This window comes from Porphyromonas gulae (assembly GCF_000765945.1).
Lineage (GTDB): Bacteria > Bacteroidota > Bacteroidia > Bacteroidales > Porphyromonadaceae > Porphyromonas > Porphyromonas gulae.
Genome location: NZ_JRAT01000010.1, coordinates 1 through 57671, shown reverse-complemented (window position 1 = coordinate 57671; position 57671 = coordinate 1). Strand labels below are relative to the sequence as shown.

At 48.4% G+C, this 57671-nt stretch carries 47 protein-coding genes, 4 tRNA genes, 1 pseudogene and 1 riboswitch (1 of these 53 running past the window's edge); of the genes and pseudogenes, 32 read left to right on the top strand and 20 right to left on the bottom strand.

The window, feature by feature from the left end; genetic code table 11:
* The 3 genes from galK to pckA form a co-directional block, all read right to left on the bottom strand.
* On the bottom strand, positions 1 to 397 hold the 5' end (the start) of the coding sequence (gene galK, locus HQ49_RS03400; protein ID WP_039418460.1) for a galactokinase. Its footprint begins 758 nt before the window's first position; only the first 397 of its 1155 coding nucleotides appear in the window; its start codon is at positions 395 to 397; its stop codon lies off the left edge, out of view.
* 49 nt (positions 398 to 446) lie between these two features.
* A complete protein-coding gene (locus tag HQ49_RS03395) occupies positions 447 to 1514 on the bottom strand; it encodes an aldose epimerase family protein (RefSeq protein WP_039418459.1) in 1068 nt (355 codons plus the stop codon).
* Positions 1515 to 1785: 271 nt separating this feature from the next.
* Positions 1786 to 3393: a phosphoenolpyruvate carboxykinase (ATP) gene (gene pckA, locus HQ49_RS03390; protein WP_018965703.1), complete on the bottom strand. Its 1608-nt coding sequence runs from the start codon at positions 3391 to 3393 to the stop codon at positions 1786 to 1788.
* A 296-nt stretch (positions 3394 to 3689) separates the two neighbouring features.
* Here pckA and HQ49_RS03385 point away from each other — a divergent pair, with 296 nt between their 5' ends.
* The 3 genes from HQ49_RS03385 (at position 3690) to HQ49_RS03375 (ending at position 7276) form a co-directional block, all read left to right on the top strand.
* Positions 3690 to 4946 carry a phosphoglycerate kinase gene (locus tag HQ49_RS03385; RefSeq protein ID WP_039418458.1) on the top strand — a complete coding sequence of 419 codons (1257 nt, stop codon included), beginning with the start codon at positions 3690 to 3692 and terminating at the stop codon, positions 4944 to 4946.
* Positions 4947 to 5067: 121 nt separating this feature from the next.
* The gene (locus HQ49_RS03380; protein ID WP_039418456.1) at positions 5068 to 6540 is read left to right on the top strand and encodes a DUF5687 family protein; all 1473 of its coding nucleotides are present in this window, start codon (positions 5068 to 5070) and stop codon (positions 6538 to 6540) included.
* 34 nt (positions 6541 to 6574) lie between these two features.
* Positions 6575 to 7276, top strand: a complete 702-nt coding sequence (locus HQ49_RS03375; protein WP_039418455.1) for an ABC transporter ATP-binding protein — start codon at positions 6575 to 6577, stop codon at positions 7274 to 7276.
* Here the strand turns inward: HQ49_RS03375 and HQ49_RS11190 are convergent.
* Entirely contained in the window at positions 7238 to 7468 is a 231-nt protein-coding gene (locus HQ49_RS11190; protein WP_152569136.1) for a DUF1661 domain-containing protein, read from the bottom strand. The two genes, HQ49_RS03375 and HQ49_RS11190, sit on opposite strands and share 39 nt — an antisense overlap.
* On the opposite strand from HQ49_RS11190, the gene HQ49_RS12035 reads away from it, so the two are divergent.
* The 5 genes from HQ49_RS12035 to HQ49_RS03355 all read left to right on the top strand — a co-directional run bounded on the left by HQ49_RS12035 (position 7437) and on the right by HQ49_RS03355 (position 12754).
* Positions 7437 to 7691, top strand: coding sequence for a DUF1661 domain-containing protein (locus tag HQ49_RS12035; RefSeq protein WP_235290049.1), 255 nt, complete (start codon positions 7437 to 7439; stop codon positions 7689 to 7691). The two genes, HQ49_RS11190 and HQ49_RS12035, sit on opposite strands and share 32 nt — an antisense overlap.
* Before the next feature lie 71 nt (positions 7692 to 7762).
* Positions 7763 to 9739, top strand: coding sequence for a glycogen debranching enzyme N-terminal domain-containing protein (locus HQ49_RS03370; protein WP_018965708.1), 1977 nt, complete (start codon positions 7763 to 7765; stop codon positions 9737 to 9739).
* Positions 9736 to 10998: a glycosyltransferase gene (locus tag HQ49_RS03365; RefSeq protein ID WP_039418488.1), complete on the top strand. Its 1263-nt coding sequence runs from the start codon at positions 9736 to 9738 to the stop codon at positions 10996 to 10998. Before HQ49_RS03370 ends, HQ49_RS03365 begins: the two co-directional genes overlap by 4 nt.
* On the top strand, positions 10995 to 12281 hold the full coding sequence (locus tag HQ49_RS03360) for a glycoside hydrolase family 57 protein (protein WP_039418453.1): 1287 nt from the start codon (positions 10995 to 10997) through the stop codon (positions 12279 to 12281). The genes HQ49_RS03365 and HQ49_RS03360 overlap by 4 nt, the downstream gene beginning before the upstream one ends.
* Complete coding sequence (locus tag HQ49_RS03355; RefSeq protein WP_018965711.1) at positions 12278 to 12754, top strand: hypothetical protein; 477 nt, start codon at positions 12278 to 12280, stop codon at positions 12752 to 12754. Before HQ49_RS03360 ends, HQ49_RS03355 begins: the two co-directional genes overlap by 4 nt.
* Before the next feature lie 282 nt (positions 12755 to 13036).
* On the opposite strand, the gene HQ49_RS10330 is transcribed toward HQ49_RS03355, so the two are convergent.
* From HQ49_RS10330 to HQ49_RS03345, 3 genes are all read right to left on the bottom strand, one after another.
* On the bottom strand, positions 13037 to 13930 hold the full coding sequence (locus tag HQ49_RS10330; RefSeq protein ID WP_080745538.1) for an outer membrane beta-barrel protein: 894 nt from the start codon (positions 13928 to 13930) through the stop codon (positions 13037 to 13039).
* Entirely contained in the window at positions 13894 to 15330 is a 1437-nt protein-coding gene (locus HQ49_RS10325) for a carboxypeptidase-like regulatory domain-containing protein (RefSeq protein WP_052073429.1), read from the bottom strand. The genes HQ49_RS10330 and HQ49_RS10325 overlap by 37 nt, the downstream gene beginning before the upstream one ends.
* Positions 15331 to 15454: 124 nt before the next feature.
* Positions 15455 to 16468, bottom strand: a complete 1014-nt coding sequence (locus HQ49_RS03345) for an aspartate-semialdehyde dehydrogenase (protein WP_039418451.1) — start codon at positions 16466 to 16468, stop codon at positions 15455 to 15457.
* Between the two features lie 192 nt (positions 16469 to 16660).
* Here HQ49_RS03345 and HQ49_RS03340 point away from each other — a divergent pair, with 192 nt between their 5' ends.
* The 3 genes from HQ49_RS03340 (at position 16661) to HQ49_RS03330 (ending at position 19641) form a co-directional block, all read left to right on the top strand.
* Positions 16661 to 18220, top strand: coding sequence for a lamin tail domain-containing protein (locus tag HQ49_RS03340; protein ID WP_039418449.1), 1560 nt, complete (start codon positions 16661 to 16663; stop codon positions 18218 to 18220).
* Positions 18221 to 18350: 130 nt separating this feature from the next.
* Positions 18351 to 18917 carry an elongation factor P gene (gene efp / locus HQ49_RS03335; RefSeq protein WP_039418447.1) on the top strand — a complete coding sequence of 189 codons (567 nt, stop codon included), beginning with the start codon at positions 18351 to 18353 and terminating at the stop codon, positions 18915 to 18917.
* Between the two features lie 541 nt (positions 18918 to 19458).
* Positions 19459 to 19641, top strand: a complete 183-nt coding sequence (locus HQ49_RS03330) for a hypothetical protein (RefSeq protein WP_039418445.1) — start codon at positions 19459 to 19461, stop codon at positions 19639 to 19641.
* A gap of 119 nt (positions 19642 to 19760) precedes the next feature.
* Here the strand turns inward: HQ49_RS03330 and HQ49_RS03325 are convergent, their stop codons facing one another.
* On the bottom strand, positions 19761 to 21437 hold the full coding sequence (locus HQ49_RS03325) for a putative transporter (protein ID WP_039418444.1): 1677 nt from the start codon (positions 21435 to 21437) through the stop codon (positions 19761 to 19763).
* A 216-nt stretch (positions 21438 to 21653) separates the two neighbouring features.
* Here HQ49_RS03325 and HQ49_RS03320 point away from each other — a divergent pair, with 216 nt between their 5' ends.
* The 3 genes from HQ49_RS03320 (at position 21654) to HQ49_RS03310 (ending at position 25200) form a co-directional block, all read left to right on the top strand.
* Positions 21654 to 23009 (top strand): dipeptidase, encoded by a 1356-nt coding sequence (locus HQ49_RS03320; RefSeq protein ID WP_039418443.1) that lies wholly within the window; start codon positions 21654 to 21656, stop codon positions 23007 to 23009.
* 74 nt (positions 23010 to 23083) lie between these two features.
* Positions 23084 to 24358: an amidohydrolase gene (locus tag HQ49_RS03315; RefSeq protein WP_039418442.1), complete on the top strand. Its 1275-nt coding sequence runs from the start codon at positions 23084 to 23086 to the stop codon at positions 24356 to 24358.
* Positions 24359 to 24378: 20 nt separating this feature from the next.
* Positions 24379 to 25200, top strand: coding sequence for a purine nucleoside phosphorylase I, inosine and guanosine-specific (locus HQ49_RS03310; protein ID WP_039418440.1), 822 nt, complete (start codon positions 24379 to 24381; stop codon positions 25198 to 25200).
* A gap of 900 nt (positions 25201 to 26100) precedes the next feature.
* On the opposite strand, the gene HQ49_RS03305 is transcribed toward HQ49_RS03310, so the two are convergent.
* Together HQ49_RS03305 and HQ49_RS03300 are read right to left on the bottom strand one after the other, a co-directional pair.
* Positions 26101 to 26997, bottom strand: a complete 897-nt coding sequence (locus HQ49_RS03305; RefSeq protein ID WP_052073428.1) for a DNA adenine methylase — start codon at positions 26995 to 26997, stop codon at positions 26101 to 26103.
* Between the two features lie 3 nt (positions 26998 to 27000).
* Positions 27001 to 28254: a hypothetical protein gene (locus HQ49_RS03300; RefSeq protein WP_039418438.1), complete on the bottom strand. Its 1254-nt coding sequence runs from the start codon at positions 28252 to 28254 to the stop codon at positions 27001 to 27003.
* 844 nt (positions 28255 to 29098) lie between these two features.
* Here HQ49_RS03300 and HQ49_RS03295 point away from each other — a divergent pair.
* Positions 29099 to 29617, top strand: coding sequence for an HU family DNA-binding protein (locus HQ49_RS03295; protein WP_039418437.1), 519 nt, complete (start codon positions 29099 to 29101; stop codon positions 29615 to 29617).
* Between the two features lie 423 nt (positions 29618 to 30040).
* Here HQ49_RS03295 and HQ49_RS03285 read toward each other — a convergent pair whose 3' ends face one another.
* The 7 genes from HQ49_RS03285 to HQ49_RS10635 all read right to left on the bottom strand — a co-directional run bounded on the left by HQ49_RS03285 (position 30041) and on the right by HQ49_RS10635 (position 38022).
* Entirely contained in the window at positions 30041 to 30799 is a 759-nt protein-coding gene (locus HQ49_RS03285) for an ABC transporter ATP-binding protein (RefSeq protein ID WP_039418434.1), read from the bottom strand.
* A 43-nt stretch (positions 30800 to 30842) separates the two neighbouring features.
* Complete coding sequence (locus HQ49_RS03280; RefSeq protein ID WP_039418432.1) at positions 30843 to 31913, bottom strand: iron ABC transporter permease; 1071 nt, start codon at positions 31911 to 31913, stop codon at positions 30843 to 30845.
* Positions 31910 to 33049 carry an ABC transporter substrate-binding protein gene (locus tag HQ49_RS03275; RefSeq protein WP_039418431.1) on the bottom strand — a complete coding sequence of 380 codons (1140 nt, stop codon included), beginning with the start codon at positions 33047 to 33049 and terminating at the stop codon, positions 31910 to 31912. The genes HQ49_RS03280 and HQ49_RS03275 overlap by 4 nt, the downstream gene beginning before the upstream one ends.
* Before the next feature lie 117 nt (positions 33050 to 33166).
* On the bottom strand, positions 33167 to 34048 hold the full coding sequence (locus HQ49_RS03270) for a sirohydrochlorin cobaltochelatase (protein ID WP_039418429.1): 882 nt from the start codon (positions 34046 to 34048) through the stop codon (positions 33167 to 33169).
* Between the two features lie 27 nt (positions 34049 to 34075).
* Positions 34076 to 36349 carry a TonB-dependent receptor gene (locus HQ49_RS03265; protein ID WP_039418428.1) on the bottom strand — a complete coding sequence of 758 codons (2274 nt, stop codon included), beginning with the start codon at positions 36347 to 36349 and terminating at the stop codon, positions 34076 to 34078.
* Positions 36350 to 36544: 195 nt separating this feature from the next.
* Positions 36545 to 36785: riboswitch (cobalamin riboswitch) on the bottom strand.
* Between the two features lie 66 nt (positions 36786 to 36851).
* Positions 36852 to 37778, bottom strand: a complete 927-nt coding sequence (locus tag HQ49_RS03260; protein ID WP_039418427.1) for a PGN_0703 family putative restriction endonuclease — start codon at positions 37776 to 37778, stop codon at positions 36852 to 36854.
* Positions 37779 to 37815: 37 nt separating this feature from the next.
* A complete protein-coding gene (locus HQ49_RS10635; RefSeq protein WP_039445520.1) occupies positions 37816 to 38022 on the bottom strand; it encodes a DUF1661 domain-containing protein in 207 nt (68 codons plus the stop codon).
* Between HQ49_RS10635 and HQ49_RS12575 the strand changes: the two genes are divergently transcribed.
* From HQ49_RS12575 to HQ49_RS03225, 6 genes are all read left to right on the top strand, one after another.
* Positions 37991 to 38083, top strand: a complete 93-nt coding sequence (locus HQ49_RS12575) for a DUF1661 domain-containing protein (protein ID WP_369684671.1) — start codon at positions 37991 to 37993, stop codon at positions 38081 to 38083. The two genes, HQ49_RS10635 and HQ49_RS12575, sit on opposite strands and share 32 nt — an antisense overlap.
* A gap of 81 nt (positions 38084 to 38164) precedes the next feature.
* Positions 38165 to 38247, top strand: a tRNA-Tyr gene (locus tag HQ49_RS03250).
* A gap of 34 nt (positions 38248 to 38281) precedes the next feature.
* Positions 38282 to 38354 (top strand) — tRNA-Gly (locus HQ49_RS03245).
* A gap of 16 nt (positions 38355 to 38370) precedes the next feature.
* Positions 38371 to 38455: transfer RNA gene (locus HQ49_RS03240), tRNA-Leu, on the top strand.
* Between the two features lie 48 nt (positions 38456 to 38503).
* Positions 38504 to 38576: transfer RNA gene (locus HQ49_RS03235), tRNA-Gly, on the top strand.
* Positions 38577 to 39001: 425 nt separating this feature from the next.
* Entirely contained in the window at positions 39002 to 41485 is a 2484-nt protein-coding gene (locus HQ49_RS03225; protein ID WP_052073427.1) for a TonB-dependent receptor, read from the top strand.
* 178 nt (positions 41486 to 41663) lie between these two features.
* Here HQ49_RS03225 and HQ49_RS03220 read toward each other — a convergent pair whose 3' ends face one another.
* Complete coding sequence (locus HQ49_RS03220) at positions 41664 to 42284, bottom strand: OmpH family outer membrane protein (RefSeq protein ID WP_039418420.1); 621 nt, start codon at positions 42282 to 42284, stop codon at positions 41664 to 41666.
* A 32-nt stretch (positions 42285 to 42316) separates the two neighbouring features.
* Positions 42317 to 42532, bottom strand: coding sequence for a hypothetical protein (locus HQ49_RS03215; RefSeq protein ID WP_039418418.1), 216 nt, complete (start codon positions 42530 to 42532; stop codon positions 42317 to 42319).
* An 80-nt stretch (positions 42533 to 42612) separates the two neighbouring features.
* On the opposite strand from HQ49_RS03215, the gene HQ49_RS03210 reads away from it, so the two are divergent.
* The 5 genes from HQ49_RS03210 (at position 42613) to HQ49_RS03190 (ending at position 50362) form a co-directional block, all read left to right on the top strand.
* The gene (locus HQ49_RS03210; protein WP_039418416.1) at positions 42613 to 44073 is read left to right on the top strand and encodes an aminoacyl-histidine dipeptidase; all 1461 of its coding nucleotides are present in this window, start codon (positions 42613 to 42615) and stop codon (positions 44071 to 44073) included.
* Between the two features lie 373 nt (positions 44074 to 44446).
* On the top strand, positions 44447 to 45835 hold the full coding sequence (locus HQ49_RS03205; protein WP_033317198.1) for a TolC family protein: 1389 nt from the start codon (positions 44447 to 44449) through the stop codon (positions 45833 to 45835).
* 44 nt (positions 45836 to 45879) lie between these two features.
* A complete protein-coding gene (locus tag HQ49_RS03200; RefSeq protein WP_039418485.1) occupies positions 45880 to 46932 on the top strand; it encodes an efflux RND transporter periplasmic adaptor subunit in 1053 nt (350 codons plus the stop codon).
* Positions 46929 to 50078 (top strand): efflux RND transporter permease subunit, encoded by a 3150-nt coding sequence (locus HQ49_RS03195; RefSeq protein ID WP_039418414.1) that lies wholly within the window; start codon positions 46929 to 46931, stop codon positions 50076 to 50078. The genes HQ49_RS03200 and HQ49_RS03195 overlap by 4 nt, the downstream gene beginning before the upstream one ends.
* Entirely contained in the window at positions 50063 to 50362 is a 300-nt protein-coding gene (locus HQ49_RS03190; RefSeq protein WP_018966038.1) for a PG0541 family transporter-associated protein, read from the top strand. Before HQ49_RS03195 ends, HQ49_RS03190 begins: the two co-directional genes overlap by 16 nt.
* A 112-nt stretch (positions 50363 to 50474) precedes the next feature.
* Here the strand turns inward: HQ49_RS03190 and HQ49_RS11840 are convergent, their stop codons facing one another.
* Entirely contained in the window at positions 50475 to 50567 is a 93-nt protein-coding gene (locus HQ49_RS11840) for a DUF1661 domain-containing protein (protein ID WP_160224164.1), read from the bottom strand.
* Here HQ49_RS11840 and HQ49_RS12570 point away from each other — a divergent pair.
* From HQ49_RS12570 to HQ49_RS10625, 6 genes and pseudogenes are all read left to right on the top strand, one after another.
* Entirely contained in the window at positions 50536 to 50643 is a 108-nt protein-coding gene (locus HQ49_RS12570; protein ID WP_080637724.1) for a DUF1661 domain-containing protein, read from the top strand. The genes HQ49_RS11840 and HQ49_RS12570 overlap by 32 nt on opposite strands.
* 138 nt (positions 50644 to 50781) lie before the next feature.
* Entirely contained in the window at positions 50782 to 51543 is a 762-nt protein-coding gene (locus HQ49_RS03185; protein WP_018966036.1) for an SDR family oxidoreductase, read from the top strand.
* Positions 51544 to 51619: 76 nt separating this feature from the next.
* Positions 51620 to 53227 carry a thiamine pyrophosphate-dependent enzyme gene (locus tag HQ49_RS03180; protein ID WP_039418412.1) on the top strand — a complete coding sequence of 536 codons (1608 nt, stop codon included), beginning with the start codon at positions 51620 to 51622 and terminating at the stop codon, positions 53225 to 53227.
* A 26-nt stretch (positions 53228 to 53253) separates the two neighbouring features.
* A complete protein-coding gene (locus HQ49_RS03175) occupies positions 53254 to 53847 on the top strand; it encodes an indolepyruvate oxidoreductase subunit beta (RefSeq protein WP_004585221.1) in 594 nt (197 codons plus the stop codon).
* 532 nt (positions 53848 to 54379) lie between these two features.
* Complete coding sequence (locus tag HQ49_RS03170; RefSeq protein ID WP_039418411.1) at positions 54380 to 57202, top strand: T9SS type A sorting domain-containing protein; 2823 nt, start codon at positions 54380 to 54382, stop codon at positions 57200 to 57202.
* 269 nt (positions 57203 to 57471) lie between these two features.
* Positions 57472 to 57671: pseudogene (locus HQ49_RS10625) on the top strand (IS5/IS1182 family transposase); the annotation flags it as partial.

The following is a 57671-nucleotide window of genomic DNA, read 5'->3' as shown; positions in this document are numbered from 1 at the left end:
AGGTGCTTTCCAAGGCTGCCGAAGAGGACATGCCGGCTCCGAGCGGAATATCTCCGGAGAAGGCCGTATTGAATCCCTTTACCTCCACGCCTCGGGCTATCATCTCGCGACAGACGCCATAGATATACTTGGCCCAAGTGGCACGGGGAGCATCGTCCGGCCCGAGCCCGAACTCCACATAGTCCTTGAGGTCGATCGAATATGCCCTTACCTTGTCCGATCCATTCGGCTTTATTTCGGCCATGACGCCCTTGTCTATAGCACCGGGGAAGACGAAACCTCCGTTGTAGTCCGTGTGTTCGCCGATCAGATTGATGCGCCCCGGAGAGGTGAAGATCTGACCCGTAGATCCGTCAAAGTGCTTGATGAATCTACTCCTTACGAAGTCTAATTCCATAATTTCTGCTTGTTTATGTTTGGGTTGGTATAAAATCCTTGTGAGAAGATCATTCGACGGTACCGAATCGGAACGCCGTCCGGGACTCGAATACTTCGCCAGGGCGCAAGAGGGTCGTAGGATAATTCGGTTTGTTCGGCGAATCGGGATAGTGCTGCGTCTCGAAACAAACGGCCGAACGAGCCGGATAACGCCGGTCGGACTTCCCCTTCAGCTTTCCGCTCATCCAGTTGCCCGTGTACACCTGCATACCCGGTTCGGAGGAATAGACATCCAATACGATTCCGGTCTTGGGCGATACGCAACGGCAGCAGAAGCCATATGCCCCCAAGGGCTTGTCCACGATAAAGGTATGATCGTATCCCTTTGCCCAAATGAGCTGATCCATCGCACTGTCGATCCGATCCCCTATGCCGTGAGGCATGAGGAAATCGAACGGCGTCCCCTCTACCTCGGCCGGTTCGCCGTAGGGAATGGCCGTATCGTCTGTGGGGAGATAATGCCGGGCTTGTATCATGAGGGTATGATCATGTACGGAGGGATCGCCTGCACCCGAGAGATTGAAATAGGAGTGATTGGTCAGATTCAGAACCGTAGGAGCATCCGCCGTAGCGCGATAGTCTATGTGCAATGCGCCTTCATCCGTGACGCTGTAAATGATCCGAACGACCAGCTCGCCCGGATACCCCTCCTCTCCATCTGCCGACACGTATTCCAGCACAAGCGAAGAGGGGCCGGCGGATTTCACCTCCCACACCTTCGTATTAAATCCGCTGATGCCGCCATGCAGGGAGTTCGGCCCATTGTTGATCGGCAGGCTGTAGCTTCTGCCATCTATGGAGAAAGAACCGCGAGCAATCCGGTTGGCATACCTGCCGCAGACGGCACCGAAGTACTGCTCCTCCGAGTCGATGTATTCCTGTAGGGAGTCGTGCCCCAAGACGACGTCCACCCGATTGCCGTCTTTGTCCGGCACGATGAGAGAAACGATTCGGGCACCGTAGTTGGTAATATAAGCGTCTATTCCTTTTCGATTGGTCAAATGGTAGAGATCCACGTCCTTACCATCGAGGCAGGAGGCAAAGGCGGATCGTTGCGGAAGGCTGATCTGATTCATTTTGCAGTCTGTTTTTTAGCACCTTCCAAATATAGACAATCCACAGCTAAGTATATACAAATCATCTCACCAAGACAAGCCGACAAGACTTATTATTCAGCATGCCCAAACTAATATTAGTTTTGGCTGAAACTAATATTAGATTCGGTAAAATCTAATATTAGATTTTGAGAGAAGCTCTACAATTACAAAAAGAAGAGAATGAAAGAGGGACTGTGTCGCGAATGACACAGCCCCCCTTTCTCTTTTTTCTCTTTCTTTTTCGGAAAGCTTAGAGCTTAGGCCCTGCTGCTACGAGAGCCTTGCCGGCATCGTTGCCCGTGAACTTGACGAAGTTCTTGGTGAAACGTTCGGCCAGATCCTTTGCTTTCGTCGTCCACTCGGTGGCATCGGCATAGGTGTCGCGCGGATCGAGGATATTCGGATCCACACCGGGCAGAGCCGTCGGCACCTTGAAGTCGAAGAAAGGAATAGCCTTGGTCGGAGCCTTGTCTATGGAGCCGTCGAGGATGGCATCGATGATACCGCGCGTATCCTTGATGGAGATACGCTTGCCCGTACCGTTCCAACCCGTATTGACGAGGTAAGCCGTAGCTCCTACCATCTCCATTTTCTTCACAAGCTCCTCGGCATACTTCGTAGGATGGAGCGAGAGGAAAGCCGCTCCGAAGCAAGCGGAGAAAGTAGGCGTAGGCTCCGTGATGCCGCGCTCGGTACCGGCCAGCTTGGCGGTAAAGCCCGAGAGGAAGTAGTACTTGGTCTGCTCCGGAGTCAGGATGGAAACGGGAGGCAACACGCCGAAAGCATCGGCCGAGAGGAAGATCACCTTCTTGGCATGGCCGGCTTTGGACACGGGCTTCACGATGTTGTCGATATGGTAGATCGGATAAGAGACGCGGGTATTCTCCGTCACGGACTTGTCGTCGAAGTCGATCTTACCGGCGGCATCCACGGTCACGTTCTCCAGCAGCGCATCGCGGCGGATGGCATTGTAGATGTCCGGCTCGTTCTCGCGGCTCAGGTTGATCACCTTGGCGTAGCATCCGCCTTCGAAGTTGAAGATACCGTCCTCGTCCCAGCCGTGCTCGTCGTCGCCGATCAGCTTGCGCTTCGGGTCCGTACTGAGCGTGGTCTTGCCCGTACCGGACAGACCGAAGAAGATAGCCGTCTCCTTCTCGTCCATGCTCGTATTGGCAGAGCAGTGCATGGAGGCCATGCCGCGCAGGGGAAGGAGGTAGTTCATGTAGGAGAACATACCTTTCTTCATCTCACCGCCGTACCATGTGTTCAGGATCACCTGCACCTTCTCGGTCAGGTTGAACACGACGGCCGTCTCGGAGTTCAGTCCCAGCTCCTTGTAGTTCTCCACCTTCGCTTTGGAAGCGTTCATCACCACGAAGTCGGGTTCGCCGTAGTTGGCCAGCTCCTCTTCCGTGGGGCGGATAAACATATTCTTGACGAAGTGCGCCTGCCAGGCCACCTCCATGATAAAGCGGATTTTCAACCGTGAGCTTTCGTTGGCACCGCAGAACGTGTCCACGACGAAAAGACGTTTGCCGGAGAGCTGTTCCACGGCCAGCTTTTTGATGCTCTTCCACGCCTCCGGAGTCACGGGCTTGTTGTCGTTCTTGTATTCGTCCGACGTCCACCAGATGGTGTTTCGGGTCGTATCGTCCATGACGAAGAACTTATCCTTGGGCGAACGACCCGTATAGACACCGGTCATCACATTGACTGCTCCCAGTTCGGTAAGCTGTCCTTTCTCAAAGCCTTCGAGACCGGCTTTGGTCTCTTCTTCAAAAAGGAACTCGTAAGATGGGTTGTGGATAATCTCAGTGGCATTGAGGATGCCGTACTTTGTCAAATCTAATTTGCTCATTACCTGAATAATTAAGTTTGTTCTAAAATCTCTGTTGCAAGTCTCGTCCAATCGTCCCCGACCAACTACAAGAAGCTCGTCCCGCAAGACGGGATCGGGTGACCCTCGAGACCGAGCAAAGATATATAAATTCTTCAGGAACCAATAACGCCGTTTCCGTCCGAGATCGATACCGAAACGATGGGATTCCGAGGGCGGATTAAAGGGGCAAAGCAACCGCTCTTCTATATAAACTTCGTAAGTTTGTCCGCACAATAAACGAACCACTCCCGTCAGGGGCAAAAACATTCAATACAATGACGATAGAACAATTCAATTTCGCCGGCAAGAAAGCCTTCGTGCGCGTCGATTTCAACGTTCCCCTCGATGACAACTTTAAGATCACCGACGACACTCGCATCCGTGCTGCTCTCCCCACTCTCCGCAAGATCATAGCCGACGGCGGTATGGCCATCATCGGCTCTCATCTGGGACGCCCCAAAGGCGTGGCACCGGAGTTCTCCCTCCGGCATATCCTGCCGCACGTATCCGAACTGCTCGGCGTGGACGTCCTCTTCGCCGACGACTGCATCGGGGCCGATGCCATGGACAAAGCGGCCAAACTCAAAGCCGGCCAAGTGCTGCTGCTCGAAAATCTCCGCTTCTATGCCGAAGAGGAAGGTAAGCCGCGCGGACTCTCCGACGATGCTTCGGACGAAGAGAAAGCCGCAGCGAAGAAAGCCGTCAAGGCTGCTCAGAAAGAGTTTACCCAAAAGCTGGCTTCCATGGCCGACTGCTACGTGAACGATGCTTTCGGCACAGCCCATCGGGCGCATGCTTCTACGGCACTGATCGCTGACCACTTCGACCGAGACCACAAAATGTTCGGCTACCTGATGGAGAAAGAAGTAAAAGCCGTGGAGAGAGTGCTGCACGACATCAAGCGGCCGTTCACCGCCATCATGGGAGGCTCCAAGGTATCAACCAAGATAGAAATCATCGAAAATCTGCTCAACAAAGTGGACAATCTGATCCTGACCGGCGGAATGACCTATACCTTCACCAAAGCGGCAGGCGGTCGCATAGGCGTCTCCATCGTGGAGGACGACAAGCTGGATTTGGCTCGCGACATCGTGAAGAAAGCAGCCGAAAAGGGCGTCAATCTGATACTCTCCGTCGATACGCGAGTAGCCGACAGGTTCGACAACGATGCAGCCACCCAAGTATGCAGCAATATGGAGATACCCGATGACTGGATGGGGATGGACATAGGCCCCCGGTCGATCGAGAAATTCCGCAAAGTAATACTCGAATCCAAAACGATCCTTTGGAACGGCCCCACGGGGGTATTCGAATTTGACAACTTCTCCATAGGCTCGAAAGCCGTCGGCGAAGCCATTGTGGAAGCTACGGCCAATGGAGCCTTCTCGCTCGTGGGAGGAGGAGACAGCGTTTCCTGCGTGAACAAATTCGGCCTTGCCGATAAGGTATCCTACGTCTCCACGGGTGGAGGAGCCTTGCTCGAAGCCATCGAGGGCAAGACCCTCCCCGGCATTGCAGCCATCCAAGGATAATCCCCCCAAAAGGAAGGATATTAACAAGCAATATGTACTGAAAAAGTGGAATTAAACCCCGAAAGCCCATCGTCTGACTTTCGGGTTTTTTCCATTGAAGCGAAGATATAATACAGAACCAATGTACCAACGAGAACTATTCCGACACGAATGGCGGCGCACGATCCGCTCCACCATCTCGGCACAGAGCGTTGCCATAACGATATTTTGGGCCATTTACTTCCTGTTCGTAGGCGTGAGCCTCTTTGTTTTCGGTCTTATCTTTCCGATAGCGATCAAGGACGGCTTTCCGGCACTTACTGCCATTCAGATCATGACCGGACTCATTCCTTTCCTGATGCTTGCCGGTCTGGTGATCCGCCTTTTCCTGCAACCGCTCAATTATATAAATGAAAACTACTATCGGCAGCTACCGATACCGCGCAAAGCCATAGCACGGTATCTTATATTCCGCCCATTGGCCAATCCGATCAACTACTACGTCTTCGTCTTCCTCTTTCTGCCCTACAGCATCATGACGGGAATAGAAGGAGGGGCAACCGATTTTGCTGTAGCTCTCGTCACCCTGCTGCTGCTTACACTGACCAATATGCTCCTGGCTCCATACCTGAAGCGCATACTAGGCGATGGCATCCGATTCTATATCATCGTCATCGGTGCCATAGCTCTCATGCTCGCTGCCGAGATCACCGGATTCGTGCCTTGGTCGGACTATCTGTTCCGCTTCGTCTCATCCCTTCCGGTATATGTCGTATGGATCTGCTTGGCATTGATTTCGGTCGGAACGTATATAGCGAGCCAGCGGTATTTCAGACTGCATCGCTATGCCAAAGAGCGCACCAAGTCCGGCAACACGGAGCGGTACCACAGTCTGAACTTCGTCCGTCAGCATGGTATCATAGGCGAGGTGATAGCACTGCATATCAAGCTCATCCTACGCTCCAAACGCCTTCGCAGTACTTTCATTTTTTCCTTCCTGTTTATATTGTACGGCCTTCTCTTCTACAAGGAAAGCAATATAGACAAGATGACCGCATATGCGATGATCGCCAATATCATCGTCAGCTCCCTGATGCTGATGCAGCAGCAATTCGTGATACGGTGGGACTGTGGTTTCTTCGACGGGCTGATGGCGCAAGCCATAACCTCCCGAACCTACATCCGCAGCCACTATATCATCCTGATGATACTCAATGCTGCCAGCTTCATCCTGAGTACACCCTATTTCCTGATGGGAGAGGAGATCGCCTACCTGCACATCTCGCTCTTCCTATGGAACAGCGGCTTGGGAACGATCTTCATCCTGCTAATGGCATCCTTCAATAAAGGCTACATAGAGGTAATGTCGGGAAGCGTAATGAACCAGCAAGGCACTTCGATGGTCAATATCCTGATAGCGTTGCCGACGATGATGGTCGCCCCGTTTTTGTTGGTTGTACTGAAGTGGCTCACCGATACACGTACGGCCGAAATCGCCATCGGTCTGATCGGTCTGATCGCCCTCCTGGTGCACAAGCCTCTTCTGAGCTTCTGCACACGCGTTTTCTCTCGTCAGAAACACGCTTTGGCAGAAAGCTTCCGCGAACGCAAATAATTTTGACGACAATCTTTAGACCACTGCAATAGATATGATACAAATAACCGATCTGAGCAAAAAATACAACGGAGTTACCGTACTGGATATTCCCCGTCTCTCCATAAGCCACGGCGAAACCTTCGGTTTGGTAGGCAATAACGGTGCCGGCAAGACTACCCTCTTCCGCCTCGTCCTCGATCTGATCAAAGCCGATAGCGGAAGCATCTCCATCGACGACATCCCCGTAGCGGGCAGTGACGATTGGAAGGGCCGTGTCGGAGCCTTCCTCGACGAAAGCTTCCTCATCGGCTTCCTGCGTCCGGAGGAGTACTTCGATTTCATCGGCAAACTCCATCACCTCGACAAGGAGGAGATAGAGCGTTTTCTCGACTACATGTCGCCCCTCTTTGCCGATGAAGTTTTGGGCAAGAACAAACTCATCCGGGACTTTTCCAAAGGGAACCAAAAGAAAATAGGCATAGCCGCTGCCATGCTCTCTCGCCCCGATATATTGATCCTCGACGAACCGTTTACGGCACTCGACCCCTCGTCACAAATACGGCTGAAGAAAATGCTCAACGAACATGCAGCCCAATACGGTACCACCATGCTTATCTCCAGCCACGACCTCAACCACGTGACCGAAGTCAGCAGCCGTATCGTAGTGCTGCAAAAAGGCGAAATCATCAAAGACCTCCAAACAAACGAACAGACCCTATCCGAACTGGAGCAACACTTCGCCATCGAGGAATAAAACGACCGGAGTAAAGCCGATTCGATCCTTGGGAATTAGTCCCTTCGTCACCGCCCCTTTGGGGCAATATCCGCAATCCACCTCTTCCGAAATACGCGCCGCAAACGCTCCGATTGCGGCGCGTGTTTGCCGAACAAAGTGGCGCGAGATTTTTTTCGTTTTGGCTCGTAATTTTTTTACTCCCCGCGCCAAAACGAAAAAGTTCTCGCACCATGTTTTTTGGCGTTATAAACAGGAAAATTTTGGCGCGCAAACCAAACGAATCCGAGATGATGCCTTCCTCATTTTCATTCACGTTCGTAGGGAAAGATCATCCTGCTCGTTGGCTATCTGTCTTTCAGGTATTTATCATTTTCATTCCGTGGAAATCCGCATACGATCCTCAAGATCGGGATCGAAAAACACGTTAAAATAAGTGGCAGATATGCGAAATAATTGCTATATTAGCATAAACAACACTCCGTAGAGGAAGCCAACAAAACGACGATGAGTTACCTCAAATTCGACAAAACGCTCATGGCGAATCTGGACGAATCGCTTCAGCGCGAATACATCCGTACCAATCGAAAAGGGGCTTATTCCAGCTCTACGATAGTAGGCTGCAACACCCGTAAATATCATGGTCTGTTGGTCGTTCCCATCCCGGAGCTGGGGGATCAGAATCGCGTGCTGCTGTCGTCGCTGGATCTGACCATTATCCAGCATGGAGCGGAGTTCAACGTAGCGGTTCATCACTACAAGGGAGGAGTCATCAGCCCGAACGGTCATAAGTATATCCGCGAGTACAATGTGGATATAATACCGGCCACCATCTTTCGCGTGGGAGGAGTGGTGCTCAAGCGCGAACAGGTATTCTGCCACTACATCAATCGTACCATATTCAAGTACACCCTGATGGAAGCACATAGCGATACGCTACTGCGCTTTCGTCCCCTGCTTGCTTTCAGAAGCGTGACAGCCCTCACTCACGAAAACGGGCAGATCGAACGCGGACATATCCCGGCCCGAAACGGCATAGGGATCAGCCTCTACAAGGGTTATCCCCATCTCTTCATGCAGTTCAGCAAAGAGCCCGAATACCGCGAGGAGGGATATTGGTACAAAGACTTCGAATACCCCAAGGAAAAAGAGCGCGGATACGAGTGTACGGAGGATCTTTACATGCCCGGCACATTCGAGATTCCCATAAAAAAAGGAGAATCCATCTACTTTGCCGCCGGTCTTGAAGAGGCCAATCCGAATACCCTCCGAACGACATTTGCCAAGGAAGTACGAGAGCGCATCCCTCGCGAAGATTTTTTCAGCTGCTTGAGGAATGCAGCCCACCAGCTCTACTACCGCCCTACCCCCGACGATGGCTACCTTCTGGCCGGCTATCCGTGGTTCGACGTTCGAGCTCGCGATCTGCTCGTGGCACTGCCCGGCTGTACCCTGTGTGTAGAAGCACCGGAGCGATTCGAACGCATCGTCAATACCGTCATTCCTGCGATGGAACGCTACATGCGACTGCATCAAGATGACGACACCATACACGGACTGCACGAGCCGGACGTTGGGATTTGGGCTATTTGGGCCATCCAGCAGTATGCACGCCGCAACGGCTTGGAAGCAGCCAAGAGATTCGGCACCTTCGTCAGCGAAGTGGTATCTTATTATCTGTCCGCCGAGCACCCGACGGCACAAATTCGTGAAAACGGTCTCCTCTACGTCTTCGGCACAGGCTTCCCGTTAAGTTGGATGGATGCCAAACTGAACGGCAAAGCCGTTGTCCCCCGTGAGGGCTATCTCGTCGAATTGAATGCTCTCTGGTACAATGCCCTCTGCTTCGAGCGAGAACTCAATGGGGAAAAACCGGAGATCGGCGAAATCATCAGCCGGATCGAAAGATCCTTCCCCGATACATTTCTGAATTGCTACAACTATCTCTTCGATTACGTTCGGGATGGCAAAGCTCAGGACTGGAGCGTACGCCCGAACATGCTCTTCGCCATATCCCTCCCCTACTCCCCACTACAACGCGACCGGCAGCTACAAGTACTCGAGATCATCACAAGAGAACTGCTGACACCGAAAGGGCTTCGAAGCCTAAGCCCCAAGAGCGAAGGCTACCGGCCTTACTGCCGTGGCAAACAAGAAGAACGGGAGCTGGCCTACTACAACGGTTCGGTATGGCCTTGGCTGCTGGGACAATACACCGAAGCCTATCTGCGTTTATACGGGAATAGCGGAGTGACCTTTCTCGAAAGGATGCTTATCGGCATGGAAGAGGAACTACAGATGCACGGTATCGGCACCGTCTCGGAGTTGTTCGACGGCAATCCGCCTTTTATGGGGCGCGGAGCCATCTCTTTTGCTATGAGCGTAGGAGAGATATTGAGAGCCAAAGAACTACTGAACAGGACAGAATCCGATATGCACCTGAGTGTACGTCATATGTACAATTATACAAAATGGAAAAGATGAAAGCGTTGATGTTCGGTTGGGAGTTCCCCCCACATATCCTCGGCGGATTGGGGACAGCCAGCTATGGCCTTACCAGAGGGATGGCCATGCAGCCCGACATGGATATTACTTTCGTCATCCCCAAACCGTGGGGAGATGAGGACAAGAGTTTCCTCCGGCTCATAGGTACCAACTGCACTCCCATAGTGTACAAGAATGTCCCCACCGAAACGGTGACCCAGCTCTTGGGCAACCGAATGGATCTCCGGACATACGAGGATCTGCGCAGCAACATTTATGCCGACTTCAGCTACAAGAAGACGGATGCCCTCGGCTGTATCGAATTCTCCGGACGCTATCCGGACAATCTGCTGGAAGAGATCAATAACTACTCCATCGTAGCAGGCGTGATAGCACGTACCATCCCGTGCGATGTGATCCACTCCCACGACTGGCTCACCTATCCGGCTGGTATACATGCCAAAACGGTTACGGGGAAGCCGCTCGTAGTTCATGTGCACGCTACGGACTTCGATCGCAGCAGGGGCAATGTGAATCCCCAAGTCTTTGCCATCGAGAAGGACGGTATGAACCATGCGGATCATATCATCACGGTCAGCAATCTGACCAGACGGACCGTCATCGAAAAGTACGGACAGCATCCCGACAAGGTGACCACGGTGCACAATGCGGTGGAGCCTCTACCTGCCTCCATTCTGGCTTTGCCCGACAAACGAGGCGTACAGGACAAGGTAATTACCTTCCTCGGACGAATCACGATGCAGAAAGGCCCCGAATACTTCGTCGAAGCAGCGGCCAAAGTGCTCGAACGGACAGCTAACGTACGATTCGTAATGGCCGGAAACGGCGACATGATGGACGCCATGATCAGGCTGGCAGCCCGACACAAGATAGCCGACCGCTTCCACTTCACCGGATTTATGAAAGGCGAACAGGTGTACGAGGTATTCAAGGCAAGTGATGTCTATGTGATGCCATCCGTATCAGAGCCTTTCGGCATCTCTCCTCTCGAAGCCATGCAGTGCGGAGTACCCTCCATTATTTCCAAACAGAGCGGATGTGCCGAGATTCTGAACTACGCCATCAAAGTGGACTATTGGGACATCAATGCCATGGCGGATGCCATGCACGCACTTATAGCCTATCCGGAGCTGCACACTTTCTTGCGCGACGAGGGGCTGCGAGAGGTGAACAATATCAAGTGGGAGACTGCCGGACAAAAGGTACGCGACATATATAATAAAGTAACAGGACGATGAAACATATCTGCTTATACTTCCAAATACATCAGCCGTTTCGTCTGAAACGATACCGTTTTTTCGACATCGGGAACGACCATTACTACTACGATGACTTCCGCAATGAAGAGATCATGCGACGGATCACACAGAAGTGCTATCTGCCGGCCAATCTGCTTTTGAAGGAAATCATTGCCAAGCATCCCGAATTTCGAGTAGCATTCTCTATTTCCGGCACTGCTTTGGAACAGCTGGAATCCTATTCGCCGGAGGCTTTGGACACCTTCAGGGATTTGGCCGAAACGGGCTGTGTAGAATTTCTGGCCGAAACCTACGCTCATTCCCTTTCGTCGCTCTATGATCCCGAAGAGTTTTACAATCAGACGATGATCCACAGCCGTCGGATCGAAGAGCTGTTCGGCGTAAAACCCCGGGTGCTGCGCAATACAGAGTTGATCTTCTCCGACGACATTGCCACCCAAGTGGCGGAGATGGGCTTTCAAGGGATGCTCACGGAAGGAGCCAAGCACATACTCGGATGGAAGAGTCCGAACTATCTGTACAAGGCCGGAGCTGCTCCGGAGCTGTCTCTCTTGCTCCGCAATCCGAGGCTGAGCAATGCCATCAGTGCCATGTTCACCCGCTACGACTGGAACGAATATCCGCTGACGGCAGACAAGATGATCCGTTGGATCCAAGAGACTCCCGAAGAGGAGCAGATATTCAATCTCTTCATGAACTACGAAGTCTTGGGATCGCTCCATCCGCAGGAGTCGGGTATTTTCGATTTCTTCCGTGCACTCCCTTCATTGGCGGAGAAGAGCGAACAGGTCAAGTTCGCCACGCCATCGGAGTTGATAGAGTCCTACAGCCCCGTAGCCAAGTTCTCCTCCATCTACCCCATAAGCTGGGTGGGGGAAGAAAAAGATACCGGCACGTGGCTGGGCAATGTGCTACAACAGGGAGCACGCGACAAACTCGAACAATGGGGCGAACGTGTACGTATGATCGACGATCAGCGTATGCTACAGGACTGGCTCTATCTACAGAGTGCCGACCACTTCTACTATATGAAAACTCGTGGCGGAGACGCCGGCAACTTCAGCCCGTACGAAACGCCTTACGATGCTTTCAACAACTATCTGAATGTGCTCAGCGACTTCCTGCTTCGCGTAGAAGCCCGCTACCCTTCTACGATAGAAAACGAAGAGCTGAAAGCCTTGCTGACCACAATCAGAAATCAGGATAAACAAATCAAAAAATTAGAAGAGACAATCAAACGTCAAAAAACGAAAACAGCATGAAAAAAGTAATTTTTAGTCTGGCTATCATCTTGGCCGGCATATTCTCCATGAATGCTCAGAGTGCTATCCGCAAGGGCGACGTTTCGCTCAACGTCGGTATGGGTATCGGTTCTCATCACGGATCGGCTGCATTTATGCCCACTGTAGACCTCGAAACCGGCATCATCAGCGGTCTTGCCAGAGGCAAAGGTGCCATTACCGTAGGAGGTCGCCTTGGTTATTACGGCACGGAGCACGATTTCTCGGCCATCATTTTAGCCACTAAATTGGACTTTCATTATCAGCTGGCTTCTGCTGTCGATGGCTATTTAGGTCAGACTCTGGGAGGCTATTTCGGCAATGATACCGGCTTTGTCTACGGTATTCATCTCGGAGCACGCTTCTTTGTCCAGCGCGATTTTGCACTGTTCTCGGAAGTATCGGCCGGTTGGGCTACTCCCTATGTCATGGTAGGGGTTAGTTTCAGACTATAACAGAGAATCCTTTTGGTCTTTCCTCCACCGCTTTCGACATGTGATACGGGCAAACTTGCTGAACAACATATTTTTTCCTTTGGCGGTTTATTCGATTTGCACGACTTTTGCGGACGGAAAGCTCAAGATCTTCTGAAAAACCTGAGAACCCATTTGCTATTGAAATTGAAATGAATCCACAAGAGGCTGCCTCTCGGAACAGTTCCGAAAGAGGCAGCTTCTCTTTTTTAGATCGATTCCTATTTGCAAAGGGTTTCCTTGTCCAGTAAGAAAAAAAGAAGATTACAAACTGATCCCTTCCTCTTTACTTTTGATAACATTTTCAAGTCTGATCTTCTTGTTGCTATTCTTACGTAAAGTATATCTGATTAGTACCCAAGGGCAAAAAGAAACATCGGTCATCCTAACCTTGTGATAAGTGTTAAATGATCCGGTTTGAGTAAATGTTTCGTTGCTTAGTGTTCTGACAAAGTTCTGAAGAGCTATGGCTATATATAGGTTAGGAGTGATATTGTAATTTACCTGATATTGTGCATATATAGGAGATAAGTATTTTGTCTGAGTATATGGAGTATAGGTATAATCACTCCATGAAATATCTCCACCTAATGTCCATTTGTTCAAAAATAGCCAAAGGCCAGCATTTACAGACCAACTATGCTTAGCCTCAAAACCCGTAAAATAATCTGTATTTCGAGTTCCTCCCACATAGCAGTTTCCCTTTCTATTTTTCATGTTATAGCGGAGATTAGTGCCCCATGCAAGACGAGCGAATTTACCACTGTTTCTGAATGTATTGATTTGTATATTATCTTCCAAATATGCATATGGCTCAATGACATCGGTAAATAGGTTGTATAAAACATTCGGAGAAAAAGTAAATTGATGCACCTTCAATGTATAAGAGCCTTGTATACTGTGTTTTTGCTGTGGTGTCAAGGCTGAGTTTCCTTTGACAATAACCAGAGGATCGGTAGAAGTATTGTAAGGGTTAAGTTGTCCTTCAGTAGGTGCCTGATTCGTCAGTTTGTAGCTCAAACGAACATTATTTTTCTTATTGAATTGGTAATTCGTAGACAAGGAAAGACGTGGTCTGATATAATTGTTGGTTTCTGTAGCAGCTTGTAGATATACATATTCTAATCCGCCAGAGACCATATACATCCATGCACCCATTCTTCCACCATATCCTGCAATAGATATTCATCCCACCTACGATGTTTGAAAACTGGCAGATTTTCATTCTTCTTCTCTATGTTATCATGGATGACTCTAGTACTACTGCCTATCAGCAAACTACTACCATTATCCCATATTTTTGAATAGGTGATGTCTAAATTAGCAGAAGAACGGCTATTATCATAGATGTATTCATTCAGATAATTTCGACTTTGATACTCCTCCTGACGCTGACCATTATTGTCATTACCATTTCGGTTATATCCAAACATTACTTCCAAATTGGAGGCTTTTGAGAAATCATGTTTGTAGTATAGGCCAGCAGTAATGACATAACTATCATTTTGATTTGTAGATCTGTACAAAAAGCTCATGTCATTTGTTGTTTTCAATGAGCCACTCCCCCATGTTTCTTGTTTCTGTTTCGTAGTGATACCATAGAGCTGTGCAGCCATATAATCTTTTTCGGAAAGACTCCACTTTAAAATCAATTCTCCCAACAAACTCTGTTTATTATTCCGAGAAGTACCCGAAGCTTTTTTAAAGTAGTTAGTATTCTTTTGCCACATTTCGATTTGAGAGTCATCATTGTATGTTCCGCTCAAAGAAGCACGTCCATATAGTGAGACTTTAGAGTTACCCACTTCGAAATATCCAACACCAAATCCTTCACGTATAGGTATATCTGTACGTGCAGCCACTTGATAAAATTGATATGGATTGCGCTTTGGCTTCAGCTTTATATTAAGAAGGGTCTTAATTCCTTTCTGTAGGTATTTGGCATTTACTACATCAACTATTTCTACCGATAAAATGTCCTGCGGATCAATAGGGGTGATACCTGTATTGACTAATTTTCCATCAATCAGGACATATGGCGATGTACCATCATCCAACTTTACTGATTGCAAAGCTTGGTTTACCCTCAGTCGGGGTATCTCACTCAATGCTTTATATGGATCACCACTCTTTTTAGCATTAGAAGACAAGTAATAAATTTCTCCGGTAGCCGTTTGTTTTCTGCGTTCTGCAGTCACTACGACCTCATCCAAAGTATGATCCAAATCCTTTAGCAAAAGGAATTCTAAATTTGTAATATCCTTGTCCAAATGATAGAAGTTTTCTTGTTCAGAAAAACCCAACAAGCTGATTGATAAAAAATAATCACCCTGTGGTATCTTGCTTAAGCCAAAATTCCCTTGCTCATTTGTCAGACCCATTGCTACTATAGAGTCTTTGGAAGAAAGGAGTATTTGAACATCCTTAAGAGGCTTTTTATCCCGATCAATAACCCTCCCCGAAATCTTATATTGAGCAAAAAGTGTAGTTACACTAATTCCTGATAAAAAGAGGATCAAGCAGCTGAATCTAAGTATTATAAAGATTTTCTTTACCATTGGAGTTCGACAATATTACCAAGCCTCTTGCTTCTAAACAAGATGAAGCTCAACTAACATTTAAGTATTACATTCTGTTTCGGGGTTTATTCCTTTCGGGCTATGTCGCAAAGCGATACTGCTGTCAGCGAGCGAAATGTCCTTTGGCGATGAGATACTCGGCTATCTGAACGGCGTTGAGTGCAGCCCCTTTCCGAATCTGATCCGATACGCACCAGAAAGCCAAACCGTTGGGATTGGCCAAATCCTGCCGAATGCGCCCCACTATTACAGGATCTTGCTCCGTACCGAAGAGGGGCATGGGATACCGTCTCTCTGACGGCTCATCGCACAGCATCACTCCGGGAGCTTTGGCAAAGGCTGTGCGAGCTTCTTCGGGAGTGATAGGGCGTTCCGTTTCCACCCAAATAGCCTCGGAGTGGGCACGCATGACAGGTACACGCACACAGGTGGCACTCACCATCACATCGCTATGCATGATACGCTTGGTCTCGCGATACATCTTCATTTCCTCCTTGGTGTAGTCGTTGTCCGTAAAGACGTCGATCTGTGGAATCAAGTTATACATCAACTGGTAAGCGAATTTATCCACGGTAGGTTTCTCTCCACGAGCCAACTCTCCGGCCTGCTGTACCAACTCCGCCATACCCAGTGCACCTGCACCGCTGGCAGCCTGATACGTGGCCACGTGTACACGACGTATATGAGAAAGGTCTTCTATCGGCTTGAGTGCCACCACCATCTGAATCGTGGTACAGTTCGGATTGGAGATGATATTGCGAGGGTGTACCAAGGCATCATCTCCATTCACCTCCGGCACCACGAGAGGAACATCTTCCTGCATGCGGAAAGCACTGGAATTATCGATCATCAGAGTGCCATGGCGAGTTATCGTATCGGCAAAAGCAATGGACGTATCGCCTCCGGCCGAACAGAAAGCAACGTCTATCCCCTTGAAATCATCGTTGTCCTTCAATTCGCGAACCACGTATTCCTTGCCCTTGAAAGGATAAACGCTTCCGGCACTTCTCGAAGAGCCGAAAAGATAAAGTTCATCTATGGGAAAATCGCGCTGGGACAATACTCGCAAAAACTCCTGTCCAACAGCTCCGCTAACGCCGACAATAGCTATTTTCATTTTCTTCTACTCTGTTTTTCTATTTGATATGCTTCCCAAAAACTCGGAGAGACAGGCTCTGGTACAAAGTCTGAGCCTCTTCTTTTCTCATTACCTTTGCTGTCCTTGGTGAGAATAATACCCTAAAGTATTGTTCTAAAGGAATGCACAAAAATACGGAAAAACCACGCTTAGAAACAAACAATAAAATCCATGATACGTCGTCTTACCGTTTGGCTTTTCTTGCTGAGCGTCATGTGTCCGCCCCTTTCGGCTCAGTGGACTGAAAATTTCGACCACATAACAGCTCTGACCTCTCCACCTTGGCGAGGACATATCGCAGACTTTGCTATCATCAAAAAACAGCTCAAGCTCCATGTGGAATATCCCGAGGACGTGAACGAATCGCGCATAGCCATCACAGTCCCGTACTTCAAGACTACGACATGGAAAGGCGATGTCAAGCTGGACTTCCGCCCCACCCTCAATAACTACCTCTACTGTTATCTGTACTGCTACCGGGAGATCAGCGACTCCGAGTTCGACTACGTAGCTCTTCGCTGGGGTGGCGGCTCGAAAGGAGTGGATCTGCTCGATGTCCGACTCCGCGTTCTCCCTTCAGGCGAGAGCAGCATCGTCCGCTCCGACATTCTTATCGATGGCAGTACATATCCGCTGGGGACTAAGCCATCCACGAGCTTCACGGTCACATACGCAGTCGGTAGCGGCTGGCAACTCCGGATCAATGGAGCCAATGATACCGGCAATGAGACCGTCCTTATCGGAAGCTCTTCTTTCGATGTCGAATCCCCTTTCTCATCGGGAGGCCTCGGCATCGACTGCCTCTACACCAAAAGCCGATCCAAAGCTTTCACTTTCGACAACCTCAGTGTCACGGAAGGCACCGCATCTCCACCCGAAGAAGAGGAAGAAGAGCCAATCCCACTCGGGAAACCTACACTCAACGAACTGATGGCCAACCCACTGGAGGGAGGAAGCGAATACATCGAACTATACAACCCTACGGACAAACCTGTCGTTCCCTCTAAATTCGCCATAGGCATACTCAGCAATGGCAGCTACACCACCACAACTGTATTGCCCACTGTAGCCGATACGCTCTACCCGGGACAATACATCGTCTTCGCCAAGAAGAGTGAGGGTGTCACCGACTTCTACCCCCAAGCGCAAAATGTAGTCACGATGAGCAACCTGCCTCAGCTGGCCAATAAGGGCTTTACGATCGGTCTGTTCGAGGAAGGCCTCGATCAACCCCTCGAAGAAGTCGTCTACTCTCCTCAAATGCTCGGAGAAGGAAACGTAACGAGACGAGGGGTATCACTTGAGCGTATCTCCTTCGAGACTCCTGCATCCGATCCTGCCAACTGGGCAGGCGGACTCCAATCGGCAGGATATGCCACTCCCGGTTACCTCAACTCCCAATCCTCCAATGCAGATACCACTCAATTGGGACTGCCCGATGACGAGACAGAAGGCAACGGAAAGAGTTATCTCCCACCTGCAAGCATCGCCGAGGAAGTTCTCCACCTCCCGAAAGGCTCGCTATGTGGCAGTGCTATCTATCTGATGTCCGCAAAAACGGTCAAATACATGGATGGGACAGCCACCAAACGATGGTGTCGCAAATTCTCCGAAGGGAAGGATCTGGGTGAGTCCATAGGCTTGCCTACCGGCTATTCCTACGTGATTGTCGTATGGATTCAGCGGCCGGATAGCATGGTCTACGCTCGAAAGTGTATCGTTACGCTCTAAGCCGGCACCGACAATTTTTCTTATTTTTGCACCTGCAACAGGGGGCTTAGCCTGCATTCCGAAGGATCGGCAGCATTTCGATAACCGCCCCCTACCCCTTTCGTCATCAATAAAAAACGATTATACCCAAATGGCTACAACTGCAGACTTTCGCAACGGCATGTGTCTCGAAATAGAGGGACAGTACTACTTCATCGTCGAATTCCTACACGTCAAGCCCGGCAAAGGCCCGGCTTTCGTCCGTACCAAACTCAAGAACGTCGCTACAGGACGTATCCTCGATAAGACTTGGAACAGTGGCGTCAAGGTCGAAGAAGTCAGAATAGAACGACGCCCCTATCAGTACCTCTATCAGGATGAGATGGGATACAACTTCATGCACCCCGAAACCTTCGAGCAGATCACCATACCCGGTGCAAGCATCGACGGCGTTCAGTTCCTCAAAGACGGCGATATGGTAGAAGCCATGGTACATGCCGCCAGCGAAACGGTACTCACCTGCGAACTGCCTCCGCACGTTAAGCTGCGCGTGACCTACACCGAGCCGGGACTCAAGGGCGACACCGCCACCAACACGTTGAAGCCTGCGACCGTGGAGACGGGAGCAGAAGTACGCGTACCCCTCTTCATTCAGGAGGGAGAAATCATCGAAGTGGATACCCGCGACGGCTCCTACATCGGTAGAGTAAAAGAATAAAGCTGACAAGGGAACCTCTCCCACACGACAAAAAGCAAAGCACCCGCNCGACGGCTCCTACATCGGTAGAGTAAAAGAATAAAGCTGACAAGGGAACCTCTCCCACACGACAAAAAGCAAAGCACCCGCTCGGAGTTCGACAGGAACTTCGGCGGGTGCTTTGCTTTTTTATGCTTCCATGAAAGACGTCTTCGGCTTCTTTCCCCCATCGAATGGCTGACGATCTATATATAAAATGAAAACAATTTATATATAAATGGAAATCGATTTATATACAAATCGAAAACGCTTTATATATAAATCATTCCGAGAACTCCGAATAATCGGATTTCAGCCTTGCTTTTGCGCGAAACTAAAGTGCTACAAAGCTTTTATCGAAGAAACACAGAATCCGTTTTATATATAAATCGCAAAATGTCCTTCGTTGTTGAAAACTTTTTCCTTGACTGAATCCATCGAAATTCAACCCGTATAACTATTTTTGCGTTAAAATCATTACAAATAGAATAAAACTCCGTACTGAAATAACAGACATCGAACAATGGAAGTATATAAGAACAATGACAAAATAGAAATAATCCTTACTGAAGATGAGGCGACAACTATGTTTCATTTTGTGGACAAACAGGAAGGAAGCATATGTGATAGAATCTTTTTGGATTCGGATGAAGAACAACTCTTATCTGACCTTGGGTTGGAATTAGGACAAATTCTTTACGGGTAATACTTTTTCCAAAGGCATAGACATAAGCTGATACGACAGCAATGGGGCATAATATCTGCTCAATATAAGGAAGCAAGAAATCATACCTGCATACGCTTCGGCTTCAATCACAAGCGAGCCTACGCAAAGATGAGGATCATGATTTGTGCGAAGATGATGCGGACAAACATCGAAAGCGGATACACGGTGGCGTATGCCACAGAAGCTCCGTCACCTTTGAGCTGACTATTCACATAGTCGAGAGCCATCGGATTGGCTGTACTACCGCATATCATACCGGCTGTACCATCGTACCTGTTGCGGAGCAACTTGATAGAAGCCCAGCCAACCAATAGCGTTGGAAACATCGTGATCAAAAAGCCGACTCCGACCCAAAGCAAACCATCCCCGTGGACAATGGTATCGAAGAAATTGGCTCCACTGGCCAATCCAAGTCCTCCGAGGTAGAGGATGATACCGAATTGGCGCAGGAGGAGATTGGCGCTGTTGGTTACATATGTGGTCAGGTGGAAGCGTGGCCCGAATGCTCCCATCAGAATACCGATAATGATAGGGCCACCGGCTAATCCCAACTTGATAGGCATGCTGACACCGGGCAGATAGAAGGGAATCATGCCGAAAACACATCCGAGGACAAGGCCTCCGAACAGAGTAGTCAAATGGGGATTGTCCAACTGTTTGACTTCATCACCCAAAATCTCGGCCACGCGCTCTACCGCCTTACCTTCGCCAACGACAGTCAGGCGGTCGCCCAACTGCAGATGAAGATCTCTATCCGGCAGCAATTCGACTCCGGCTCTGTCTACACGGCTGATATTGACGCCATACAGATTACGGATTTTCAGTGTACCGAGGCGTACGCCGTTAAGCTTGGGGCGGGTTATGACCAACCGGCGCGATACAAGCTGTTTGTCTACACTGTTCCAATCGATATCGGGACGGTTCCAGTCCTTCATTTCCCTTTTGCCGAAGAGAATTTCGAGCTGCGAAGTATCCTGCTCGCCCGAAACAGCCAAGATATGATCGCCCAGATAGAGGATCATATCGGAGGTAGGGATCTCGACTTTACCGTTGTGCCAGACCCGTGTAATGACGAAAGGACGCTTGAGCAGCAAGGCTACTTCGCGAACGCTTTTGCCATCCAAAGCAGGATTGCAGATTTCATACTCGGAGAAGAAAGCTTTGGGAGCCTCCGAATCGTCTCGTTCCTCGACCTTCGGCATCATAACTTTCAGCAAAGCCAACGCAATGATCACACCCACAACGCCCAAAGGATAAGTGACGGCACAGGCCAAAGCCATCTCGGCCATTTCGGCCGTGGCATCGGGATTGATCTGATGGAGGGTCGTTTGGGCAGCACCCAAAGCAGGGGTATTGGTAGTGGCACCGGCCACGATACCCATCAGATTGGGCATGGAAATGCCAAGGATATAATAAAGAAGGATGCACAGGAGGAATGTGACCAGGACTAATCCCAAGGAGATAAGATTTTGGGCAATCCCCCCCTTCTTGAGCGAAGGGAAAAAAGACGGGCCTACCTGCAAACCCAGCGCATAGACAAAGATTACAAGGCCGAAGTTCTGCGCAAAAGTGAGCATCACGGGATCGGTAGTAACGCCGAAATGAGAAGCCAAAATCCCGACAAAAAAGACGAAAGTGATGCCAAGCGAGATAGTACCGATACGAAGCTTGCCCAACTGCAAGCCCAAAGCGCATACGAGACTGAGGATAATGATCGTCTGCGTAACCGACGGCTCGAGGAAAACTTCGCGGAGCCAAAGAACTATTGTGTCCATAATCCTACGTGAAGAGAGACTTTCTATGCTATGAGTCGGCTGTACACACTACCCTCTTCATAATTAGAAAATGACTACCGATGAGGCAAAATCCTAAAATCTTTGGCCATTAATAATCCCGAATCGGATAGGGTTATAAACCGGCTATTAATTAGTTTGTGCAAATGTATATGAAAAGTTCCTATCTTTGACGGGAACGAAAAATCAATCATAATCATGAATATCAGAGACTATATCCGCGAAAATGAGGCACGCTTTCTGGAAGATCTTTTTGCCCTGATTCGCATCCCCTCGGTGAGTGCAAAAAGCGAACATAAACCCGATATGCAGCGTTGTGCCGAACACTGGCGCGACCATCTCCTACAGGTAGGGGCACAGAAAGCAGAAGTATTCCAGACACCGGGCAATCCGGTCGTCTATGCGGAACGAATAATAGATCCGAAAGCCAAAACCATACTCGTCTATGCACATTACGATGTGATGCCTCCCGAGCCTTTGGAGCTTTGGAAGAGCGAACCGTTCGAGCCGGTAATTCGTGACGGCCATATCTGGGCGCGCGGAGCCGACGATGACAAAGGGCAGGGCATGATCCAGGTGAAAGGATTCGAGACGGCTTTGACTCTGGGTTTGGTACAGTGCAATGTGAAGTTCCTCTTCGAAGGTGAGGAGGAGATAGGCTCTACCAATCTGGAAGCATTCTGCCTCGCACACAAGGAGATGCTATCGGCGGATGTGATCATCGTATCCGATACGAGTATGGTAAGTGCCGAGACCCCATCACTGACGACCGGTCTGCGCGGACTGGCATATTGGGAAATGGAGGTGACCGGCCCCAACAGGGATTTGCACTCCGGACACTTCGGAGGTGCCGTGGCCAATCCGATAAACGAGCTATGCAAACTCATTGCAGGCATCGTGGACGAGAACGGCCGTATCACGATCCCCCATTTCTACGATGATGTAGTACCGCTATCGGATGAAGAGCGTCGAATGATCGCACAGGTACCTTTCTCCGAAGAAAAATACTGCCAGGCACTGGACATAGACGCCGTATTTGGGGAAGTCGGATACAGCACACTCGAGCGGAACAGCTGTCGCCCGTCATTCGACGTTTGCGGCATCTGGGGTGGCTATACGGGAGAAGGTGCCAAAACGGTATTGCCTTCGAAGGCTTACGCCAAAGTATCGTCACGATTGGTGGCCAATCAGGATCACGAGAAAATATCCCAAATGTTCATCGACTACATCCGGTCGGTGGCACCTAAGCATATCAAAGTGAAAGTGACTCCCCTACATGGCGGGGAAGCATACCTCTGCCCCATCGATCTGCCTGCCTATAAAGCTGCCGAGGAGGCTTGTGCCATCGCATTCGGCAAAAGACCGCTCGCCGTTCGTCGGGGTGGCAGCATTCCTATCATTGCTACATTCGAGAAAGTATTGGGACTGAAGACCGTGCTGATGGGATTCGGATTGGAAAGCAACGCCATTCACTCGCCGAACGAGAATATGCCGCTGGACATCTTCCGTAAGGGAATCGAATCGGTAGCCGAGTTTTACCGTATATACAAGTAAGAAAAAACCGTAGAGGGTGCATACAGGGCGAAAGGAAATCCTGTTGCACCCTCTTTCATTAAAAGAATACTGCATTGGGCATATTGATAAAACAGGCACTGCTGGAAGGTATCCGTCAGGATATTAGGATCGAGGGCAACCGCATTGCGGAGGTCGCTCCTACGATTGACGGCCATGCCGACGAAATTATTGATGCCTCTTCCATGGCCGTTATACCCGGGTTGCAAAACTGTCATACCCATTCGGCCATGACTATCTTCCGGGGCTACGGCGATGACCTGAGACTGATGGATTGGCTTGAGAACTGGATATGGCCGGTGGAAGCACAGATGACAGAGGAAGATGTCTACTGGGGTTCGAAATTGGCCTGTCTGGAGATGATCAAGAGCGGCACGACAGCTTTCCTCGATATGTATGCTCATACCCTTGCCACAGCACGAGCTGTGGAAGAGATGGGTTTGCGTGCCGTACTGTCGTCCACGCTCTTCGACAGAGGTGATCAGGAGCGTGCCTGTATCGACCGAGAGCGTTGCTACAGTCTGCACGAAGAATTCCGCTCCTATAGCGACAGAATCCAATTTTCCGTAGGGCCTCATGCCATTTATACCGTAAGCGGAGAGCAATTACAATTCTGCCATTGCTTTGCGAATGAGAAAAATGTGCTGATACACCTACACCTGTCCGAGACAGAAGGAGAAGTCCAAGACTGCATCGCCAAGTTCGGTACCACTCCCGTCAGGTATCTATACAAACTGGGTGTACTATCGCCCCGGTTAATCTTGGCTCATAGTATTTGGCTGGATGATGAGGAAATGGACTTGCTGGCCGCTCACGGCTGTAAGGTGGTACACAATCCTGCATCGAATATGAAATTAGCCTCCGGCTATCGCTTCCACTATGACGAGATGCGCAAGCGCGGAATAGTCATAGGACTTGGCACCGATGGATGTTCCTCCTCCAACAATTTGGATATGGTCATTGCCATGAAGCTGGCCGCCTTTCTCGGCAAAGCCTGGCGTTCGGATGCTACGGCAGTGAAAGCGACGGATATATACGAAAGTGCTACAATAGATGGAGCCAGAATCATGGGAACGGATGCCGGAGTCATAGCTCCGGGACGCTTGGCAGATCTGTGTCTGGTACGTCTGGACATTCCGGAGATGACTCCCTGTCACAACTTCATATCCAACTTGGTTTATTCTGCCAACGGCAGTGCAGTGGATACGACTATTGTAGATGGGAAGATCCTGATGCGCGGACGTAAAGTACCCGGAGAGGAAGCCATATTGGCAGGTGCTGCCGAGGCAGCATACAGACTGATGGCCAAGGCCCACAAAACACACGAATGAAAATATAAACATATCACATAATGAAACTCCAAGAACAGCATTACCACGAGGCAGCATCTTTCCTGTCCTCTCGTCTGCCGGGCGATGCCAAAACGGCTATAATACTGGGTAGCGGCTTAGGTGAACTGGCCGAGAAAATCGAAGACAAGACCGTCATCCCCTACAATGAGATACCGCATTTCGCCCAAGCTACGGCCGTAGGGCACAAGGGTAATATCATCGGAGGGATCTTAGGGGGTACTCCGGTCGTTGCCATGCAGGGTCGTTTCCATTATTACGAAGGATATTCGATGGATCAGGTGACGTTCCCCATCAGGGTTATGAAGCTATTGGGCATAGAAAATCTTTTCGTGTCGAATGCTGCCGGTGGCATCAACACCTCCTTCAAGGTGGGAGACCTGATGATCATTTGCGACCACATCAATAACCTGCCCAATCCGTTGATCGGGCCTAATATGGATATGTTCGGCGTTCGCTTCCCGGATATGACACGAGCTTATGACCGAGAGTTCATCGCTAAAGCCAAAGGCATAGCTCAAGAACTGAATATCCCGGTCAAAGAGGGTGTGTATGTAGGTCTTACAGGCCCCTCCTACGAAACGCCTGCCGAATACAAGTTCTGGGGACAAGTGGGTGGCGATGCCATCGGTATGAGTACGGTACCGGAAGTAATCGTAGCTCGCCATACGGGTATTCGCGTTTTCGGAATGTCCGTAATCACGAATGAAGGCTACCACTTTGCCGACGACTTCGTCAATGATGAGCAGGATGTGATCCGTGCAGCCAATGCCGCATCCGAAAAGATGGGAGCGATCTTTGCTCGACTGATCGCTGCTGTTTGAAAAATGATCTGAGTCTGAAAAAGACAAAGAAGAGAGCTTTATCCTTTGCACCGATAAAGCTCTAACGACAAAGGCCATTCGAAAGATAGGCTCTCCTTGCTTACAAAGGGGGGCCTATTTTATTTTCACTCCTATCACCAACGGTTCCAACCGATTAGGGAAACTCTCTTAAAGGGACAAAAAGGTGCTGTAAAAGACAAGGTTACGACCGATAAAGACCTGCATAAAAAATACGAGAGCGAAACGTCTCACGACGGCTCGCTCTCCAATTAACCTTAAAATCTAATACCATGAAAAACACACTACAAATATAATACTTTATGTTAAACAACATATTATTCGGAGCAAAAACATGCATATTTACGTTTATTTAACGTTTTGAAAAGATAATATAGAATCATAAATCTCCACTTTGGGACAAGATAAAAACTGATCTCTGCTATCGATACCGGCATGAATAGTTTCCTCTTAAACTACATCAACAGGCTGACTTCTATTCAGTTACAGTTCTTTTCACCTTATTCTTCAATATACATACTTACTGTACCATCTCAGGATTTTGAGCCTTTATGTAGCTTGGAAGGCTTTGACGGCACCTTTTTAGCTGTTTGTAGAATACACCTACGTATCATTCAAGCAAGAGGACTCGCTTGATGAGTATACAATAGGCAAGCATTTGACATTGGAGACAAGCGATATTAAAAAAACGCTTACAGAGATCCTCATTAGGCCAGTCAAATCCAAATGCGATCGCCTTCACTTACGGCATGTAACTCTATGCTCTCTAGAAAACATTAAATTAGAGCTGATTCAAGTCTGGAATTAACTCTAATTCCCCCAATGATCAACACTTCAATTGACAATATGGAGTTTACAATTGCAAGTTGCATTTAAGTATATTTAGAAAAATAATGACGAGAGATTGAAATCACCATCATCTATCAATTTCGGAGATTTTAAACATCCGATAGATTTCTCAAAATCAACTTTTTCAGAAAAAATAAATATTTCATTACCTACCCTATTGGATACACATTGAGATAAACTATACAAAACTTTTTTCATGTTAGGGTAAAGTTTAATAATAAAATCTTGATTGTCATATGAAATCATCCATCTTTTTTTTACTCTTTGTATCTGTTTTGCCAATCTTTTATGATCTTTGTCAAGATAAAAATTCATATATAAATCTGATGCTTTTTTATAATATGGAGGATCTAAATAAATAAAAAAATCTCTCTTTTTTCTATCAATTCTTCTTATAAATTCAACCCCATCAAGATTCGAGAGAATGATACGATTTTTAAACCTTGAAATCCTCTGAATTTTACTGATTAAATCTTCTTTATTAAACCTCGCATTAATTTTGTATTTTCCTTTTTGCTCAAGGCCACCAATCACTCCTCCTTTAATTACTCCAGAGACATTTGTTCTATTAAGAAAGAAGGTTGATTCTGCTAAACTTACCAAATCAAACTTATCTGATTCACGTTGAATATGCTTATAATAAACCCAATTATCAATAGAGACGTCAACACTCTCAACCCATGCACACAATCGATCTGAATCATTAAGGGCACAATACCAAAAGGCATAGATAGATCGGTCTAAATCATTTATGTAAATCTTATTAACATACTCTTCAAAAAGTAATCTGAGAGCTAATCCTGCTCCTCCTGCATAAGGTTCAGCATAATTGATTCCGAGCAAATTATTCTCATAAAAGAATCTTGAAACGAAGGGAAAGATACAATTCTTTCCTCCGGGGTACCTTAAAGGTGAATAGAAAGCATTCATCTACTATTTTTTCCCATGCGTCAGAGTAAGCATTTTACCAAGAACAAGTGAAATAGAATAAGTTTGAGATTTATTACTTGAAGCTTTATAATTGTGAGCTCCGAGATGCAACAACTGTGTTATTGATGTTTTCGTCACATTATCTGCAGAAAGAGTCGTTTTATCATTTTGCCCTAAGCTTTTTACTGCATTGTCATAATATTCTTGCAAATACTCATTTATTGTTCTCCTATCCTCTTTCGCCGCAGATTCACAGAGGAGCCGTAGAGACATCCTGATAAGGACTATGAAAGAATCTGAAAGTTCGTTTTGGTGTTTTTCATAAACCTGATGCAAAAAACAAATATCACGATACAAATTATTCACTTCACCATGTTTTAGAGAAAGCTTTTCTCCAAAGAGTTCAAATTCTTTTTTTTGTGTACGCCTTGTTTGGCGTTTTTTCTTTCCCTCTTCTCCATTTATTACACCTTTAGAAAAATCAAGGTCTACATCTTTGTAATCATTTGTTTTTGGCATTCCTTTGATCATAGATTGAATGGGATCATCCAATACCTCTACAATTTTTCCTCTATTACGTCGAGTGGTTATTTCCTTTTCTAGTATTTTGCGTGACAAATTTTCCAAAACAGAAAGGGCATCATTCTCATCATAAACACTTTCAAACTTACCATCTTTAATACGGAATCCCAATTTTTCAAGAATATCCTTTTTCAATATTTCCTCTTTTACAAACCTTTTATTCAAGTGAGGATAAGCACTAATCATTTTAGTAGTATCCTCAATTATCAAAAAATCGCTTTTTTCATATCCCATGTATTTGTGCAGAAAAATATCTCTTTCAAGAGGACCCCATGAACCGGAATCGCTATGTTTTCTATATATATTTTTTAGCGCAACTTCTTTATCACAAACATTGCATGGTATTTCTTCAGGTATAACAGCAGGTATATCCATTTTGCAGTCCGCTTTCACTGTAACTAATTTATGTTTTATCTTCCCAAGTATTACACGTCTATTCCCATCATAAACGACAGGTTTACCTTGTTGATAAACCACAGTCGGAAGTTCACTAAAATCATAAAATTCCCCCATTTCTTTTGCGAGCTTATGCAACAACCATTTTGATTTTTCATCTTCGATTGCTCTATCAACAATATCTTGATCTTTCGCATTAATATCAATAGGATCTCGAGGATTCTCAGTCCACAACACCAAATCTTTCAACTTCAGCCTTTTAATTTCTTGACTCGCCATGATTCTCCAAAATAATCTAAAAAACAAAACTACAATCAAAAAAAACAATGTCTGATAAGATATTCTACAAAAACATTCTGCATATCAATATAACGCCGAAAGGGATTAAGGCAATAATATCAACTCAATCTGCAAATATAACAATATATCCTGATTTTTGAAAAGCAACTCAACAATTTATATCCCATTAGTTCGAAAAGGGTAATTTATTAACATTAAAAACAAGCCCACATAGATACAATTTATTATGTATTCCAATTTTAAAATTGAACAATTAATAAATATAATATACGATCAACGAGACTATTATATAGAAATAAAACCTTGACTAATATTAGCTGCTTGTTACTTTCTTTTTTTTTAATTTGAAGAAACTCTATCGGGGTACCCTATTTCGACACTATATATAAGGTATGGGATGCAGGATTGGGGGTGATGTTCCGAGCGTTTCGGACAAGGGGCGGAGGCTTCTCTTGGGACTGAAAAAACCATGCTAAAACAAGACCGAAATCAAACTATATACTTTGGCAAAACTAAACTATATAGTTTGGTTAGACTAAACTATATACTTTGGTTCAACTAAACTATATACTTTGGTGAGACCAAACTATATAGTTTGATCAGACCGATTTTTTTAGCCCGATTTACGCCGATTAAAAAGAAAAGTTTTTGGAAAATTTTAGCCGAAAAGCACAAAACACAACAGACTCATTTACAGCGGATTACAAAATAAATATGGAAAACTTTTCAACAATGAAGGTCTTTGCTATTGCCCGTATAGAAAAAACGATACACTTTTGTGCGCCGCGATATTGCGGCCAAAACTTTTTAATCTATTTTAATTATGATTGGATATGTATCCAAGCAATCTAAAGTTGCCAATAAAGATGGCAAAAGAGTGTGGTATCCTCAGACTGTGGCTTCGGGCCGCGTCATCGATACCAAAAGAGTAGCACGCGAACTTGCTGCACGTTCGGGTGCATCCGAGGGGGATGTACATGGCATCCTGCATGACTTGGGACTCGTGCTGCGGGACTATCTCTCCACAGGGGCGCGCGTGGTGTTGGACGGAGTAGGTTCCTTCCGGATCACAGCCAACGCACGTGGCAAAGGTGTGGAGAAGAAAGAGGATGTATCGCCTCGTCAGTTCAACAGCATCCGTGTGGCTTTCTATCCGGAGAAGCGGGTGAATCAGTCCACTCACACGACCAATGTGACGCTGATCGACCCCAATCTGCGGTTCGTCTACGTGAAGGATCCGAAAGATGCGGCGAGCGACGCCTCTTCACAGACGAACACATCCGACAGCCCTACACCACCGAACGGTGGTGGCGAACAGGGTTCACAGGGTGGCGGATTGTAGCAGCCGGCATGTGATCGATAAGCACTTCGGGACAGAGATCTCCCGTAACGCTTGACGGTTTGTCACAGTAGCCGTCCGGTATTATCAGCAAAAGTATTCGGGGCAGGCTATATATCCGCCCACAGTCCGATCTTTCGGAAAAAGATATAATACTGATTGACTACTGTGGCAAACCTGAAAAAAGAGTGTGTCAGGACGGGATGTTCTGGCACACTCTTTTTCCATTTTACAGACATGGCTCTTGTGATATAAGTCGGCCTTGCATACACGACGGCAGGCCAAACGACATGAATTTCTATACCGAAAGGAACTATCCATCGGTGCATTATAGCCGAAAGAGGGAAGAGAAGAGGGAGGATCAGGCTGTCCGGATAGCTTTGATCAGGGGGTGGAGAGCTATCGGATTATACACCGGAGAGCATGCTATACCGGCTCGTATGTGGGGGAAGAATGGGCATAGCCGAAATAATCTTCGAGCGCAGAGGCCAAAGATGCCGGCGTACCCTCACGGAAAGGACGCTCCTTGTCCAGCAGCCAAATGCGATCGGCCATGGGCAAGATGGCATCGAGATCATGAGTGGAGAGGAAGATAGTCCTACCGGTATCATGGGCCAGGCTGCGAAGGAGACGCAGCAGTTCCATCTTGCTGGGATAGTCGAGGAAAGCCGTCGGTTCGTCGAGGAAGATGATCGGTGTCTGCTGTGCCAAGGCTTTTGCGATGACTACTTTTTGCCTCTCTCCATCGCTGAGCGTAGTCAGTTCGCGATTGATCAGCGGAGCGATTCCCACACGTTCTACGGCTTCTGCCACGAGCTTTCTGTCCCCTTTCTGCAATCTGCCCCAGAATCCGGTATAAGGGCTACGCCCCAATGCGACGAGTTCGCCTGCCGTCATCCCGGCAATCCGGCAATTATCGGTCAGCACTACGCCTATACGCTTGGCTATTTCTATCTCTTTATAGCTATCCAGTGACCGCCCCAGTAGATGTATTTGCCCCGACAGGGGCTTCATGAATCCTGCCATCGTACGCATGAGCGTACTCTTGCCGGCACCGTTCACACCGAGCAGAGCCGTTAATCGTCCGGCATGGAGATGAGCTTCCACGCCGGATGCCACGATGCGGTCTCCGGATTTGGTTCGATACCCGATAGCAAGCCGGCTCAGCTCTATTGATTTCTCCATTGATAATAACGTTTGCGGATGGGGATTGCGGAGGCCGTTGGTCTCAGTCGGTTTCTTCCTTGAAGCGTCTGCGCCGGAACAATACGGTGACGATAATAGGTGCTCCCACCAAAGCCGTTACGGAATTGACGGGCAAAGCTCCCTCAAAACCCGGCATACGGGCAATGATATTGCAGAAAAGGGCCAGAGCACTTCCGATCAGACAGGTAGCAGGCATCAGGATCCGATGATCTGATGTGTGAAAGATAACGCGTGCCAAGTGTGGCACGGCCATCCCCAAAAAGCCGATAGGACCGCAATAGGCTGTGACGGCAGCGATCAGCAGCCCGGCGGAAGAGATCACGAGCAGCCGTGCCCGACGAGTATTGAGGCCCAGATTGCGCGCGTAGCTTTCTCCCAGCAATAAGAGATTCAACTGCTTGACAAGGAGCATGCCGGCCGGAATGAAGATCAACATCAGGATGACAAAGAAACTCAGCTGCGAATCCGTGGCACGGGAAAAGCTGCCCAAACCCCAAATTACGTATGCCCGAATATCCTCTTCGATACTGAAAAACTTGAATACCCCGATGACGGCAGTGGCCACATATCCGATCATAACGCCGATAATGAGCAGCGTAACGTGGCTGCGCACCTTGGTGCTGACAAAAACGATCAGCCCCATCACGGCCAGCGAACCTACGGCAGCGGCTATGTTCATGGCCACCTCGCCCATATAGCCCAGGCTGCTCAATGCCACTCCTCCGAGCGAGCCGCTCAGCAGGACGACCAAAGCAACGCCCAAGCTGGCTCCGGAGCTGATGCCGAGAACGGACGGCCCGGCCAAAGGATTGCGAAAGACGGTCTGCATCTGCAAGCCGCTAACGGACAGGCCTGCACCGGCAAAAGCAGCCGTGAGAGCTTCGGGCAGGCGGGACTTCCACAGGATATTGTAGTGCACGAGTGCTTCTCCTCCTTCGGGACGATCCGAAAAAAGATGTCGGAAGATTTCGCTCATCGGAATAGCCACCGAGCCGAGGAAGAGATTGACCCCGAAGAGAATGACTACAGCCCCTCCCAGCGCGGCCAGAATACCTGCGACAGATATTGTACGTAAGTGGCTGACGGATGTCATCGGAGCAAATAATAGAAATGCGGTTGGTGGTCGGGAAGCAGTCCGGGGTGCAAGATAGCGATAAGATCGGCCAGCACCCAATCGGGATGCATGGGCATGAGTTCGTAGAAGGCTGTTTCTCTCAGGTTGCAGTAGATCACGCCTTTTTCCTTGAATGCCCTGAAGTCGGCATATCGGCTGTCTTCGGCTTTCAATGCCTCATAGCCGAACTTCCCGGGATAGCTGTTGAGGATTCGCCAGTAGCGAGCCGAATCGGATCGGCTGTAGACCGTCTCGAAGTCGAGAGAGACACCGCCGGATCGCTGATCGTCTTTCAGGAAATACTCGCCTCCGGCATCGCGTATCTGCTGTGCCAGATAGCTCTTGCCCCCGACGGCGTACCAGTTGCCTCCGCGCATCTCTCCGCTAAAGACGATCGGCCGATCGGTCACTTCATCGGCATATCCGGTCAAAGCATGGTAGCGCGTTTCTATCTCCGAAAAAAAACGACAAGCCTTGTCGTACTGTCCCGTAAGAAGGCCGATGAGCTTCACCCACTCTGCCTGACCGAGAGGCGTCAGCTCTTTATAGCCTAAATGGGGTATCAAGGGTACGGATACCTGCTCCAACACATCGTATCCCCCACGCTTGAAAGGGGAAATCAGGATCAAATCCGGCTGCAACGACATGACTACCTCGCGATCGAAATTTCCCTCGATACCTATTTTCTGCGTGCGACCGTCTTGGAGCTGTGCCTTCATGACAGAGTCCCTCAAATACCTGGTACTGGATATTCCTGCCACCAAGGGCTGTGCTTCCAGAGCAATAAAATTGGAAAGCTGGAGCGTAGTCATACACACCACCCTCTCTACCGGTATCGTCACGGCTGTATATCCTTCAGGAATAGCCGGATGCGTCCCTTTCGGCACCAAGGCGAAGCGATATTCCTTGTGCGACTCCTGCTGCGGATCTTCGATGGAAAGAAGATAACATCCTTCGCCGGCATCAAGGCGGAAACCCTCTGCATACCGTGGGCGCAGGCTATCGGAGGATATGGCGGAGGTTGCCTTTTGCTCTTGGGTACGGGTACGATTGCAGCCGGCCGCTATCAGAAAGAGAATAGCCGACAAAAAGAGTGTGACAGAATATCGTCTCATCGGTTTGTTTGGGTGGAAAAGAAAGAGCACTCATCGAGAAATCGGCAAGCCCTTTTTCTCGATAAGTGCTCTCGTAGACTTAATTGCTTGATCGTCTCATTGCATATCCGCCCGTCCTTAGCGAGCAGAGGCAGCTTTCATATGCTTGAGCCAGATATTACGGATCTCTTCTATATCTCCAAGAGCTGAAAAATTGCCATTGTCCAGCTTGTCTATAGAGACCGTGTAGCCGGCATTGGTCAGCAACGTCTTCCAGCTATCGTCCTCATCTCCGGCCATATCATTCGTAGCATGGTCGCCTGCCACACTCATCAGCGGCATCATTGTTACGGCCGTGGCACCGGTTTCTTTCAGTTCGGCAATAACATCTTCGATGGAAGGATCGGACTCGACGGTTCCGACGATCATAAACTTGCTATAGTTCTTCATGATCTTATTGATACGACCATATCTGTCATTGGCAGCATGCTCGGTACCGTGTCCCATGAATACGACAGCTTCCCCTTTCTCTATTGTCTGCTGAAAACGCTTGTGCAAGATCTCTGCCATCTCGCGCATATCTTCATCGGTATCGAAGAGCGGGGTCCCTATCTTCACCGTAATGTCGGTATGTGCTGCCTTGAACTTATTGACAAAGTCGAGCATCTCATCATATTCTCTACCGGGAATCACATGAAGACTCTGCACATTGATCTTCTTATAACCCAGACGGGCCAATTTCTCCAAAGCCTCATCCGGAGCATCGATATAGATACCCTGCTGAGCCAGTATCTTTCGGATAATAGAAGACGTATATGTCCAGCTTATCTTTTGATCGGGATAAGCTGCGGCAAAAGTCTTCTCGATCTTCGCATAGGTTTCGCGCGGAGCTTTATAGGAGCTACCGAACGTCACCAAAAGAGTTGCCTCTCCTTTGTTCTCCAAATCCTTGTTGTTGTTCGAACAAGAGAGCATGGCAATGGCCATAAGTCCCAAAGTCGCTAAAATCAGTCTTTTCATCACTGTTGTTAATTAATTTGTGAGACATTAGTTATTGAATCGAATCGCTATTTGAGCAAAGAAAGTACGCCCCGGCGTTACCGTAGCATAATTGACACCCATGGGGCGATCATCCACATAGTCGAAGAGATTGTCTATACCCAGCGTTCCGTCCAGTATGATGTGGCGGAAATGGGTGAAACGATGAGAGGTGGAGAGTCGCCACAAGGTATAGTCCGGAGCATTGCCGTCTTTGTAGAAACGCTCGCTCTGAATGCGGCCGAAAAGGCTCACACCGAGTCTGTACTTACCCCAGTAGTGTGCCCAATCGGCATGCACATTGGCACGATGGCGAGCAGCTCCTTCCAGCCACTCATTCGTCTCCAGATTCTTAGCTTCCACGAGGCTGTATCCGGCTCCCAGCTTGATGCCCCAGCCGATAGAGGCATCGCACAGGACATCAAGTCCTCGGCTGCGGGCTTTTCCTACGTTGGTATACTGTTTGGTTTTCTTGATTCCCTGAGCTGCGTGCTCCGGCAAGGTCGGTATATCCACATAGGCAATCAGATTGCGAAGTTCATTGTCATAAACCGTCGCACTGAGTGAGATAGGGCCTTGATTGTACTCCAAGCCCAAAGCATAATAGTCCGACATCTGAGGCTTAAGGTCGGCATTGCCGAGATAGAGATTGTGCGAACCCATGGTGCTGAGTTCGTTCCGAGCAAAAAGCTCTTTCAGCGTGGGAGTCTTATAGCCGTTGGCATACGTAGCGCGGAAGTTCAGCGGCCCATACTTGGCGAGCATGGACACCTTAGGCGTCATTCGTGTACCGAACTCCTGATGGTGTACCAGACGAAAACCAGCTGTCATATTGAACCAATCGAGCGGTTTCCATTCGTCCTGCACATAAGCAGAGAGTGTGGAAGCGTCTGCCTTGTCGGTAATCAGATTATAGGGAGAGATCAATTCCTCACGGAAATACTCCAAACCGCCGGTCAGCTTCTGTGCATAAGGCAGAGTAAAGATACCGCGAGCCTCCATCGTGTATCGGATCTGATCGTTTTTGTTGCGCAGCTGACCCGGGAAGAATGTCGGTTGCTCGGTCTGACCTTGGTTGTTGATCAGGCTCTCGCTGCTGTCCTTGTCGTGATACAAATATCCGAAACGGAAGCGATCATAGACGGCATCGAAAGAGAGTGTATGCAGTCCATTGGGGAAAAGATAGTTGGTACCGAGCGAAGCGGTCAAAGCACGATAATCCAAATCGTAGGTCTTCTTCTCGGAAAAGGTCGGAGTGAAGATCTGACGCTTGTTGTACTGTACATTTCCCGTAAAGCTCAGATTGTTCGTTGCATAATAAGAAAGCGATTGGCTTATGCCCTGATTTTCTTGTGCACGGAAAGTCTTCTTATACGTTTCCTCCAAGATCGGTTCGCCGGATCCTTTCTTCTTTTTCATTTCGAGCGGACTATTCTGCCAGCCATCCGTATGGTAGAAGAAATAGTTGGTATTGCTGCTCAGCTTACCGATGTTTATATCGAGCGAAGTATTGGTCTGACGATCGTTGTACTTCGATATACGGTGCGAGGTGTATGCACTCAGTCGGTTCGTATTCTTCTTCGTGATCACATTGATCACGCCGGCGATGGCATCGGATCCGTAGAGCGAGCTCGAAGCCCCTTTCACCAGTTCGATCCGTTCGATCTGATCAGGAGATATACGACTCAAATCGGCCTGACCGCCTACGTCGCCGTACACGCGCTTACCATCGATAAGGACGAGGATATACTTGCTGCTAAGGCCGTTCAGCTGCATGAAAGACCCCATCAGATTGGGGCCGAAGTCAAAGGAAGGACTCAGTCCCTGCAATAAGGTCTCGGAAGTGGGAGCCGAGAAAGAAGCTATTTCCTTAGCCGTCAGCACTTCCGTTGCCACAGGCGCATCGGCCAAGCGGTAGCGTGTACCGGTACCGGTAACGACGACTTCCTCCAAGTTGTTTGTGCGCAGTCGCAGCGCAAAAGAGATCGTTTTGGTCTGTCCGGCTTCGATGGCAACCACCTCTTCTTTTTGTCCATAACCGCCGAACGAACAGATAATAGTATGCTGACCCGCAGGCAGGTTCTTGATCTCGAAATGTCCGCCGGCATCGGCACCGGCTACTATATTAGTGTGTTTGACTTCGATTCGGGCACCGGCAAGGGGTTCTCCGGTTTCGGCATCCGACACATTACCGGTTAAAACGGCTTTGCTCTGAGCCAACAAAGAAGACGGCAACAGAGCAATAAGAGAAATAATCGCAAAAAGGATAGTTTTTGTCCGCATAACTGTTACTAAAAATGTCACATAAGAGCGGGACAAGGATGCTGCAAAGAAAAAGATCATCGGAACCGACAAACCCTGAAAACTACCGAACGACTCATTGCACTCAACCTACCTAAGCCATGAAATAAGCAAGGGCGAGCAATAAATCGACAGCATACTTCTTTTCTAAACGCTCCTCAATCCCTGGAGTTCTATTAGAACAAATCTACTCAAGCAGGTCTTCTGGCTCAGCTCCTTATCGGGTCTTGGTCGGCCTTCCCATAGCGGGCTACCCTTTACTACAGTGACCATCGCGATTGACCATCCACCCTATCGCTCCTCATTCGGAGAAGTGACTTCGAAGCATTACAGCTGAGGGCTCAGCTCCGGAATTGCACCGGATTCCCTTGCACCGCTTTCAAGAAGAAAAGCGGTTACTTCAGTCTTTTCAAGCGCAAAAGTATAGCTTTTATATAAACGTTAGGCATTGCACAATCTGCTTCTTGCCCAAATAAGACACATCCTACTTATATTCGTTATCGCCCCAGTATCTCTTAGATAAATATTCTTTCAGCTCCCTCTCCCCTAATTGATCGAGAACATTCTCGAAAAGTTTTTGGGGGTCAATGCGGATAAATAGTAAGGGGTCAGCAAGATATTCTTTCTCCCATCGTTCAAGGTCGTGCAATCGGTTAAGCGTTTTATCTCTCCTTTCGGGCTTATAAAGTCGTTCATTCACATCAGGAACCACTAATACATGTAGATATTTATCTGCTTTTAGTTCCTTCTCAGTACATTCATCACTCGTAAGAAGTTTTGCCCAAAGGGTTTGTCTCATCATTTGATGAAATGGGTTGATATAAAATAGAGAGTTCTTAAGATCCTCTACTTTTATTTTATCCTCCTTGAAGCAGCCTATCGTGGATATCAATCCATTATACCGATTACCCCTCTCTTCTTTGTACAAAGACTTTGGCCCATAGCTTTCAGTGTATTTCCATTCGACAGGGATAATCCAGCGTTTGCCATCCGTATCTTTTGCAAGAATGAGAGCGTCTATCTGGGTTGGATGCTGGGGATCTTCCCCCATTCTTTTGCGCGCATAGTCGCTCTCCTCTTCAAAAGAAATGTGATGTCCTTTATATTTCTCTACTTCTTCAAATTTTCCCTCGTAGCCTGGCAGAGCATTGAGAATAGCCAATACGGCATCTTTATTATCTCGAAAAGAAAAAAGGTGATTGATACAAGCCACCTGTGAGGAGCACATACTCCCTGTTGGTATTTCCCCTCGCCACCACTTTATCCTGCTTTCTACAACGCACTTTCTGATAGGCTCAAATATATTATCCCAGCCATCATCGAGGATGTGCCTATCTCCTTTCATTTTCAAATATTCTAATCGCAATTTTTTTTGACGTTCCTGTTGTTTGGCTTGGTAGTTTCTACTCATAAATCTTGATATTTAATAAGTTACTTAAAGGATTTCTCTATAAAGCTATAAATAATAGTTGATTATCAACCAAAAATTCTTTTGATGTCATTAGATAGTAGAGATACATCTTTTGCTCATTCCACGCGAAATCGGAATATTTTTTCTCGAGCCGGAAACGGCCGAATTGCGGTTCGTGTTTTGGCGAAAACTCGCGCCAAAAGTTTTTCGTTGTGGCGCGTAAATTTTTCAGTTCTCGCGCCAAAGCGAAAAAATTCTCGAGCCACGTTTTTTGGCTCGATAGACGACGTTTTTGTGGTTCGTGAAGAGGCGGCAGAAAAAAATTGCCGAGCGAACTATTGCGTAATTGGATTTTGTTTCTACCTTTGCAATCGCAAAAGAGCAATGGGCAGTTACCAGAGTGGCCAAATGGGGCTGACTGTAACTCAGCTGGCTTACGCCTTCGGTGGTTCGAATCCATCACTGCCCACTCTTCGCTTTTTGCAAAAACAAGCGTTAAGGTCGCGGAAGTAGCTCAGTCGATAGAGCATCAGCCTTCCAAGCTGAGGGTCGCGGGTTTGAGCCCCGTCTTCCGCTCTTATTGAAATCAGGGGCCCGGATGGTGGAATGGTAGACACGAAGGACTTAAAATCCTTTGGCCATTATCGGCTGTGCGGGTTCAAGTCCCGCTCCGGGTACGTGGTTTCGTTTTCTTTTTCTGCCGAAGTACTATTTCGGGATAGACTGCGGAAGTAGCTCAGTTGGTAGAGCATAACCTTGCCAAGGTTAGGGTCGCGGGTTCGAGTCCCGTCTTCCGCTCAACTTCGAAAGCGATAAGGGAGCATCTAAAACTACAGGTTTTGTAATTTCCCCCAAAGTCGATTCATCTCCTTTTCCCCTCACATTTTCTTCCCCCACCTATTTTTCTATTTGCCTTTGGGTAGATTCTTTTGCGTCTATCGTATATCGTATTCGTAGAGAGTCGGGCACCGAAAGCGTTCCTTTCCGAAATTGTCGGCAGAGACACATATCGCCCCGAGGGCTTCTCTTGGGATCAATCCAAAAACTTCTTTATCAAGCCTTTTATCCTGTGTCATTATGACATGCGGACTGAGGTTTTTCGGGGATCGTTGGTTTCGAAGCGCTTTAGGTATTACTTTTGCTCCGATGGAATTTTGATTCCATTTGGCGGCAAAGAAGAGGGAGGGACAAACGATTTTCCCCACCCGATACGTTAATAGATCATGAAGGAAGTCATTCCCCGAAAGAACAAGCATATGAAGTCCAACGGTATATACAGATTGTCATTCATCCTGCTATCCTGTCTGGTGTGCATCCAGGCAGCTATGGCGCAGAGCGTCAGAGTGTCGGGCTATGTCCTCGACCGTGGGGACAAGCCGATCCCCTTCGCCGGCGTCAAAGTACGTGGCACGGGAACTGGTGCAACGACGAATCTGAAAGGGTACTATGAGTTTCGGATGAAGGCCATGACGGACAGCGTCACCATCGAGTTCAGCTCCATGGGCTATCAGGGGGTAAGCCGCAGCCTTCCGTCCCTGACCAAGGACACTCGGCTGAACGTCCGTCTGGCAGAGGCCGAAATGGAGCTTTCGAGCGTGACGGTACAGGCCACAAAACGCAGGCTCAACACGATGGAGCGCGTCAATACCCGTGACATTCGCGTCAATGCGGGGCCTACGGGAGGTGTGGAATCGCTCATCAGCACCTATGCGGGAGTAACGCAGAACAATGAGCTAAGCTCGCAATACTCGGTTCGCGGAGGAAGCTACGATGAGAATATGGTGTACGTGAACGGAGTGGAAGTCTATCGCCCGCTGCTGGTTCGTTCGGCGCAGCAGGAAGGCTTGAGCTTCGTCAATCCGGATATGACACAGTCCGTACAGTTCTCCGCCGGTGGATTCACGGCCGACTATGGCGACAAGATGTCCTCCGTACTGGACATTCGCTACAAGCAGCCCCAGGAGAGAGAGGGGGCAGTACTCCTCGGCATGCTTCAATCGAGTGCCTACTATGGCAGCAGTGCCGGAGCTTTCAGCCAGATCACGGGCGTACGCTACAAGAGTGCCAAATCGCTCTTGGGCACTACTGACACGAAAGCCGAATACGATCCGATCTACGCGGACGGACAGACATTCATGACGTACCGCTTCAATCCCAATCTATCGGTCAGTTTCCTCGGCAACATCTCGCAAACACGCTACAAATTTATCCCCCAGACACGCGAGACGAGCTTCGGCACACTGAGCGATGCCAAAAAGCTGAAGATATTTTTCGACGGGCAGGAACAGGATCGTTTCCTCACCTACTTCGGAGCGTTCAGCATGAACCTCGTACCAAATGAGAAGCAACGACATACGATTACACTCTCTGCCTTCAACAGTAGCGAACGAGAGACCTACGATATTCTGGGAGAATACTTCCTGAACGATGTGCAGCTGGGGGCGGATGGAACTGCTTCGACAGCTTCGGACTCGGAGAGCTCTAACGGCCTGGGCATCGGGCGCAATCACGAGCATGCGCGCAACAGACTGAACTACCGCGTGCTGAACATGGGTTACAGAGGGGAGATAAAGCTGAGCGAGAAGCACCGCCTGCAAGCGGGCGTATCGGCACAGATGGAGAAAATAGCCGACCATATCAGCGAATGGGAGCGGAGGGATTCGGTAGGGTACAACCTACCCCACTCGGAGAGCGTATTGCTGATGTACAACAATCTATTTGCCGATACGGAGATGAAGGGAACGCGTCTGTCGGCATTCGTACAGGATCGGTTCAACTTCAGCATGGGAGGAGGTACATTTTCTCTCATTCCGGGTATCAGAGCTTCGTGGTGGAGCTTCAACAAGGAATTGCTCGTCAGCCCACGTATCAGCATGGGTTATTCTCCCGAAAGCAACCCGGCTTTGGTACTGCGTGCAGCTGCCGGACTTTATTATCAGGCACCGTTCTACAAAGAGCTAAGGCAGACACATAAGGATGCCGAAGGCAATAACGTGGTTGTCCTCAACGAGAAGATTCGCTCTCAGGGAGCTTTTCACATTCTCGCAGGGGCGGACTATACTTTCGAAATGGGTGGGCGTAAGTACAAGTTTACGGCAGAGGCTTACTACAAGAGTCTATTCAACATCAACCCCTATATAATAGAGAACGTGAAGATCCGCTATCTGGGCGAAAACATCGGTTCGGGTTCTGCTGCGGGTATCGATCTGAAGCTATTCGGCGAACTGGTACCCGGAGTGGACTCGTGGCTGACGGCTTCCATTATCAAAGCCCGTCAGAAACTGGATGGCTACGGTTCGCTACCTCTGATGAATGCCCCTGCTTACAACTTCTCCTTCTTCCTTCAGGAGTACGTGCCGGGCAACAAACGCATCACAGCTACCCTGCGAGCTGCACTGAGCGGAGGATTGCCACAGCTCAATCCGAGCAAAGGACTTAGCTCACCGGCCTTTACCGCACCGGCCTATAAGCGCGTCGATTTGGGGGTAATGTACAAATGGCTCGATCCGGACGACTCCTTTGCTCGCCGGAGCAAATGGCTAACAGGAGTAAAAGGGGCCTACATAGGAGCCGACCTCTTCAATCTGTTCGACATGACCAACGTCAATTCTTACTACTGGGTGTCGGATGCCTACCAACAGCAATACGCCGTACCGAACTACCTGACACGCCGCCAGTTCAATCTGCGTCTCCTCGTCGAATTCTGAAGGTTCCATACACACTGATGGATGCTCTGCCCGATAATTGGCCGATCGTATAGGGAGCTTTCTAACGAGGATTCGACAGAAATCGGAATATCTTTCTGATCAAAAACAAAAAGAGCTGCGCCGAAACTTCCATTTCGGCGCAGCTCCAATGATGGCGCAACAAGAGGATTTTCTCTCTTTATTCTGCTGTGGTTTTGCCCTTGATCTCTTTGCGATAGTGATCGTTTAGGAATTTCACCACATCGTCGGTGATGTCCAGCGTGCTGTCTGCATACAGCAAGTTTTCAAGACCTACGTTGGTAAGTATATAGCGGTATTTACCATCCTTATTCATTTCGCTCACTTGTTCGCGTACTATGCGATACATTTTATCATTGGCTTCCGCCTGTTTGTTGGCCAGAGTTTGCGTCATGCTGAGTTCTAACCTTTGGCCTTCTTCTTGCATCTTCAGAATTTTCTCCTGTTCTGCTCGGGCAGCATCTTCGCTGGTGAATGCATTTATACGCAAGCGGCGCTGAAAGTCTTCTGCAGCTTTCTGCATGGCAGTCATCTTGGTTGCCAAAATCCTTTGGTTCTGCTCTGCTTCAGCTGCAAGCTGTTTGTTGATGTCGCGATAGTATTCGTATTGCGAGGCCAAGCTGTCCATCCTTACGAAAGCAATAGGCAGAGTAGCGGCAGCTTGTTCTGCCTTAGGATTCGTTGTCTTGGCTTTTGATGCGGACGAACGCGGCATCATAATGAAGAGGATGATAATGGCAACGGCCAGTACAGCCTCGATGACATAATGGATCTGTTTCATTTGTGAATGGGATATGTTTTTTTGTTTCGTTATTATTCGAGTTCCTTGATTCGATCTTCGAGATTGCGGTGATGTTGGGCTTCGAAGTGCTGTGCCGTATGGCAGCCGATCCCTCTGTCTTGCATTGCCTTGTTGCTGCCTACATGGGTACCGGGAAACTTCCCGCCACGACGGAAAAACACACGTATGCCCAACAGGACAAAAGCCAGTCCTACCAACAAGAGAGAAGCCAAAAGAATTGTAGTCATTTATTGCTATATTTGCGGAATACAAAGGTAAGACTTTCTTACCCACAGAGAAGCACATCTAATAACTCATAGTAATAACAATGAACATTACAGATCTCAAACCCACTAAAGTGTGGAAGTTTTTCCACGAAATCACTCAAGTGCCACGTCCTTCCAAGAAAGAAGAGAAGATCCTGGCTTACCTTGTGAAATTTGCAGAAGATCGCAACCTCAAATATCGTACAGACGAGGTAGGCAATCTCGTAATTGAGAAGCCGGCAACACCCGGATACGAACACCTCGAAACGGTCATCCTTCAGAGCCATATGGATATGGTGTGCGAGAAGAATGCCGACAAGATTCATGACTTCGAGAACGACCCCATCCGCACGATTATCGATGGAGAATGGCTACGCGCTGATGGTACTACACTTGGTGCCGACAACGGTATCGGTTGTGCTGCCGAATTGGCCATTTTGGACTCCGACGATATAGAGCACGGCCCGATCGAATGCCTCTTCACGATGGACGAAGAGACGGGTATGACCGGTGCCATGAACCTAAAGCCCGGATTTTTCAATGGAAAGATCCTGCTCAACCTCGACAGCGAAGATGAGGGCGAACTCTTCATCGGATGTGCCGGAGGTATGGGAACCATGGCCGAATTTGCGTACGAAAAACGTGAAACGACTGATGACTATCTCTACTTCGAGGTAAAAGTCAGCGGCCTCAAAGGCGGTCATTCCGGCGGTGAGATTCACATCGGCCTCGGCAATGCCAACAAGATTCTGACTCGCTATCTCTATGCTCTTGAGCGCGAATTGGATTGGAAGCTGTGTTCTTTCCAAGGAGGAAACCTGCACAATGCCATTCCGCGCGAAGCTCATGCTGTTATCGGACTGAAGGCTGATCAGAAAGAGCGCGCACGAGTTATCCTGAACGAACTTGCTGCTGCAGTGGAGGACGAACTCAAGCGTGTAGATCCGGGTGTGAAGCTCGAAATGAAATCGGTAGAAAAGCCTGCATACCGTATCGATTGTGACACGAAGCGTCGTCTTGTTCGCGCTCTATATGCTTGCCCTCACGGTGTTTATGGCATGAGCCATGATATCGAAGGTTTGGTAGAAACGTCTTCAAACTTGGCTTCTGTAAAGATGAAAGAAGATGATAAGATCTATGTGGAGACCAGCCAAAGAAGCTCGACATCATCTCTTATCAGCGATATAGCCAATACAGTGGCATCCGTATTCGAACTTGCCGGTTCTAAAATCAGCTTCCGCGATCCGTACCCCGGCTGGAAACCCAATCCCGATTCGCCGATTTTGAAAGCGGCATCCGAATCATACGAGCGCGTTTTCGGCCGCAAGCCTGCTGTAAAAGCAATCCACGCAGGTTTGGAATGTGGTCTCTTCCTGGATAAGTACCCCTACCTCGATATGGTTTCATTCGGCCCTACTCTCCGAGATGTACACTCTCCCGTAGAGAAGATCGAAATCAAGACGGTTCAACTTTGGTGGGATCACTTGGTCGATATACTGAAACATATCCCCGCAGCCAAATAAAACAAGCCGGAATTTTTCCTCCGGAGAATAACCCAGAAGGGTGTGTTGAAATCGCAATCTAAAAGAGACGATTTTGGCACACCCTTTTCATATTATAGGACAACCATAAGAAAGGCATACATATTATTTTATCAGTATGTAGGTGGAACTTGTGGGACGACAATGTACTATTGACATATAAAAAAGACTGAATTGTATACTGTAGTTCGACCTTTTTATCGTTTCTTTGTATTGGTCTGTTTGCCCGTTTTCTATCTCAGAATGAAAAGGGAAACCGCATAAAGCCTATAGGGTGGGCAGCATGTAGAGCCGATTTACTTCTCTTTGCAGGCAGATGGATAGCATACCAAACGATGAATATAGACAAGCATCTATGAACAGGTTTTCAAATCATTGGCCCTACATCTTCGTAGGGTTGGTACTTTGGTTTGTATCGATGAATCGGACTGTAGCACAAAACGCCTCCGAAAAGACGGTATTGTACGATACGGATACCATTGTACTCTCCGAAGCCGATGTGCTTCGGATCGCTCTCAGTGAGAATGCCACAGTGAAAGTGGCCGATATGGATGTACGCAAACAGGAATATGCACGCAGAGCAGCACGTGCCGATCTCCTTCCGAAAGTAGACCTCAATGGCGTTTACAGCTATACGCTGAAGAAGCAGGTCTTATATATAGATATGCCCGGCTTCAGTAGTGGCGATGGTATCGAAGTGGGGCGTACACACAATACGCAAGGAAGTCTGAATGTCTCCATGCCTTTGGTATCGGCACAGCTTTGGAAAAGCATAGCCATGACGGGTGAACAACTCGATCTGGCTCTGGAGAAAGCTCGCAGCTCCCGAATCGATTTGGTAGCAGAGGTAAAGAAGGCTTATCTCGGTGTGCTGTTGGCTGAGGACTCTTATAGCGTATTCAAGCGCAGCTATGACAATGCTTTGGCCAATTATAAGAACATATCCGACAAATTCGACCGTGGACTTGTGGCCGAGTATGACAAGATTCGCGCCAATGTACAGGTACGCAACATCGAGCCTAACCTCCTGCAAGCGCAGAATTCCGTAGCCCTTGCTCTCTGGCAGCTCAAGGTACTGATGAGTATGGAAGTGGAGACTCCGATCAGACTCTCAGGCTCATTGTCCAACTATAAAGAACAGGTTTATACCGGCTATTTTGCTGCCGATACGCTTATTTCCAACAACTCCTCCCTACGTCAGCTCGACATACAGCGTCGTCTGGCTGTCAGTGCGGACAAGCTGAATAAGTACAGCTTCCTGCCTACACTCAATCTGGGAGGGCAATACACCTATTCGCTCAACAGCAACGACTTCAAATTCTGGGGCGAAGGACAACGCTGGACGCCTTTCTCCACCATATCGCTCAGCCTGAATATCCCTATTTTCAATGGAGGCAAACGTCTGTACAACGTGAAGCAGAGTGCCTTGTCGATCCGTCAGATCGATCTGCAACGACGCCACATAGAGCAATCCATCCGAATGGGAATCAAGAATCAAAATGACCGTCTGCGTACCTGTATGCAGAGATTTGTAGCCTCGGAAGAGGCTGTCCGAAGCGCAGAAAAGGGCTATCAGATAGCAGAGAAACGCTATCAGACCGGCGAAGGCACTCTCGTCGAACTCAACGATGCCGATGTGGCTCTTTTGCAGGCTCGGCTCAATTATAATCAGGCCATATTTGACTTCATGATTGCAAAGGCCGAACTGGACAAGATGAACGGAATGGGGATTCCCGAACAATGAGCATTAAAAAGTAAATAGTAACAAAATACACCTGTATGATAAATATGAAAAGATCGAAAACACTGGGCAGGGCTATCCTCCTCATAATCCTGCCATTTCTTACTCTCACGGGCTGCAATGGCAAGAAAGAGAGCCGGCCGTCTGCTGCAGATTCGGCATCTATGGCAGCCAAATTGGTGGAAACAACTATAGTGAAGACCGACACGCTGAATGAAATACTGAGCTTCACAGCCACCGTCCGGGCCGAAGTGACCAACAACATTACCCCTCAGATGGGCAATAGGATCGTACGCCTTACGGCCGAAGTAGGTGATAGAGTGGGACGCGGACAGGTGCTCGCCGAACTGGACCGGAGCCAACTGACCCAAGCCAAAGTACAGCTGGAGAATACGCGCACCAACTTCCAACGTATGGATGAGCTGTACAAAATAGGCGGCATAGCCAAACAGCAGTGGGATGCACTCAAGACGCAGCTCGACGTAGCCGAAACTACATACAACAATCTGCTGGAGAACACCGTGCTCCGAAGCCCTATATCGGGTGTGATTACCGCACGCAATTATGATAGCGGCGATATGGCTTCTCCCACAAGACCTATATATGTGGTAGAACAGATAGCCCCCGTAAAGCTCCGCATCGATGTCTCCGAACAGTATTTCTCTCGCCTGAAAAAGGGTATGCCTGCCACTATTACGGTAGATGCCCTTCAAGGACAAATCTTCGAAGGCAAGATCTCCCTGGTCTATCCCGCCGTGGATGCTTCTACGCATACGATCGGCGTGGAGATACAGATTGCCAACAGAGATCAACAGCTTCGGCCGGGTATGTATGCCCGAGTAAATCTCGATTTCGGCCAGAAGTCAGCCATTATGGTGGAGGATTTGGCCGTAGTAAAACAGGTAGGCAGTGGTGAATTCTATGTGTTTGTAGTGGAAAAAGGAAAGGCTGTCCGCCGCATGGTGAAGGTCGGAGCCAGACAAAACGATAGCTATGAGATCATCGAAGGTCTCAATGTGGGAGAGACAGTGGTTACGGCCGGTATGAACAACCTCATGGATGGTCAGTCCGTCAGAATTAAAGAACAGAGCAAACTATGAGTATATACGAATCGGCTGTAAAAAAGCCGGTCACAACCATATTGATATTCGTGGCGATAGCTATTTTCGGGCTATTCTCACTGAGTCGTCTTTCCATAGACTTGTATCCCAAGATCGAGACGAGTAATATCATGGTCGTGACCTCCTATGCCGGAGCCAGTGCATCGGACATAGAGAACAACGTTACGAAGGTCTTGGAGAATACGCTCAACGGGGTCAGCAATCTCAAGCACATTACTTCGAAGAGTCGGGAGAATGCCTCCGTCATCACGCTCCAGTTCAATGAAGGTGTGGACATCGAAGTGGCTACCAATGATGTGCGCGACAAGCTCGATGCCGTCTCCAACTTCCTGCCCGATGATGTGAACAAACCGATGATCTTCAAGTTCGGCACCGATGATATTCCCATCACCATGCTATCCGTGCAGGCCAAAGAGAGTACGATGGCCCTGTCGAAGATCCTCGAAGACAAGGTCACGAATGCTCTGGCACGCCTCGATGGTGTAGGTGCGGTGAGCATTATGGGTACTGTGAAGCGCGAAATACAGGTGTACTGCGATCCGGCGAAACTGGAAGCATACAACCTGACCGTGGAGGCTGTGAGCCAAATCATATCGGCCGAGAACAAGAATGTGCCGGCCGGTCTGATCGATTTGGGCAATAAGACGAGTTCGATCCGCGTACAGGGTGAGTTTGCCGATGTACGCCAGCTGAACCAAATCGTAGTAGCCAGCATGGGTGGTCGCAACGTCTATCTGAGCGATGTGGCTCGTGTGGAGGATACACATGCCGAAAACGAACAGGAGAGCTACAACAACAATGTGCGTGGGGCTATGATCATGATCAACAAGCAGTCCGGAGCCAATTCGGTGGCTATCTCCCGTGCGGTCTATGATGCTCTACCCGAGATACAGGCTTCGCTCCCTTCGGACGTGAAGCTGGGCACCATTTTCGATACTTCGGACAACATCGTCAATACGATCAATAGTCTGCGCGATACGATTGCTATTACGTTCGTGATCGTTATCCTTGTGGTTCTGTTCTTCCTCGGACGATGGCGTGCCACATTTATCATCGGTTTGACGATCCCTATTTCACTGGTTGCCTCCTTTATCTACCTGATGGCTACAGGCAATACGTTGAATATCATTTCTCTCAGCTCCCTCTCTATCGCTATCGGTATGGTGGTGGACGATGCCATTGTGGTACTCGAAAATGTAACAACCCACATAGAACGGGGCAGCTATCCCAAGCAGGCAGCCATACATGGCACGAACGAAGTGGGGATCTCCGTCATAGCTTCCACACTGACGATGCTGGCCGTATTCCTCCCACTGACGATGATTCAGGGGCTTACGGGTATCCTATTCCGTCAGTTGGGTTGGATCGTGAGTATCATCATGATTATCTCTACGGTAGCTGCTCTCAGTCTGACGCCGATGCTCTGTTCGCAGTTGCTTCAGCGCGACAAAAAACAAGGGCGGCTGCAACAAAAGCTCTTTGCTCCGATCGAACGCTTTCTCGATTCGGTAGATCGAGTATATGAGCGTTTCTTGAATTGGACAGTGAGACACAGAGCCGTTACGTTAGTCAGTGCTTTTATCATTTTTGCAGCAAGTCTGATGATGACGCCACTGCTCAAAACGGAATTCTTCCCTCAGTCCGACAACGGCTATATCCAGATTCAGGCAGAATATCCGGTAGGCACAGGAGTCAATCTGCCACGCGCTTTTGCTCTTCGTATGATCGACAGATGGGAGAACGAAATACCTGAAATCGACAGGACGAGCTTTAGTGTCGGTCAGGCCGAAGCATCCAGCATGTTTGCCGCCATGCAGGACAATGGCACGAATATCATCACTTTCCATATCGGTCTTACCGGACGCGATGAGAGAAAACGCTCCATGAATGAAGTGGCCGACCAGATGCGCACCATGCTGGCCGATTATCCTGAGATTGACAATTATAAGGTCACTCCGGGCGGAAGCGGCGGCGGTATGGGCGGACAACCTACAGTAAATCTGGATATATACGGCTATGACTTCAATAAAACGGGCGATCTGGCAGAGAGATTCAGTCGTCTGATGAAAGAGGACGGCAGATGTGCCCAAGCGACAATCAGCCGAAAAGACTACGTACCGGAGTATCAATTCGTATTTGATCGTACCAAATTGGCCGAAAACGGATTGAACAGCACCACGGCTGCCATGTTCCTGCGCAACCGTGTCAATGGCAGTGTGGCATCTACCTATCGTGAAGAAGGCGACGAGTACGATATTCGCGTGCGCCTGGCACCTGAGTTCCGACGATCATTGAGGGATTTAGAAAACATCCTCATCTATACGCCTCAGGGCAGAGGTATTCGCCTGGGAGAACTGGGCAGCATAGAAGAATTGTACACTCCTCCTACCATTGAGCGCAAGGATCGTCAGCGTGTCGTTACCGTAGCTTCCACGGCTGTCAAAGGAGCTGCATTGAGCGATTTGGTCGAAGTGGCTAAAGAAAAAATTGCACAGCTGGAGATTCCCGACGAAGTGGACTACAAAATCAGCGGTACATACGAGGACCAACAGAAGACATTTGCGGACTTGAGTACCCTCATGCTGCTGATCGTCATACTCGTCTTTATCGTCATGGCGGCACAGTTCGAGAGCCTCGTCGATCCTTTCGTGATCATGTTTTCCATACCCTTTGCTTTCACGGGAGTCATAGCCGGTCTTATCATTACCAATACCACTTTCAGCGCTATGTCCTTTATCGGTCTGATTATGCTCATGGGTATCGTGGTCAAGAACGGTATTGTGCTCATCGATTACACCCGCCTCTGTCGAGAGCGCGGTATGGGCATTCTCTCTGCCGTAGTACAAGCCGGCCGCTCACGTTTGCGTCCCGTGCTTATGACTACCCTGACTACCATATTGGGTATGGTACCTATGGCTATCGGAATCGGAGAAGGATCCGAACTATGGCAGCCGATGGGGGTTACTGTGGCATGGGGACTGTCCGTATCCACACTGATTACGCTCATTATCGTCCCGACTGTTTATGCCGTATTTGCCTCGAACGGTATGAGAAGACAGCGTAGACTGCTGGCCAAGAAGTATACAAAAAAAGAAAACAAAAGCAGAGTATGGAACAGAAAATGATTTTCATCACCTATAATCAGGCCTATCACGATATTATCATTCGATTGCTTAGCCGACACAATCTCAAAGGATATACCTATTGGGAGACTGTCCGCGGTTGCGGTAGCGATACGGGTGAGCCTCACTTGGGTACTCACGCATGGCCTACGCTCAATGGTGCCCTCATGGTCGTTTGCCCTTCCGAGAAAGTGAAAACCATAATGGACGCTCTGCGTATCCTTGACGCCGCCACTCCGGATCAGGGACTTCGCGCCTTTGTTTGGAATATCGAGCAAACAATCTGATCGGAGATTCTCGACCTCCATCTTCTTAGTATACGGGGGCTGCATCCAATAAGGTTTGGGTGCAGTCCTTTTTTATTGTCTCATTATGCTCTCCCATCTCACATTCGCTGATTTACGCACCGGTATTTTCTCGCTTACTGTCCCACAAAACGTGGCGTGAGAACTTTTCGCTTTTGGTCCGGGAAGTAAAAAATTCTCGCGCCAAAACGAAAAAGTTCTCGCGCCACTTTTCCAGGAATTACGCGCCGCAATCAGATCATTTCCGGTTCGAAACGCCTTGATGTAGACAGCAGGCTCTATCCGACATAGGATTCTCCCACAAATCGGACACAATTTAATCATATCAGACGCTCTCTTTTTTGTACTTTTGGGGGAACGAAATCCGAATACGACTTTTCGGTACAACCTTACAAACAATAATGAACCCTATCGCGTTAATCACCGGAGCCACCTCCGGCATCGGTGCAGCTTCGGCTCGCCGCCTGGCTTCGCTCGGCTATAACCTTATCATCACGGGACGACGTTCCGACCGGCTGCAAAGCATAACCGATGAAATAAGAGCAGAATACCCGATCGAAATACTGCCGCTCTCTTTCGATGTCCGCAGTCGTGAAGAAGTGGAGACCCATTTGGGCAATTTGCCTGATCCTTGGCAGTCTGTTTCTGTCCTTGTCAATAATGCCGGTTTGGCAGCGGGACTCGACCCCATACAGTCCGGTGACATTGAAGACTGGGAACGTATGATAGACACCAATATCAAAGGACTCCTCTACGTAACTCGCACAATCAGTCCGGGTATGATAGCCCGTGGCAGCGGACATATCATCAATATCGGGTCTATTGCCGGCAAGGAAGTATACTCCAACGGCAATGTCTATTGTGCCACGAAGCATGCCGTAGATGCTCTTTCGAAGGCGATGCGTATAGATATGCTTCCTTATGGCATCAAAGTCACACAGATTTGCCCCGGAGCAGTGGAGACGGAGTTTTCGCTGGTGCGCTTCCATGATGATCAGGCCAAGGCCGATGCTGTGTACAAGGGCTTCACGCCTCTCTGTGCAAGCGACATAGCGGAATGCATAGCGTCCGTGCTAAACCTGCCCGACAATATCTGCATCAACGATATGGTAGTGATGCCGAAGGCACAAGCAGGCAGCGGACACTTTTTCAAGCAAATTTGATCACAAAGCGACCAAACGATAGTCGTATTTGTTTGGTTATAGATATAGTTATCACATTATAAAAAGGAATATCATTATGCAAAAACAATTGTTGTTGGGGGTAGAAGCTATAGCCCAAGCTGCTTTGGATGCAGGCATATCCGGTGTATATGCCTATCCCGGTACTCCCTCTACGGAAATCACCGAGCATATCCAAAACTCTCGGATGGCTAAGGAAAGAAATGTCCATCGGGAATGGGCGGCAAACGAAAAGACCGCTATGGAATCGGCCCTCGGGATGTCCTACGCAGGCAAACGCGCTCTCGTATGTATGAAGCATGTGGGGATGAACGTAGCGGCAGACTGCTTTATGAATGCTGCCATCACGGGTGCCAACGGCGGTATGGTGATCGTTGCTGCCGACGACCCCTCTATGCACTCATCCCAGAACGAACAAGACTCCCGCGTGTATGGACAGTTTGCCATGATTCCTGTGATGGAGCCATCCAACCAACAGGAAGCTTACGACATGACGCGCCTTGCCTTCGACCTTTCCGAACGTTTGGGTACCCCCGTCATGATGCGTATTACGACTCGTCTGGCTCACTCTCGTGCCGGTGTCGTTCCGACCGAGCCGATCGGGGAGAACGGATTGCACCTGCCGGAAGACAAACGCCAGTACGTATTGCTTCCCGGTATTGCCAAGAAAAGATACAGAATCCTCCTCGACAAGCAGACCGATTTCGTACGGCAGTCCGAGAACTCGCCCTATACCGAATATATCGATGCCGCTGATAAGTCCAAGGGTATAGTGGCATGCGGTATCGCATACAACTACCTGATGGAGGCTTTCAAGGCTCAGGTGCCTTACCCTGTCCTCAAGGTGACGCAATATCCTATTCCTCACAAGCAGATGGAGCGATTGCTCAACGAATGCGGTGACATCGTAGTCATGGAAGAAGGCTATCCTGTAGTGGAGCAGCTGCTGAAGGGTTTCCCCGGTTTGGAGCGGATCAAAGGTCGTCTCGATGGCACATTGCCCCGTGATGGAGAGTTGAATCCGGATCATGTGGCAAAAGCTTTCAATATACCGGTCGTAGAGGGAGAACCTATCCCCGATCTCGTTGCAGCACGCCCGCCTGCCTTGTGCAAAGGCTGTAGCCATCGCGATGTGTACGATGCGTTGAACGAGGTTCTTACAGAATATCCCAACGGACGCGTCTTCTCCGATATCGGATGCTATACACTTGGTGCTTTGCCTCCTTATGAAGCCATCAATTCCTGTGTGGATATGGGGGCATCTATCACGATGGCCAAAGGGGCTGCCGATGCCGGCCTGTTCCCTGCTGTGGCTGTAATCGGCGACTCTACTTTCACACATTCCGGGATAACGGGTCTTCTTGATGCCGTCAATGAGAATAGCAACATTACGGTGATTATCTCCGACAATGAATCAATCTCCATGACCGGAGGTCAGCATTCGTCTGCATACGGCAAGGTAGAGGCCATCTGTCGCGGTATCGGAGTGGATCCGGATCACATCAAGGAGCTGTTGCCCGTACCCAAGAAACATGACGAACTATGCAGCATCATTCGGGAGGAAATCAACTATGAGGGTGTATCCGTCATCATTCCCCGTCGCGTCTGCATCCAAAAGCATGCTCGCGATGCCAAAGCTGTCAAACGTGCAAAGGCCAAGGAATAACCATTGAAGTAGGAGGAAATAAAGAAATGAAAACAGATATTATTTTGGCCGGTGTCGGAGGCCAAGGCATTTTGTCCATTGCAGCAGCTATCGGTTCGGCTGCTCTGACCAACAATTTGTATTTGAAGCAGGCCGAAACCCACGGCATGAGCCAGCGAGGTGGCGACGTACAGTCTTTCCTGCGCCTGTCGGATGCACCCATTTACTCTGACCTGATTCCTATCGGGGGAGCGGATCTTATCCTCTCCGTGGAGCCGATGGAAGCATTGCGCTATCTTCCTTATTTGAAGCCTGACGGTTATGTGGTGACCAATACGGTTCCGTTTATCAACATCCCGAACTATCCCGAGACTACGTCAGTTATCTCCAAGATCGAATCTCTTCCCCACCACGTTCTGATCGATGCGGACAGCATCGCCCGTGATGAGGTAGGCAATGTCCGTGCTTCCAATTTCGTGATGCTCGGTGCCGCTTCTCCCTTTATCGAGATTCCTTTCGACTATCTGGCAGGCGGTATCGAAGCTATTTTCAGCCGCAAAGGACAAGAGGTGGTGGATATGAACCTCAAGGCACTGAATGCGGGACGAGAGTTCGCCCTCCGATACGCAGCAGGGAAATAAAGGTTAGAAGAGGGAGTCCCTCCTTTTTACCGAACTTTTCCTTACCCATTCAAGTGAAATAAGAAGAGGATGCATCATGCTCTTTGGGCATAAGGAAAGAGGGTGTGTGAAAATCGTGATCAAACGATTTTAGCATACCCTCTATCTTTTTGACTCAGTTTCTCGCGGAATATCTCTCGTCTTTTGATGACAGAGCCTTCTCTTGCGACTTCCTACGACGAGGTCTTTGCACTCGATACTATAAGCCTCCACACTTGATACTATAATACTATAAAGTCCTCAGGCTTCCTTTTGGGGACAGTCTTTCTGCGATACCGCAACATTGATTCCGACAATTAAACGGTTGTCTTGCTATTTGTTCTTATATATATTAGGTGTCGATGCGATCGAAACTTTATGGAGATTCATGGCGTTTATGACAGATAAAGCAGCAAAGAAAAAATCGGATTATAGCGTTTTGCCTTTAAACTGTTTTTGTCGTATCATTGCAGACTGAAAAATAACAGAGAATAAGCATAACACAAACAAGAAAATGAAGAAGTTTCACAAATTTCTCCTGCAGTTAGGGTTGTCAGCATTCGTTGGAATAGCAACGGTGCTAACTGCTTCTGCACAAATTTCTTTCGGAGGAGAGCCTTTGAGTTTCTCCTCAGAATCAGCACGAACGCATTCATTCGACGATGCAATGACAGTTCGCCTTACTCCGGACTTCAATCCTGAAGACCTGATAGCTCGGAGCCGTTGGCAATCTCAAAGAGATGGACGTCCCGTACAGATAGGACAGGTAATACCCGTGGATGTGGACTTTGCATCCAAGGCCACACGCATCTCTTCGATCAGAGGAGCAGATGTATACCGTCTGCAATTCAAACTAGACGGAGCTAAGGCTATTACACTCTACTATGATGCGTTCAATATTCCGGAGGGTGGACGCCTCTATATCTATACGCCCGATCACGAAAATGTATTAGGTGCATATACGAATGCCACTCATCGCCGTAACGAAGCGTTTGCTACCGAACCGGTACTCGGAAGCGAACTTATAATGGATTACGAAGTTCCTCGCGGAGGGGCTTTGCCTTACATCAAGATCTCCGGCGCAGGCTATATATTCGACAAAGTCGGCGGACGCCCCGTGACGGATGAACATTACGGGATCGGCGAGGACGACTCCGATTCGGACTGCGAAATCAACATCAATTGTCCTGAAGGAGCAGACTGGCAGACCGAGAAGAACGGTGTGGTGCAAATGATTATGGTACAAGGACCGTATATCTCAATGTGCTCGGGCAACCTGCTCAATAATACAAAGGGAGACTTTACCCCGCTGATCATTTCTGCCGGACACTGTGCTTCCTTAACGACCAATTTCGGTGTAACACAATCCGATTTAAATAAGTGGATCTTCACTTTCCACTATGAAAAAAGAGGATGCAGCAATGGTACATTGGCTATCTTCCGTGGCAACAGTATCATCGGAGCTTCCATGAAGGCATTCCTTCCGATCAAAGGCAAATCCGATGGTCTCCTGCTGCAACTCAACGACCAAATACCTCTGCGATATCGCGTCTACTACAATGGTTGGAACAGCACGAGTGAAATCCCTTCAAGCGGAGCCGGCATTCATCATCCTGCTGGAGATGCTATGAAGATCTCTATCCTGAAGAAAGCTCCGACCCTGAATACATGGATCACCCCCAGCGGATCTGGAGGCACAAACGATCACTTCTATTTCAAATATGATCAAGGAGGTACAGAAGGAGGATCATCGGGTTCTTCTCTCTTCAATCAGAATAAGCACGTGGTCGGTACACTGACCGGGGGCGCCGGCAATTGTGGTGGGACAGAGTTCTACGGAAGGATGAACAGCCATTGGAATAAATACGCTTCCGAGGGCGATAAAAGCCGTATGGACATCTATCTGGATCCCCAAAATAATGGACAGACAATGGTTCTCAACGGCACATACAGAGATGGCTATAAGCCTTTGCCTTCTGTACCCCAGTTATTGTTGCAGTCTAAAGGCGATCATGTCGAATTGGATTGGACGGCTGTTCCTGCTGATCAATATCCGTCATCTTATCAGGTCGAATATCACATATTCCGAGATGGCACCGAAATAGCTACGACAAAGGAATTGTCCTATTCGGATCCAATCGATGAAAGCATTATCGGTAGCGGTATCATTCGCTACGAAGTAAGTGCACGCTTCATTTATCCCTCGCCCCTGGATGGAGTCGAAGCTTATAAGGACACGGATAAGACTTCTGCCGACATTGCCATTGGAGACATTCAGACCAAACTCAAGCCAACCGTAACGCCTCTCCCCGAAGGAGGAGTATCATTAAGCTGGAAAGTTCCTTTCTTAAGCCAGTTGGTTTCCCGATTCGGAGAAAATCCCAACCATATATTCAAAACCTTCGACGTGCCCTATGTCTCTGCCGCAGCAGCACAAACTCCCAATCCTCCCGTTGGCGTAGTCATTGCAGACAAGTTTATGGCCGGTACATATCCGGAAAAGGCTGCTATCGCTGCTGTCTATGTAATGCCATCCGCTCCGGACTCTACTTTCTTCCTCTTCCTCAAGAGCAACACAAACAGAAGATTACAAAAGGTGACAACTCCATCCGATTGGCAGCCTGGAACATGGTTGAGGATCGATTTGGATAGGCCATTCCCGGTGAATAATGACCACATGCTTTTTGCCGGTATCAGAATGCCCAATAAGTACAAGATCAACCGTGCTATCCGTTACGTAAGAAACCCGGATAACTTGTTCTCCATCACCGGTAAGAAGATTTCATATAACAATGGAGTTTCTTTCGAAGGCTACGGAATACCCTCGCTTTTGGGCTATATGGCTATCAAATATTTGGTTGTAAATACCGATGCTCCGAAGATCGACATGTCGCTCGTACAGGAACCCTATGCTAAGGGAACGAACGTAGCTCCATTCCCCGAATTGGTCGGCATATATATCTATAAGAACGGAACGTTCATCGGTACACAGGATCCATCTGTCACAACTTATTCGGTTACAGATGGGACAGAGAGCGATGAATACGAAATAAAACTGGTATATAAGGGATCGGGTATTCCGAATAGCGTTGTACAGATTGAGAATAACAATGCTGTCGTTGCATATCCATCTGTTGTAACAGATCGTTTCAGCATCAAGAATGCTCATATCGTTCACGCTGCCGCTCTCTACTCATTGGATGGCAAACTGGTTCGTTCTTGGAACAACCTCCGCAATGGTGTGACATTCAGTGTTCAAGGGCTGACAGCCGGCTCCTATATGCTCGTTATGCAAACGGCAAGCGGACCCGTCAACCAAAAGATCGTAAAGAAGTAGAGAGCCATTTCTCTAACTTGAATACATAAACCGATGAGGGGGCTGTGTCAAAATTCATTTTTGGCGCAGCCTCCTTTTTTATTCCTCATGCAACAACAAAACCCCAACTTTCACAAGATAGGGCTTCATTCATTCACTAAGTTTGAGTAACTTAGCAAATATCAATTATTTAGTCGTCCCTTAAAATTCTTTTTAATCTCTGATATTCAGCAAATTAGTTTGCGAATATCTTTGCTAAATCTGCAAGTTTTCTTATCTTCATAGNTGCCTCTTCTGAATTGGTACACTTTCGCAAGCGCATTGGTGAAAAGGGGATAGAGCTCATTTTTCAGGAAAGCATTCGTGTCAATAACGAAGATGATGATGAGCATCATCATGACACTGCTTTTATTGATTCGACCGTTCAAGAGAAGAATATCACCTACCCTACAGATGCCAAGTTGCATAAAAAGATTGTCCGTAAGGTTCT

Excerpts from the sequence above, each read along its gene's own strand:
- HQ49_RS03395 (WP_039418459.1), bottom strand. The coding sequence starts at position 1,514 with ATGAATCAGATCAGCCTTCCGCAACGATCCGCCTTTGCCTCCTGCCTC.
- pckA (WP_018965703.1), bottom strand. The coding sequence starts at position 3,393 with ATGAGCAAATTAGATTTGACAAAGTACGGCATCCTCAATGCCACTGAG.
- HQ49_RS03385 (WP_039418458.1), top strand. The coding sequence starts at position 3,690 with ATGACGATAGAACAATTCAATTTCGCCGGCAAGAAAGCCTTCGTGCGC.
- HQ49_RS03380 (WP_039418456.1), top strand. The coding sequence starts at position 5,068 with ATGTACCAACGAGAACTATTCCGACACGAATGGCGGCGCACGATCCGC.
- HQ49_RS03375 (WP_039418455.1), top strand. The coding sequence starts at position 6,575 with ATGATACAAATAACCGATCTGAGCAAAAAATACAACGGAGTTACCGTA.
- HQ49_RS03370 (WP_018965708.1), top strand. The coding sequence starts at position 7,763 with ATGAGTTACCTCAAATTCGACAAAACGCTCATGGCGAATCTGGACGAA.
- HQ49_RS03365 (WP_039418488.1), top strand. The coding sequence starts at position 9,736 with ATGAAAGCGTTGATGTTCGGTTGGGAGTTCCCCCCACATATCCTCGGC.
- HQ49_RS03360 (WP_039418453.1), top strand. The coding sequence starts at position 10,995 with ATGAAACATATCTGCTTATACTTCCAAATACATCAGCCGTTTCGTCTG.
- HQ49_RS03355 (WP_018965711.1), top strand. The coding sequence starts at position 12,278 with ATGAAAAAAGTAATTTTTAGTCTGGCTATCATCTTGGCCGGCATATTC.
- HQ49_RS10330 (WP_080745538.1), bottom strand. The coding sequence starts at position 13,930 with ATGGGTGCATGGATGTATATGGTCTCTGGCGGATTAGAATATGTATAT.
- HQ49_RS10325 (WP_052073429.1), bottom strand. The coding sequence starts at position 15,330 with ATGGTAAAGAAAATCTTTATAATACTTAGATTCAGCTGCTTGATCCTC.
- HQ49_RS03345 (WP_039418451.1), bottom strand. The coding sequence starts at position 16,468 with ATGAAAATAGCTATTGTCGGCGTTAGCGGAGCTGTTGGACAGGAGTTT.
- HQ49_RS03340 (WP_039418449.1), top strand. The coding sequence starts at position 16,661 with ATGATACGTCGTCTTACCGTTTGGCTTTTCTTGCTGAGCGTCATGTGT.
- efp (WP_039418447.1), top strand. The coding sequence starts at position 18,351 with ATGGCTACAACTGCAGACTTTCGCAACGGCATGTGTCTCGAAATAGAG.
- HQ49_RS03330 (WP_039418445.1), top strand. The coding sequence starts at position 19,459 with ATGGAAGTATATAAGAACAATGACAAAATAGAAATAATCCTTACTGAA.
- HQ49_RS03325 (WP_039418444.1), bottom strand. The coding sequence starts at position 21,437 with ATGGACACAATAGTTCTTTGGCTCCGCGAAGTTTTCCTCGAGCCGTCG.
- HQ49_RS03320 (WP_039418443.1), top strand. The coding sequence starts at position 21,654 with ATGAATATCAGAGACTATATCCGCGAAAATGAGGCACGCTTTCTGGAA.
- HQ49_RS03310 (WP_039418440.1), top strand. The coding sequence starts at position 24,379 with ATGAAACTCCAAGAACAGCATTACCACGAGGCAGCATCTTTCCTGTCC.
- HQ49_RS03305 (WP_052073428.1), bottom strand. The coding sequence starts at position 26,997 with ATGAATGCTTTCTATTCACCTTTAAGGTACCCCGGAGGAAAGAATTGT.
- HQ49_RS03300 (WP_039418438.1), bottom strand. The coding sequence starts at position 28,254 with ATGGCGAGTCAAGAAATTAAAAGGCTGAAGTTGAAAGATTTGGTGTTG.
- HQ49_RS03295 (WP_039418437.1), top strand. The coding sequence starts at position 29,099 with ATGATTGGATATGTATCCAAGCAATCTAAAGTTGCCAATAAAGATGGC.
- HQ49_RS03285 (WP_039418434.1), bottom strand. The coding sequence starts at position 30,799 with ATGGAGAAATCAATAGAGCTGAGCCGGCTTGCTATCGGGTATCGAACC.
- HQ49_RS03280 (WP_039418432.1), bottom strand. The coding sequence starts at position 31,913 with ATGACATCCGTCAGCCACTTACGTACAATATCTGTCGCAGGTATTCTG.
- HQ49_RS03275 (WP_039418431.1), bottom strand. The coding sequence starts at position 33,049 with ATGAGACGATATTCTGTCACACTCTTTTTGTCGGCTATTCTCTTTCTG.
- HQ49_RS03270 (WP_039418429.1), bottom strand. The coding sequence starts at position 34,048 with ATGAAAAGACTGATTTTAGCGACTTTGGGACTTATGGCCATTGCCATG.
- HQ49_RS03265 (WP_039418428.1), bottom strand. The coding sequence starts at position 36,349 with ATGCGGACAAAAACTATCCTTTTTGCGATTATTTCTCTTATTGCTCTG.
- HQ49_RS03260 (WP_039418427.1), bottom strand. The coding sequence starts at position 37,778 with ATGAGTAGAAACTACCAAGCCAAACAACAGGAACGTCAAAAAAAATTG.
- HQ49_RS03225 (WP_052073427.1), top strand. The coding sequence starts at position 39,002 with ATGAAGGAAGTCATTCCCCGAAAGAACAAGCATATGAAGTCCAACGGT.
- HQ49_RS03220 (WP_039418420.1), bottom strand. The coding sequence starts at position 42,284 with ATGAAACAGATCCATTATGTCATCGAGGCTGTACTGGCCGTTGCCATT.
- HQ49_RS03215 (WP_039418418.1), bottom strand. The coding sequence starts at position 42,532 with ATGACTACAATTCTTTTGGCTTCTCTCTTGTTGGTAGGACTGGCTTTT.
- HQ49_RS03210 (WP_039418416.1), top strand. The coding sequence starts at position 42,613 with ATGAACATTACAGATCTCAAACCCACTAAAGTGTGGAAGTTTTTCCAC.
- HQ49_RS03205 (WP_033317198.1), top strand. The coding sequence starts at position 44,447 with ATGAACAGGTTTTCAAATCATTGGCCCTACATCTTCGTAGGGTTGGTA.
- HQ49_RS03200 (WP_039418485.1), top strand. The coding sequence starts at position 45,880 with ATGAAAAGATCGAAAACACTGGGCAGGGCTATCCTCCTCATAATCCTG.
- HQ49_RS03195 (WP_039418414.1), top strand. The coding sequence starts at position 46,929 with ATGAGTATATACGAATCGGCTGTAAAAAAGCCGGTCACAACCATATTG.
- HQ49_RS03190 (WP_018966038.1), top strand. The coding sequence starts at position 50,063 with ATGGAACAGAAAATGATTTTCATCACCTATAATCAGGCCTATCACGAT.
- HQ49_RS03185 (WP_018966036.1), top strand. The coding sequence starts at position 50,782 with ATGAACCCTATCGCGTTAATCACCGGAGCCACCTCCGGCATCGGTGCA.
- HQ49_RS03180 (WP_039418412.1), top strand. The coding sequence starts at position 51,620 with ATGCAAAAACAATTGTTGTTGGGGGTAGAAGCTATAGCCCAAGCTGCT.
- HQ49_RS03175 (WP_004585221.1), top strand. The coding sequence starts at position 53,254 with ATGAAAACAGATATTATTTTGGCCGGTGTCGGAGGCCAAGGCATTTTG.
- HQ49_RS03170 (WP_039418411.1), top strand. The coding sequence starts at position 54,380 with ATGAAGAAGTTTCACAAATTTCTCCTGCAGTTAGGGTTGTCAGCATTC.